64 protein-coding genes, 2 tRNA genes and 1 pseudogene (1 of these 67 only partly in view) are annotated in these 52404 nt (G+C 68.4%); 41 read left to right on the top strand and 26 right to left on the bottom strand.

Translation table 11 applies throughout. From position 1 onward, the window contains the following. Window positions 1-300, top strand: partial view of an aromatic acid/H+ symport family MFS transporter gene (locus Q8Q77_RS08070; RefSeq protein ID WP_305582931.1) — the 3' end only. Its footprint begins 1038 nt before the window's first position; only the last 300 of its 1338 coding nucleotides appear in the window; the start codon falls outside the window, past its left edge; it ends in the stop codon at window positions 298-300. Window positions 301-573: 273 nt separating this feature from the next. Here Q8Q77_RS08070 and Q8Q77_RS08065 read toward each other — a convergent pair whose 3' ends face one another. Together Q8Q77_RS08065 and Q8Q77_RS08060 are read right to left on the bottom strand one after the other, a co-directional pair. Then, the gene (locus Q8Q77_RS08065) at window positions 574-2244 is read right to left on the bottom strand and encodes an alkaline phosphatase family protein (protein WP_305582929.1); all 1671 of its coding nucleotides are present in this window, start codon (window positions 2242-2244) and stop codon (window positions 574-576) included. Between the two features lie 87 nt (window positions 2245-2331). Continuing rightward, window positions 2332-4590, bottom strand: coding sequence for a TonB-dependent receptor (locus Q8Q77_RS08060; RefSeq protein ID WP_305582927.1), 2259 nt, complete (start codon window positions 4588-4590; stop codon window positions 2332-2334). Between the two features lie 110 nt (window positions 4591-4700). Here Q8Q77_RS08060 and Q8Q77_RS08055 point away from each other — a divergent pair, with 110 nt between their 5' ends. Beyond that, entirely contained in the window at window positions 4701-6284 is a 1584-nt protein-coding gene (locus Q8Q77_RS08055; RefSeq protein WP_305582925.1) for a carboxylesterase/lipase family protein, read from the top strand. A 52-nt stretch (window positions 6285-6336) separates the two neighbouring features. Here the strand turns inward: Q8Q77_RS08055 and Q8Q77_RS08050 are convergent, their stop codons facing one another. Both Q8Q77_RS08050 and Q8Q77_RS08045 read right to left on the bottom strand, forming a co-directional pair. Next, entirely contained in the window at window positions 6337-7257 is a 921-nt protein-coding gene (locus tag Q8Q77_RS08050) for an SDR family NAD(P)-dependent oxidoreductase (protein ID WP_305582923.1), read from the bottom strand. Window positions 7258-7448: 191 nt separating this feature from the next. Continuing rightward, window positions 7449-7525, bottom strand: a tRNA-Pro gene (locus Q8Q77_RS08045). Between the two features lie 143 nt (window positions 7526-7668). Between Q8Q77_RS08045 and Q8Q77_RS08040 the strand changes: the two genes are divergently transcribed. Beyond that, window positions 7669-7742 (top strand) — tRNA-Gln (locus Q8Q77_RS08040). Between the two features lie 61 nt (window positions 7743-7803). Here Q8Q77_RS08040 and Q8Q77_RS08035 read toward each other — a convergent pair. From Q8Q77_RS08035 to Q8Q77_RS07990, 10 genes are all read right to left on the bottom strand, one after another. After that, complete coding sequence (locus Q8Q77_RS08035; protein ID WP_305582921.1) at window positions 7804-8232, bottom strand: GIY-YIG nuclease family protein; 429 nt, start codon at window positions 8230-8232, stop codon at window positions 7804-7806. After that, a complete protein-coding gene (locus Q8Q77_RS08030) occupies window positions 8207-9316 on the bottom strand; it encodes a tyrosine-type recombinase/integrase (RefSeq protein WP_305582919.1) in 1110 nt (369 codons plus the stop codon). The genes Q8Q77_RS08035 and Q8Q77_RS08030 overlap by 26 nt, the downstream gene beginning before the upstream one ends. Next, window positions 9297-9590 carry a hypothetical protein gene (locus Q8Q77_RS08025; RefSeq protein ID WP_305582917.1) on the bottom strand — a complete coding sequence of 98 codons (294 nt, stop codon included), beginning with the start codon at window positions 9588-9590 and terminating at the stop codon, window positions 9297-9299. Before Q8Q77_RS08025 ends, Q8Q77_RS08030 begins: the two co-directional genes overlap by 20 nt. After that, window positions 9587-9766 carry a hypothetical protein gene (locus Q8Q77_RS08020; RefSeq protein ID WP_305582915.1) on the bottom strand — a complete coding sequence of 60 codons (180 nt, stop codon included), beginning with the start codon at window positions 9764-9766 and terminating at the stop codon, window positions 9587-9589. The genes Q8Q77_RS08025 and Q8Q77_RS08020 overlap by 4 nt, the downstream gene beginning before the upstream one ends. After that, window positions 9763-10017, bottom strand: a complete 255-nt coding sequence (locus tag Q8Q77_RS08015; protein ID WP_305582914.1) for a hypothetical protein — start codon at window positions 10015-10017, stop codon at window positions 9763-9765. Before Q8Q77_RS08015 ends, Q8Q77_RS08020 begins: the two co-directional genes overlap by 4 nt. Then, window positions 10014-10556, bottom strand: coding sequence for a hypothetical protein (locus tag Q8Q77_RS08010; protein ID WP_305582912.1), 543 nt, complete (start codon window positions 10554-10556; stop codon window positions 10014-10016). The genes Q8Q77_RS08015 and Q8Q77_RS08010 overlap by 4 nt, the downstream gene beginning before the upstream one ends. After that, window positions 10556-12622 carry a ParB/RepB/Spo0J family partition protein gene (locus Q8Q77_RS08005; RefSeq protein WP_305582910.1) on the bottom strand — a complete coding sequence of 689 codons (2067 nt, stop codon included), beginning with the start codon at window positions 12620-12622 and terminating at the stop codon, window positions 10556-10558. The genes Q8Q77_RS08010 and Q8Q77_RS08005 overlap by 1 nt, the downstream gene beginning before the upstream one ends. A gap of 137 nt (window positions 12623-12759) precedes the next feature. Then, a complete protein-coding gene (locus Q8Q77_RS08000; protein ID WP_305582908.1) occupies window positions 12760-13011 on the bottom strand; it encodes a hypothetical protein in 252 nt (83 codons plus the stop codon). Continuing rightward, window positions 13008-13334 carry a hypothetical protein gene (locus Q8Q77_RS07995; RefSeq protein WP_305582907.1) on the bottom strand — a complete coding sequence of 109 codons (327 nt, stop codon included), beginning with the start codon at window positions 13332-13334 and terminating at the stop codon, window positions 13008-13010. The genes Q8Q77_RS08000 and Q8Q77_RS07995 overlap by 4 nt, the downstream gene beginning before the upstream one ends. Further along, on the bottom strand, window positions 13331-13681 hold the full coding sequence (locus Q8Q77_RS07990) for a hypothetical protein (RefSeq protein ID WP_305582905.1): 351 nt from the start codon (window positions 13679-13681) through the stop codon (window positions 13331-13333). Before Q8Q77_RS07990 ends, Q8Q77_RS07995 begins: the two co-directional genes overlap by 4 nt. Before the next feature lie 222 nt (window positions 13682-13903). Here Q8Q77_RS07990 and Q8Q77_RS07985 point away from each other — a divergent pair, with 222 nt between their 5' ends. Beyond that, on the top strand, window positions 13904-14392 hold the full coding sequence (locus tag Q8Q77_RS07985; protein ID WP_305582903.1) for an HIRAN domain-containing protein: 489 nt from the start codon (window positions 13904-13906) through the stop codon (window positions 14390-14392). Here Q8Q77_RS07985 and Q8Q77_RS07980 read toward each other — a convergent pair. Then, a complete protein-coding gene (locus Q8Q77_RS07980; protein WP_305582901.1) occupies window positions 14389-15093 on the bottom strand; it encodes a helix-turn-helix transcriptional regulator in 705 nt (234 codons plus the stop codon). The genes Q8Q77_RS07985 and Q8Q77_RS07980 overlap by 4 nt on opposite strands. 181 nt (window positions 15094-15274) lie before the next feature. Here Q8Q77_RS07980 and Q8Q77_RS07975 point away from each other — a divergent pair, with 181 nt between their 5' ends. After that, a complete protein-coding gene (locus tag Q8Q77_RS07975) occupies window positions 15275-15589 on the top strand; it encodes a hypothetical protein (protein WP_305582900.1) in 315 nt (104 codons plus the stop codon). Between the two features lie 584 nt (window positions 15590-16173). Here Q8Q77_RS07975 and Q8Q77_RS07970 read toward each other — a convergent pair. Further along, the gene (locus Q8Q77_RS07970; protein ID WP_305582898.1) at window positions 16174-16461 is read right to left on the bottom strand and encodes a hypothetical protein; all 288 of its coding nucleotides are present in this window, start codon (window positions 16459-16461) and stop codon (window positions 16174-16176) included. 59 nt (window positions 16462-16520) lie between these two features. Between Q8Q77_RS07970 and Q8Q77_RS07965 the strand changes: the two genes are divergently transcribed. From Q8Q77_RS07965 to Q8Q77_RS07820, 30 genes are all read left to right on the top strand, one after another. Continuing rightward, complete coding sequence (locus tag Q8Q77_RS07965; RefSeq protein ID WP_305582896.1) at window positions 16521-16901, top strand: hypothetical protein; 381 nt, start codon at window positions 16521-16523, stop codon at window positions 16899-16901. Between the two features lie 96 nt (window positions 16902-16997). Continuing rightward, on the top strand, window positions 16998-17582 hold the full coding sequence (locus Q8Q77_RS07960) for a hypothetical protein (protein WP_305582894.1): 585 nt from the start codon (window positions 16998-17000) through the stop codon (window positions 17580-17582). 7 nt (window positions 17583-17589) lie between these two features. Next, window positions 17590-17892: a hypothetical protein gene (locus Q8Q77_RS07955; protein WP_305582892.1), complete on the top strand. Its 303-nt coding sequence runs from the start codon at window positions 17590-17592 to the stop codon at window positions 17890-17892. Beyond that, window positions 17889-18407: a hypothetical protein gene (locus Q8Q77_RS07950; RefSeq protein WP_305582890.1), complete on the top strand. Its 519-nt coding sequence runs from the start codon at window positions 17889-17891 to the stop codon at window positions 18405-18407. The genes Q8Q77_RS07955 and Q8Q77_RS07950 overlap by 4 nt, the downstream gene beginning before the upstream one ends. Before the next feature lie 23 nt (window positions 18408-18430). Next, a complete protein-coding gene (locus Q8Q77_RS07945) occupies window positions 18431-19132 on the top strand; it encodes a hypothetical protein (RefSeq protein WP_305582888.1) in 702 nt (233 codons plus the stop codon). Next, on the top strand, window positions 19132-19713 hold the full coding sequence (locus tag Q8Q77_RS07940) for a hypothetical protein (RefSeq protein ID WP_305582886.1): 582 nt from the start codon (window positions 19132-19134) through the stop codon (window positions 19711-19713). Before Q8Q77_RS07945 ends, Q8Q77_RS07940 begins: the two co-directional genes overlap by 1 nt. 4 nt (window positions 19714-19717) lie before the next feature. Continuing rightward, entirely contained in the window at window positions 19718-19963 is a 246-nt protein-coding gene (locus Q8Q77_RS07935; protein WP_305582884.1) for a hypothetical protein, read from the top strand. Window positions 19964-19974: 11 nt separating this feature from the next. Beyond that, a complete protein-coding gene (locus tag Q8Q77_RS07930; protein ID WP_305582882.1) occupies window positions 19975-20967 on the top strand; it encodes a helix-turn-helix domain-containing protein in 993 nt (330 codons plus the stop codon). Beyond that, a complete protein-coding gene (locus Q8Q77_RS07925) occupies window positions 20964-21494 on the top strand; it encodes a transcription termination/antitermination NusG family protein (RefSeq protein WP_305582880.1) in 531 nt (176 codons plus the stop codon). The genes Q8Q77_RS07930 and Q8Q77_RS07925 overlap by 4 nt, the downstream gene beginning before the upstream one ends. 232 nt (window positions 21495-21726) lie before the next feature. Next, window positions 21727-22110 (top strand): hypothetical protein, encoded by a 384-nt coding sequence (locus Q8Q77_RS07920; RefSeq protein ID WP_305582878.1) that lies wholly within the window; start codon window positions 21727-21729, stop codon window positions 22108-22110. A 4-nt stretch (window positions 22111-22114) separates the two neighbouring features. Then, window positions 22115-22306, top strand: a complete 192-nt coding sequence (locus tag Q8Q77_RS07915; RefSeq protein WP_305582876.1) for a hypothetical protein — start codon at window positions 22115-22117, stop codon at window positions 22304-22306. Between the two features lie 226 nt (window positions 22307-22532). After that, window positions 22533-23243: a P27 family phage terminase small subunit gene (locus Q8Q77_RS07910; RefSeq protein WP_305582874.1), complete on the top strand. Its 711-nt coding sequence runs from the start codon at window positions 22533-22535 to the stop codon at window positions 23241-23243. Continuing rightward, the gene (locus Q8Q77_RS07905; RefSeq protein ID WP_305582872.1) at window positions 23244-25034 is read left to right on the top strand and encodes a terminase large subunit; all 1791 of its coding nucleotides are present in this window, start codon (window positions 23244-23246) and stop codon (window positions 25032-25034) included. Between the two features lie 9 nt (window positions 25035-25043). Beyond that, complete coding sequence (locus Q8Q77_RS07900; RefSeq protein ID WP_305582870.1) at window positions 25044-26330, top strand: phage portal protein; 1287 nt, start codon at window positions 25044-25046, stop codon at window positions 26328-26330. Next, window positions 26317-26910: an HK97 family phage prohead protease gene (locus tag Q8Q77_RS07895; RefSeq protein ID WP_305582868.1), complete on the top strand. Its 594-nt coding sequence runs from the start codon at window positions 26317-26319 to the stop codon at window positions 26908-26910. Before Q8Q77_RS07900 ends, Q8Q77_RS07895 begins: the two co-directional genes overlap by 14 nt. A 74-nt stretch (window positions 26911-26984) precedes the next feature. After that, window positions 26985-28244: a phage major capsid protein gene (locus tag Q8Q77_RS07890; RefSeq protein WP_305582866.1), complete on the top strand. Its 1260-nt coding sequence runs from the start codon at window positions 26985-26987 to the stop codon at window positions 28242-28244. A gap of 96 nt (window positions 28245-28340) precedes the next feature. Next, a complete protein-coding gene (locus Q8Q77_RS07885; protein ID WP_305582864.1) occupies window positions 28341-28538 on the top strand; it encodes a hypothetical protein in 198 nt (65 codons plus the stop codon). Continuing rightward, window positions 28535-29122: a hypothetical protein gene (locus Q8Q77_RS07880; protein ID WP_305582862.1), complete on the top strand. Its 588-nt coding sequence runs from the start codon at window positions 28535-28537 to the stop codon at window positions 29120-29122. Before Q8Q77_RS07885 ends, Q8Q77_RS07880 begins: the two co-directional genes overlap by 4 nt. A 74-nt stretch (window positions 29123-29196) precedes the next feature. After that, entirely contained in the window at window positions 29197-29703 is a 507-nt protein-coding gene (locus tag Q8Q77_RS07875) for a hypothetical protein (RefSeq protein WP_305582860.1), read from the top strand. 13 nt (window positions 29704-29716) lie between these two features. Continuing rightward, entirely contained in the window at window positions 29717-30055 is a 339-nt protein-coding gene (locus Q8Q77_RS07870; protein ID WP_305582858.1) for a phage head closure protein, read from the top strand. Then, window positions 30052-30579 carry an HK97-gp10 family putative phage morphogenesis protein gene (locus Q8Q77_RS07865; protein ID WP_305582856.1) on the top strand — a complete coding sequence of 176 codons (528 nt, stop codon included), beginning with the start codon at window positions 30052-30054 and terminating at the stop codon, window positions 30577-30579. Before Q8Q77_RS07870 ends, Q8Q77_RS07865 begins: the two co-directional genes overlap by 4 nt. Then, a complete protein-coding gene (locus Q8Q77_RS07860; RefSeq protein ID WP_305582854.1) occupies window positions 30579-30980 on the top strand; it encodes a DUF3168 domain-containing protein in 402 nt (133 codons plus the stop codon). The genes Q8Q77_RS07865 and Q8Q77_RS07860 overlap by 1 nt, the downstream gene beginning before the upstream one ends. 11 nt (window positions 30981-30991) lie before the next feature. Next, window positions 30992-31426: a phage tail tube protein gene (locus tag Q8Q77_RS07855; protein ID WP_305582852.1), complete on the top strand. Its 435-nt coding sequence runs from the start codon at window positions 30992-30994 to the stop codon at window positions 31424-31426. A 53-nt stretch (window positions 31427-31479) separates the two neighbouring features. Beyond that, window positions 31480-31827 (top strand): hypothetical protein, encoded by a 348-nt coding sequence (locus tag Q8Q77_RS07850; RefSeq protein WP_305582850.1) that lies wholly within the window; start codon window positions 31480-31482, stop codon window positions 31825-31827. 323 nt (window positions 31828-32150) lie between these two features. Beyond that, a complete protein-coding gene (locus tag Q8Q77_RS07845) occupies window positions 32151-36122 on the top strand; it encodes a phage tail tape measure protein (RefSeq protein ID WP_305582848.1) in 3972 nt (1323 codons plus the stop codon). Further along, complete coding sequence (locus tag Q8Q77_RS07840) at window positions 36119-37024, top strand: hypothetical protein (RefSeq protein ID WP_305582846.1); 906 nt, start codon at window positions 36119-36121, stop codon at window positions 37022-37024. Before Q8Q77_RS07845 ends, Q8Q77_RS07840 begins: the two co-directional genes overlap by 4 nt. Further along, complete coding sequence (locus Q8Q77_RS07835; protein ID WP_305582845.1) at window positions 37021-37947, top strand: hypothetical protein; 927 nt, start codon at window positions 37021-37023, stop codon at window positions 37945-37947. Before Q8Q77_RS07840 ends, Q8Q77_RS07835 begins: the two co-directional genes overlap by 4 nt. 1 nt (window position 37948) lies before the next feature. Next, window positions 37949-38914, top strand: a complete 966-nt coding sequence (locus Q8Q77_RS07830) for a hypothetical protein (protein ID WP_305582844.1) — start codon at window positions 37949-37951, stop codon at window positions 38912-38914. Window positions 38915-38972: 58 nt separating this feature from the next. Then, the gene (locus tag Q8Q77_RS07825) at window positions 38973-39287 is read left to right on the top strand and encodes a hypothetical protein (RefSeq protein WP_305582842.1); all 315 of its coding nucleotides are present in this window, start codon (window positions 38973-38975) and stop codon (window positions 39285-39287) included. A gap of 54 nt (window positions 39288-39341) precedes the next feature. Beyond that, window positions 39342-43163: a hypothetical protein gene (locus tag Q8Q77_RS07820; RefSeq protein ID WP_305582840.1), complete on the top strand. Its 3822-nt coding sequence runs from the start codon at window positions 39342-39344 to the stop codon at window positions 43161-43163. Here the strand turns inward: Q8Q77_RS07820 and Q8Q77_RS07815 are convergent. Continuing rightward, on the bottom strand, window positions 43140-43784 hold the full coding sequence (locus Q8Q77_RS07815) for a PEPxxWA-CTERM sorting domain-containing protein (RefSeq protein WP_305582838.1): 645 nt from the start codon (window positions 43782-43784) through the stop codon (window positions 43140-43142). The two genes, Q8Q77_RS07820 and Q8Q77_RS07815, sit on opposite strands and share 24 nt — an antisense overlap. A 152-nt stretch (window positions 43785-43936) precedes the next feature. Here Q8Q77_RS07815 and Q8Q77_RS07810 point away from each other — a divergent pair, with 152 nt between their 5' ends. The 4 genes from Q8Q77_RS07810 to Q8Q77_RS07795 are packed head-to-tail and all read left to right on the top strand — an operon-like array spanning window position 43937 to window position 45586. Continuing rightward, window positions 43937-44287, top strand: coding sequence for a hypothetical protein (locus Q8Q77_RS07810; RefSeq protein WP_305582836.1), 351 nt, complete (start codon window positions 43937-43939; stop codon window positions 44285-44287). Then, window positions 44284-44622, top strand: a complete 339-nt coding sequence (locus Q8Q77_RS07805; protein ID WP_305582834.1) for a hypothetical protein — start codon at window positions 44284-44286, stop codon at window positions 44620-44622. The genes Q8Q77_RS07810 and Q8Q77_RS07805 overlap by 4 nt, the downstream gene beginning before the upstream one ends. Next, on the top strand, window positions 44607-45290 hold the full coding sequence (locus tag Q8Q77_RS07800) for a hypothetical protein (RefSeq protein ID WP_305582832.1): 684 nt from the start codon (window positions 44607-44609) through the stop codon (window positions 45288-45290). The genes Q8Q77_RS07805 and Q8Q77_RS07800 overlap by 16 nt, the downstream gene beginning before the upstream one ends. 23 nt (window positions 45291-45313) lie before the next feature. Beyond that, window positions 45314-45586 carry a hypothetical protein gene (locus tag Q8Q77_RS07795; RefSeq protein WP_305582830.1) on the top strand — a complete coding sequence of 91 codons (273 nt, stop codon included), beginning with the start codon at window positions 45314-45316 and terminating at the stop codon, window positions 45584-45586. A 131-nt stretch (window positions 45587-45717) separates the two neighbouring features. On the opposite strand, the gene Q8Q77_RS07790 is transcribed toward Q8Q77_RS07795, so the two are convergent. The 7 genes from Q8Q77_RS07790 to Q8Q77_RS07760 all read right to left on the bottom strand — a co-directional run bounded on the left by Q8Q77_RS07790 (window position 45718) and on the right by Q8Q77_RS07760 (window position 49992). Beyond that, the gene (locus tag Q8Q77_RS07790; RefSeq protein ID WP_305582828.1) at window positions 45718-46110 is read right to left on the bottom strand and encodes a type II toxin-antitoxin system HicB family antitoxin; all 393 of its coding nucleotides are present in this window, start codon (window positions 46108-46110) and stop codon (window positions 45718-45720) included. Between the two features lie 5 nt (window positions 46111-46115). Beyond that, window positions 46116-46304 carry a type II toxin-antitoxin system HicA family toxin gene (locus tag Q8Q77_RS07785; protein ID WP_305582826.1) on the bottom strand — a complete coding sequence of 63 codons (189 nt, stop codon included), beginning with the start codon at window positions 46302-46304 and terminating at the stop codon, window positions 46116-46118. 71 nt (window positions 46305-46375) lie between these two features. After that, a complete protein-coding gene (locus Q8Q77_RS07780; protein ID WP_305582824.1) occupies window positions 46376-46552 on the bottom strand; it encodes a hypothetical protein in 177 nt (58 codons plus the stop codon). Further along, entirely contained in the window at window positions 46549-46893 is a 345-nt protein-coding gene (locus tag Q8Q77_RS07775; RefSeq protein ID WP_305582822.1) for a hypothetical protein, read from the bottom strand. Before Q8Q77_RS07775 ends, Q8Q77_RS07780 begins: the two co-directional genes overlap by 4 nt. A gap of 275 nt (window positions 46894-47168) precedes the next feature. After that, the gene (locus Q8Q77_RS07770; RefSeq protein ID WP_305582820.1) at window positions 47169-47300 is read right to left on the bottom strand and encodes a hypothetical protein; all 132 of its coding nucleotides are present in this window, start codon (window positions 47298-47300) and stop codon (window positions 47169-47171) included. Between the two features lie 65 nt (window positions 47301-47365). After that, window positions 47366-47911 carry a GNAT family N-acetyltransferase gene (locus Q8Q77_RS07765; RefSeq protein WP_305582818.1) on the bottom strand — a complete coding sequence of 182 codons (546 nt, stop codon included), beginning with the start codon at window positions 47909-47911 and terminating at the stop codon, window positions 47366-47368. Then, window positions 47908-49992 (bottom strand): S9 family peptidase, encoded by a 2085-nt coding sequence (locus tag Q8Q77_RS07760; RefSeq protein ID WP_305582816.1) that lies wholly within the window; start codon window positions 49990-49992, stop codon window positions 47908-47910. The genes Q8Q77_RS07765 and Q8Q77_RS07760 overlap by 4 nt, the downstream gene beginning before the upstream one ends. A gap of 328 nt (window positions 49993-50320) precedes the next feature. On the opposite strand from Q8Q77_RS07760, the gene Q8Q77_RS07755 reads away from it, so the two are divergent. After that, entirely contained in the window at window positions 50321-51142 is an 822-nt protein-coding gene (locus Q8Q77_RS07755; protein ID WP_371130426.1) for a serine protease, read from the top strand. Here Q8Q77_RS07755 and Q8Q77_RS07750 read toward each other — a convergent pair. Beyond that, a complete protein-coding gene (locus Q8Q77_RS07750; RefSeq protein WP_305582812.1) occupies window positions 51139-51564 on the bottom strand; it encodes a VOC family protein in 426 nt (141 codons plus the stop codon). The genes Q8Q77_RS07755 and Q8Q77_RS07750 overlap by 4 nt on opposite strands. Window positions 51565-51571: 7 nt before the next feature. Next, a complete protein-coding gene (locus tag Q8Q77_RS07745) occupies window positions 51572-52021 on the bottom strand; it encodes a MaoC family dehydratase (RefSeq protein WP_305582810.1) in 450 nt (149 codons plus the stop codon). 101 nt (window positions 52022-52122) lie between these two features. Here Q8Q77_RS07745 and Q8Q77_RS07740 point away from each other — a divergent pair. After that, window positions 52123-52404, top strand: a pseudogene (locus tag Q8Q77_RS07740) (proline--tRNA ligase); the annotation flags it as partial.

Raw genomic sequence — 52404 nt, 5'->3', positions numbered from 1 at the left:
CTGGTCGGTTTCGCCGGCTTCGGTGTCGTGGGCGCCCAGCTCGGCATGACCGCCCTGGCCGCGTCGGTCTACCCGACCAGCGCGCGCTCGACGGGCGTCGGCTGGGCGCTGGGGGTCGGTCGACTGGGCGCGGTGATCAGCCCGACCGCCGGCGGCGTCGCGCTCTCGGCCCACTGGAGCCAGCCGGCCCTGTTCGGCGGCGCGGCCGTGCCCAGCGCAGTGTGCGCCGTAGCGGTCTTCATGCTCTGGCTGGCGGGTCGCCCGTCACGTGCAGCGGCGCGGGCCGCCGCCAACTCTTAAGATCTGAGCGAGGAACCCGATTCCGGCCATCCCCCGATGGCCGGAATCGGGGAAGCGCGGCTCGCGATGGTGCCCGCGGTTCGCGCAACGCGATCGGCGAACTTGACCCCGGCGAGCGCGTCCATGGTCGCCGGGGTCAAGCCGACGCAGCTCGCTGCAGGGAGGCCGGCGAGCTACGTGGTTCGCGGGACGCCGTGCGGTGGCGACCCTCGAAGGTATTTCCAGTTTCAATAGTTTAAATATAAAATTAGTCGAGGCAAAACGCTCTAGATATCAGTGCGCCTTCGCTGTTTGGGCCTGGGTCGTTTCGATGTGGAGCGACCGTCCGTCGATCTCCGTGGGAACGGGAACGCCCAGGGCGTCGGCGAGGGTCGGCGCCAGGTCGACGACATTGACCGGCGCGGTGCGTTCCTGCGCCGCCACGCCCGGCCACCAGAAAATCAGAGGCACTCGGCGGTTGGTGTCGTAGGGGCTTCCGTGACCCAGGAGGAACAGGCCGGGAATGGCCGGGACGGGCGTCACCATGGGGTCCAGGGCCAGGCTGATGTCGCCGGAACGCCCGGGAAAGAAGGACAGCGCCATGCGGTCGCCGAGGTCGAGGAGAGGCGCTTCAGTGCGAGCGTCGACCTTACGTGAGGCCAGCTCCTGCGCCGTCCAGGCCCCGGCGACATCCTTGTGGGCGCGCAGAGCCGAGACAGCCTGTTCCAGGATCTTCGCCCGGGTCTGGTCGTCGGCCAGCGGGCGGCCCGCCCGGTCGACGACATAGAGCTGGGTCACGTCGAGGCCGGAACTCTTGATGGGCGACCAGTCGACGCCGGCCTGCGCCCGGACCTGGGCGTTGAGCGCCGCGAGGAAGGACCGCGGATCCAGCCGCCGGGCGTCGCCATAGCCGCGCTCGGCCAGGCGTTCGGGAAAGTCGGCGCCGCCATGGTCGGCGGTCACCACGACCAGGGTCTCGCGGCGATCCTTGCGGAGCTCCGCCAGGAACTTGCCGAGCGACCTGTCCAGATGGGCGAGCTGATCGCACATCTCCGGTCCTTGGGTCCCATAGGCGTGGCCGACCATGTCTGTGCCCGAGAGCCCGATGCCGATCAGGTCCGCGCCGCCGCCGCCGCCAAGGTCCATCGTCTTGATGAGGCGGGACGCGGCTTCCAGGGTCAGCGCGTCGATGACCGGCGGGGGCGGGGCGGCGTCCGGCCGCAGCGGCGATCCGGGGAAGGGCGGCGGCGGGGCCGGCGGCACGCGCGAGGCGAACCGTTGGCCGCCGGCCAGGGCGACCTCGCGCTCAAGCTTCCGGCAGGCCGGGTCCGCATAGGTCCAGGCCGTGGGCTTGCGCGCCGCCAGGACCGCGTTGAAGCCGGTGAGCAGTTCCAGTCTCCGCCGGGCGGCTTCCGGATCCGCACCCCAGGTGTCGAAGCCCTTGGCCGTGAGCCAGAAGGCCGCGTCGGGCTGATGGCCCGCGAGCATGATCGCCGAGCGGTCCTTGCCGGCTATGGCGACCACGCGGGCCTTCGGGTCGGCGGCCTTCAGCCAGTCGGCGAAGGTGGAGCCCTTGAGCAGGCCCGGGCCGACGCCGGACTCTCTGGGCGTGATCGCGGCCACCCCGGCGCCGTCGTCGGTGCAGTAGACCGACTTGCCCGTCGCGGAGTCGTACCATTGGTTGGCGACGATGCCGGTCTTGCTGGGATGGCGGCCGGCCAGGATCACCGCGTGCCCCGCGCAGGTCTCGGTCTGGCCATGGGCGTGGTAGGCGCTCGGATAGACGATCCCGTCGCCGAGCTGCTTGAGGCCATGGTGGAAGCGCGCCCGATTGGCGCTGAAGAGATCGGCCCCGAACTGGTCGATGGAGATTACGACGACCAGCTTCGGCTTCGGCGCGGGAGCCGCCATGGCCGGCGCCGTCAGGGCCGCCGCGGCGACGGCGGCGAGAAGCATGTTCTTCATGGGACGGTCCGGGCGGGAAAGGGTGCGGCGAAAATGCGATGGGCGGCGACGTCTCCGTCGCCGCCCATGCCGAAGGCGGGGGGGCGCCTAGAACCGGCCTTCGAGGGAGAGGCCGATGGTCCGGAACGAGTTCAATCCGAACATGTGGTAGTAGTCGCGCCGCGACTGCGAGCTGGCGTTGATGAAGGTCACGTACCGCTCGTCGAAGCAGTTGCGGCAGAACAGCGAGGCCTTCCAACGCCCGCCGATGTCGCCGAAGCCGACGCTGCCGTCGAAGACGGTGTAGGCGGCCTGGACGGTCCGGGGATCGCCGTTGGAATTGAAGTTGATTCCGCTGCGGTGATAGAGCGAGCCCTGGGCGAAGCCCTCGATCTCGCCGGTCAGGTCGCGCTTGTAGGCGGCGCTCAGGGTGGTGGTCCACTTGGGCGCGTTCGGCAGGCGGTTGCCCGAGGAGTCGACGGTTCCGTTGACCCGGCAGCCAGGCTGGTCGGCGTAGCAGCGGTCGGCCATGAAGGTCTTGAAGTAGGCGTCGACATAGCTGACGCCCAGATTGAGAGTCAGGTTCTCGATCGGGATCGCCGTGGCCTGAAGTTCCGCGCCGCGGGAGATCAGCTCGCCGGCGTTGAGCAGCACATAGCCGTTCGAGGGCACGTCGAAGGCCTGGGCCTGGAAGTCCTCGAACGATTCCCAATAGGCGGAGAGGTTGAGGATCAGGCGGCGATCGAACAGCGTCGACTTTATGCCCGCTTCATAGAGCATCGGGTATTCAGGGGCGATCTGAGGTGCGTTGACATCGATCGACAGGTTGAAGCCAGGCCCCTTGTAGCCGCGGGCCGCGGTGACGTAGGTCATGATGTCGTCGGTGACGTCATATTGACCGCTGAAGCGCCAGGAGATGTTTTCCTGGTCGAGGGCCTGATTGCGGACGCCAACGGCGCCGAAGGGCGCGAGGGCGCCGCCGAGAAGGCTGTTGACCGTCGACACACTGAGCTCATCGCGCGTATAGCGCGCGCCCAACACCAGCCGCAGGTCATCTGTGAAGTTGACCGTGCCTTGTCCGAAGACCGCATAGCTCGTGGACGCCAGGGCCCCGTCGGACACGATGCCCACTCTCGATGTGGCCGGCGGAGCGGGCGCGGGCAGGCCGTTGTTGCCCGCAGCCATGGCCCTCATGTCGATGTCGCCCTGGTAGTAGTAGAGGCCGACCTGGTACTCGAACCGGCCGCCGGTGGGCGACGTAAGCCGCAGCTCGTTCGTCACCTGGGTGTTCTTGGCGCGCTGCGAGTTCAGATCGAGGATGTTGATCCGGTGCTTGTCGGAATCGAAGGTGTTTTGAGCCTTGAAGAACCGGTAGGCGAGGATGTTGGTTAGAATGAAGCCATTGTCGAACTGATAGTCGACGTTGGCCTGCGCGCCGCCAACCTTGAACAAGACATTGGTCTTGGCGCCGTAGCTCGAGAAGGCGTTCTCCGGGCTAGGGACGATGCCGAGCTGGGTGTTTTCCGGAGCGAAGAAGCTGGTGGGCAGGACGCGGCGGTCGGCCGCCGAGCCCGCGCCGATGCCTTCGGACTTGGCGAAATCGCCGGCCACGAACACGTTCAGCTTCTCGTTGGGCGCCCAGTAGAACTTGGCCTTCAGATTGTACTGGTCCTGGTCCCACTTGCTGCCCGGCGCGTTGACCAGGTTCTTCAGCAGGGCGGGTGTGTGGGTGAACGAAGCGCTGAGGCGGATCGCGGCGTCCTCGCCCAGCGGCAGGTTGAGCACGCCCTGGGTTAGATACTGGATCGGGCTCTCGGGTGAGTTGATCTGCGCGGCCTCGGCGCGGGCCAGGCCTTCATAGACCCCGAGCACCGGCCGCTTGGTGGTGATGTTGACCAGGCCGGCGGAGGCGTTCTTGCCGAACAGCATGCCCTGCGGCCCGTTCAGCACCTCGATCTGCTGCAGGTCGAGGAAGTTCATGACGCCCATCTCGGGACGACCCATGACCACCCCGTCGATCACCGTGGTGACGCTGGCGTCGATGGAGTTGGCGAAGCTGAGCGTGCCTACGCCCCGGACCGAGAAGTTGGTGGCGCCGACGGCGGCGTTGAAGCTCTTCAGCTGCAGGCTGGGCGCGATGAACTGGAGTTGCGCCGGGTCGTAGATGTGCCGCGACTCGACTTCGGCGGCGCTGATCGCCGTCACCGACATCGGCACATTCTGGAGATTCTCGGACCGCTTCTGGGCGGTGACCACGACCTCCTCGATCTGGATGTCGCGCGCGCTGTCCTGGGCGTTCGCCGCGCACGACCAGGCCAAGGCGGTCACGCAGACCGACGCGCAGAGCAGTTGCTTTCCTAGGTTCATCTTCCCCTCCCGTTTTCTTTGTTGTCCGCAAAATATGCCCGCTGATATCGTTGTCAATTAGAAATGACAACGATATCATAAGTGAAAATCACAACTTGGGAGGGTGAGTCTTGGGCGAACCGAGAGAAGGCCGGACGAGGATCCAGCAGGCCCCGCACCAGCGCGGCAGGCGCCGCTGGGCCGTGGGCTTGACGGCGGGAGCCCTGCTCGCCGCCAACGGCGCCATGGCGCAGCCCGTCGTTCAGGTCGCCGAGGGACGGCTCGCCGGCCGGGAGGCCGATGGCGTGTCGGCCTTCCTGGGCGTGCCCTTCGCCGCCCCGCCGGTGGGCGCGAACCGCTGGCGCGCGCCGGTGCCCGTCGCCGACTGGCAGGGCGTGCGCCCCGCGGCGCAGTTCGCGCCCAGTTGCTCGCAGGGCGTGGCGCCCGGCGGCTTCGGTCCCTGGACCGCGGAATATGTCGTCCAGGACCCGGTGGCCGAGGACTGCCTCTATCTCAATGTCTGGGCGCCGGCGAAGCGGGCCGGGAAGCGGCCGGTGATGGTCTGGATCCACGGGGGCGCCTTCATGGCCGGCTCAGGCTCCGTCCCGATCTATGAGGGCGCGGGCCTGGCGGCGAAGGACGTCGTGGCGGTCACCATCAATTACCGCCTGGGCGCGCTGGGTTTCCTCGCCCACCCGGACTTGACGGCCGAAGCCGGCGCGTCGGGCAACTATGGCCTGATGGACCAGGTCGCCGCCCTACGCTGGATCAAGCGCAACATCGCCGCGTTCGGCGGCGACCCCGACCAGGTCACCATCGCGGGCCAGTCGGCTGGGGCGCTCTCGGTCCTGGCCCTCATGGAGGCGCCCGCCGCCAAGGGTCTGTTCGCCCGCGCCGTCGCCCAGAGCGGCGCCGGTCTCAGCATGCCGACGCCGCCCCTCGCGGCCGTCGAACCCCAGGGCCAGGCCTTCGCCGCGGCGGCGGGCGCCAAGACGCTCGCCGAACTTCGGGCCCTGCCGGTCGAGAAGCTCCTGGCGGTGTCGGGCCCGGCCCCGCGGTTCTTCCCGATTCGCGACGGCGCTGTTCTCCCCTCCAAGCCGGGCGCCCTGGCGGACGTGCCGCTGATCACGGGCCTCACCGCCGACGAGGGCAGCGCCTTCAACCCCCGCTATGGTCAAGCGACCGCCGCGGCGTTCCAAGCCCAGGCGCGCGCGCAGTTCGGTCCCGCGGCCGAGCGGCTGCTGGCGCTCTATCCCGCCGCGACCGACGCCCAGGCCGGTCAAGCCGCGCTCTCCCTGGCGCGGGACAAGGGAGTGGCCGCGACGTTGCTCTGGCTGGAGACGCGCGCCGCCGGATCGCGGGCCCCGGCCTACGCCTACATCTACGACCATCCGGAACCGGGCCCGGGCGCGGACCGCTTCGGGGCGTTCCACTCGTCCGAGATCCCCTATGTCTTCCGCACCCTGGACAAGGCGGCGCGGCCTTTCGTCGAACAAGACCGCGCCCTGGCCGAGCTGATGTCGACCTACTGGCTGAACTTCGTCCGCCATGGCGATCCGAACGGCGCGGGCGTTCCGGCCTGGGCGCCCTATGTCGCGCGCGGCTCCGACGTCATGCGGCTGGGCCAGCGCCCCGGCGTGCAGGGTCTCGGCTCCGAAAAACTGGAGATCTTCCGCGCCTACAGCCGCGGCGGCGGGCCTCTGTCGGTGTTCTGATCCGGCGACTGGGGCCTCAGGTTCGCACCTGGGCCCCCAGCCGCGGGGTTCGTCAGGCCAGTTCGCGCCGCTGGTGGCTCATGGCGTGCGAGAGCTCGTGGGCGGCCTGTTCCGGGCCCGCCGCGGGCGTCAGCTCGCCGGAACGGTCGGAGATGGCGGGCAGGCGCCGCAGGACCGCCTCGGCGACCCCGTCGCCGTCTCCGATCATCTCGCCCTTGGTCAGGGTGATGAAGGCGCGCTCGAAGCTTCCCGCGCCGGCGCAGAGCACGATCCCGTTGGGCGCGTCCTGGGACGACAGAGCGACCACCGCCGGGGCGACGTGTTCGGGGGCCAGGGCCGCCAGGGTCTCCGGCGACATGATGTCCTCGGTCATACGCGTCGCGGCGCTGGGCGAGAGGCAGTTGGTGTGGATGTTGTATTTCGCCCCCTCAAGCCGAAGCGTGTTCATGAACCCGACCAGGGCGAGCTTGGCGGCGCTGTAGTTCGACTGCCCGAAGTTGCCGTAGAGGCCCGACGACGAGGTGGTCATGACGATGCGGCCGTAGTTCTGCTCGCGCATGATGTCCCACACCGCCTTGGTGCAGATCACCGCGCCCATCAGGTGGACGTCCACCACGCTGCGGAAGTCCTCCAGGCTCATCTTGGCGAAGGTCTTGTCGCGCAGGATGCCGGCGTTGTTCACCAGGATGTCGATGCGGCCCCATTGGTCGAGCACGTTGGCGACCATGGCGTTGACCGCGACGGCGTCGGTGACGGAGGTGGCCGAGGCGATGGCCTTGCCGCCCAGGGCCCGGATTTCGTCGGCCACGGCCTGGGCCACCGCGATCGAGCCGCTTCGGCCGTCGCGGCCGCCGCCCGGATCGCAGACCACCACCTGGGCGCCGGCCCGCGCCAGGGCCAGGGCGTGGGCCCGCCCCAGCCCTCCGCCCGCGCCGGTCACGATCGCGACGTGGCCGTGAAGATCGATGGTCATCGGGTGGTCTCCTGAACGGGCCAGCGCGGCGGATCAAGCGCTAATAGTTTAAATATAAAATATATAGCTACGCCGTCGTCAAGCCCCGGTGTTTCGAGACAGGCGCGCGCGCCGTCAGCGGCTCGCACGCGGGCCGGCTCTTTGGGGTATTTTCGGGGAAGGATTTCCCGTCGCCTGGGCGCGGGAGGAATTGGTCGGAGTGGCAGGATTCGAACCTGCGACCCCCGCGTCCCGAACGCGGTGCTCTACCAGACTGAGCCACACTCCGACTTGAGAGCGCGCCTTATAGAGGAGGGGCCCCCGGGCCGCAAGCGACCCTGGAACAAGCTTTTGCGGAGGCGTTGCATCGCCCGTTCGGTTGGGCTATCTCCACGCGCTCGCGGCGGGTCCAGACCCGTGCGCCGTTCCTGCTGGGGAATGGTGTAATGGTAACACAGCGGTTTTTGGTACCGTCATTCTAGGTTCGAGTCCTAGTTCCCCAGCCAACGATTTCAATGACTTAGTACTAAGCGGCGCGGCGCGCGGCAGTCATATTTTACACTACTTTTACACAATCCGTTCCGCGCGTGTTCTGGCCGACCATCCTGGGGGCCGGCCACGTGGCTTGTTTGGCTCGTCGCACACAGCCTGCAGGCGTGCCAGAAACACGGTGTTCATGCGGATTGTCTTGGCGTGGATGAAGTCGAGCAACCGCTCTGAGGGATAGAACCATTCGCCATGCCGCCGCTCCGCCGCAAACATGGCGTGAAACTCGGCCTCGCTGCGGCCCCGGCGCCAGCAGATCGTGAAGCCGAGGACGCGAAGTCGATCCGGGCTCGCGAGCGCCACATGCCGCAGGCGCTTGGCGGCGTCGTCCGCGACGCCGATCTTCACCAGGCCGAGGGTGACCGCCTGGACGAAGTAGACGTTACGCCGCTCGGGTGTCCGGCGGCAGATCCACTCGGCTGTGTCAGGTGTCTCGGTCACGTCGCTCATTCCGTTTCAGCCGGCGGATCATCGCCATGCCCATGGCCTCGCCGGAGACGTAGCGGGCGGCGATCTCCTTCACGCGATCGAGCTTCCATCCGAGGATCATGGCGACCTCGTCGAGCGTCAGGCCGGCGAGGATGAAGTTGGTCGCGGCCGTGCCTCTGAGGTCATGCCAACGCAGGCCCTCGATCCCCGAGACGGCCGCGGGATCGCCGGCCTTCTCCCGCGCCAGCTTGAGCGCATCTTGCCTCGCCCGGCGAAGGGCCGCCGCGAGGCCTGAGATCGTCCAGGGCAGGCCTCGGCTGCTCGTCAGCACCGTGACGGCGTCACGGCGCGGAATGGCGCTCAGCAGGGCGCGCAACGGCGGGGTGATCGGGATGACGACGGTCTTGCGCCGGCGGCTCTTGCCGGTCTGCCAGATGATGGCGTTCTCGCCGACCGCCGACCACGGGAGGCCGATGAGGTCGGACTCGCGGAGGGCGGTGAGGCCGGCGAGGCGAACGGCGTGGTCGAACTCCGGCGCGGCGTGCGCCAGCAGCACCGCGAGATCCTGCGTTCGCCAGATGATGTCGGCCCGGTCGACCTTGTAGATCCGCGGGAAGTCCTTCACCGGGTTGCCGGCCAACTCGCCCCGATCGGCCGCCCACTGCAGCACCGCGCCCACGGCGGCGAGCCTGTCGTCGGCGGTCTTGGGTGTGGCCTTGTAGCCGTCGCGCCAGGTGATCAGGAAGCCCCGGGCCTTGCGGCTCTCGAAAGCCTGCAGCTCCATCGTGCCGAGGTCGGCGCGCGCCACGTCTAGGTGCTTGCGCCGGTCGCTCTTGGTGCGGGCGCCGAGCTTCCCGTCCGACTCCAGGTGGACCAGGTAGCGGGTGATCAGGCCGTAAAAGGTGAAGTTGTCGGCGCGGGGCGAGCGCTCGGCCTCGTACGCGGCGGCGGCTCGGGGCGTGAGGCGGGCGACTTCGCGGTCAAGGGCGGCGTCGCCCTGGGCGGTCGCCTCGAGGATCCTCGGGCCGCCACGCCAGGCGTACCAGTATTCCCGACGCCGGCCGCCGGCGAGGCTGACGCGGACCCTATGGACGCCGGGAAGCATCTGAGAAATCGGGAGCTGAGCGGGCAAAGGCGGCCTCGGGATCGTCGTTGGCGGCGGCGGGGCCGCTCCCGGGCGATAGAGCCGCGAGACCCGAGGCGCGGTCAAGGTGGGCGTCGAGGGCGTGGCGATCGTAGAAGACGCGCGGGCCGAGCGAGATCTCGCCGAGCCGCAGCCGCTTGAAGGCTGCGACCGGCAGGCCGCCGAGATAGGCGGCGGCCTGCTCGGCCGTCAGGAGCCGGGGCTTAAGCTTCGCGGGCTTGGCCCGACTGGTCACGGGGCGATTCCGTTCCAGTCGACGCAGGCCAGCGCGTTCGGTGCGCATGCCTCGCACACCGGCATTCCGGTTTCGTCGGATGCGAGCCCGTGCGGCTCGGGTGTTGGCTTCCAGCAGAGGGCGCAAAGCCCCCGCTCGATCGCGGCCTCGACCATGCGTTGCGACTGGCCGCTCATTCCGGCGGCTCCCCAACGTCGAGGGAAACCACGGGATGGCTGACGCCGAAGATCCGCAGCATGACCGGCGCGCCAGCCTGCAGGCGCTCGAGCTGGCCGGGTAGCAGGGTCCAGGCCGAGAGCATGGTCGGATAACCCTCGATCGGCTCGTCGCGGATCGGAAGCGAGCTGCAGTGGCCGTCTCGGGCTTCGTCCCAATCAGCGGGCTTGCCGAGGTCGCGGGTGAAGTGGGCGACGCGGCCGGGGATCATGGCGCCACCGCCGCCGGCGGGGTGTCGTCTTCCCAAATATGGGGCTTGGGGATCGGATCGTCGGGCCCGAGGGGCTCGTCGTTCAGGGTGTAGCTCTCCCGCTCAGGGCCGATGCACGCGGCGTGAACGAAGCCGCCGCTTGCATCGGGATAGTATGGATCGCCGATCTTCATCGGGAGTTCGCAGGCGATGCAGCATGCGACGTCATCGCACACGGTACAGTCGACGCCGGCGAAGCCGGGCGCGGCGCCACAGGCGGGGCAACACCCGCCGTCCGAGGCGCACGAGCTGCAGAGGTCGGCCTCGATCCAGACGCAGCCGCCTTCGCAAGCCTCCTGTTCCCAGCAACCGCAGATCCGGCAGATGTGGCGGCCGAGCGCGGTGTTGCAGAACGCCCGCGCGCCCATGCTCCAGGCGGCGGCGAGCATGTCGTCGGTCTCGCCATCGAACTCGGCCTGCAGGCGCTCGCCGAGGCGGGCCTTGTCGTCCTCGGTGAACCGCGCGAGCAGGCCGAGGAAGATGTCGGGAGGGACAGCCATCAACCTTCCTCCCGCTCGAGCTCGGGCTCGGCCGCCGCGCCGCCGCCGGCGAGGCGGGTCAGGTATTCGGGGGTGTCTTTCTCGGCCTCTGCCTCGGCTGTGGCGTCCTCGTCCTCGTCCTCGGCCGGCTGCTGGCCGTAGTCCTCGAGGCGAATGTCGTTCGCCAGGGACATGGCATTGTCGTGGTCCCATTCGAACATGGGATCGCCGAACTCGATACCTTCGTCGGCCAGAACGGCGGCGAGGCCCTTTTCCGCCATCTCGCCGGCGACCACAGGGCCGACTCCCATGTCGTCTTCCAGGTGGCCGGCGACCATGTCGACAAACCGCTCGCGCGTGATCTCGGGCTCGGGTTCCTCCGGGCGCGACCACGGCGTGTCGAGGTCCGGGCCGCTCGTCGGCGGCCGGCCGGCGGCGTAGTTGAGCGCCACTGCGATCAGCCGCCGGCGCGCCTCGAGGCATGGCCCGTACCCACTGGCGAGCCGGCCCTGGCCGTCGACCAGCACGGCGTCCTTGCCGTCAGCGGAGAGCTGCAGGCTGTAGGGTCCCTCGCACTCGAAGTCGGTCTGCACCTGGTTGAACGCCGACCAGAATTCGTCGGGCGCCATGTCGGCCGCACCGGCTTCGAGGGCGCGGACGGCGGCAAGGAAGTCCTTCCCGAACGGGCCGAGCTCGCGCGCGACCCTGGCCTTGTGGGCGGCTTGCTCTTCCTGTTGCCGCTGCTCTTCCGCGGCGCGGTTGAATTGGCGCTGGGACTCTTCCTGTTCGCGCAGGCGATACGCTTCGGCGGCCTCTTCCAGCGCCGGGTCAGGGGTCGAGCGGAATGGCTCGTTGAACGCCCACGTCGCGTATTCGCCGCGCTGGCCGGCGAAGGACCAGGTCTTGTCGATCTTCTCGGCCTCGGGTTGGCCAATCACCTTCACGCGCAGGGCGTGCAGCGTCGCCGCTCGGGTCTTGCCGTTGAAGCCGGGAAGCTGGCGCGCGACCTCCTGTTTCGAGTAGCCATAGCCCTCCCGAACAAAATGCCGGGCGTCAGCCTTCCAGCCGCGGCTGACGTAAAGAGCGTTGCGCTTCACGAGATAGGCCAGCGGCTCGTTGTCCTCGAGCGCGCGATAACCCACGGCGAGCGGGAGCTGTTGGCCGTACCACCAGCCGGGCAGCGTCTCGGCGAACTGCTCGACGGCGTCATAGAACTCGGCCAGGGCGAGAAGCTCGTCGGCGGGCAGGATTTTGGCTTTCGCCTCCCGCTCCCTCGACCGCATGCTCTGGACCTCGCGGCGGGCCTCCTTGAGGTTGAGATAGGCGCCGTCGTCGGGGTCCAGCTCGAGGCGCTTCTGCAGGATCGGCGGGAGCTCAAGCAGGTCCATGCGCTGTTCGACATAGCGAACCGTCTTGCGCACCGCGTCGGCGATTGCGGCCTTCGCGTCCTTCAGCTCGAGGGCCGGGTCGGCGGCCATGCGGTTGGCGATGATCTTCTTGAAGGCCTTGGCCTCCTCGAGCGGGGAGAGGTTCACCCGCTGAATGTTCTCGATCGTCGCGATCTCAAGCGCCTGGGCGTCGTCCAGGTCGCGGATCATGGCGGGGATCGTCGGGCGATCGGCCTTCTGGCTGGCGCGGAAGCGACGCTCGCCGGCGACGATGCGGAAGCGCCCAGCCTCGAGGCCGAGGCGCAACAGGATCGGTTGGGCGACGCCCTTGTCGCGGATCGAACTGGCCAGGGCCTCGAGCTCGGCGTCGTCGAAGATCTCGCGCGGGTTCAGGGTCGGGTCTCGGTCGATCAGATCGAGGGGGACATGGGCGAAGCCTTCACCGTCCGGAGCGGGCGCGACGGGGCCCTTGCTGTCCAGGGTGTCGAGGATCCCCTGGCCGGCGTCGGTCAAGGCCGGCGGCGAGCCAGGTTCGCGGGTGACCCAGCCCTGTTCGGCGACGCGGGCGAGATCTCGGGCGATGTTGTTCGACTTGCGGCCGCTAGCCTCGGCCAGGGCCTTGGGCGAAAGGTCGCCGCCCGCCGCGATGGCGCGGAGCAGGGGGGCGGCCGAGATCGCCATGGGGGTCAGCTCAGTCATGGGTCAGGCTCCAGTGAAGATCGCGCCGACAGCGCGGAGAACCGCGATCCCGAGGGCGACGAGACAGATGTCGCGCAGCGCGACGAGGATGGGGGAAAGGCTGGCGCGGGGACGCCGGCGGCGGCGTAGCCAGGTGATCACGAGGCGACGCCATCGGTGGCTGGATTAGGGATCATCCCCCAATCGCGGGCGCGGCGGTCATCGCCCAAGAGCAGGAGCGGCGACAGGTCGCCCTCGTCGTCGAGCATCGGCCTTCCGTCCACGAGGCGTACGACGGGCGCGCACCAATGGTCGCGGCGGACTGCGCAGTCCGTGAGACGCATTTGCTGCAAGGCCTCGGTGTAGCTGAGGCCGTGAAGCATGAAGGGATCGAAGGACGGGCCGCTCATTCCGCCGCCGCCCTGGCGATGGCGGCGCGCAACTCGCCGAGATCGGCGGGGCCGGCGACGACGGCGCCGACATAGGCGCGGGTATCGCTGAGCGGGACGAGCCCCTCGATCTTGAAGGCCTCGAAGGTATCGTAGCCGGGATAGGTGCAGGTCCAGCGGGTGAGCTGCAGCACCATGCCCGGTGCGAGGCGGACGATCCGGCGGGCGGCCTCGTCAACATGGGGGTAGGGCACGAGGCCGGCGTGGCCGGGGAGGATCAGGGTCCAGCGGTGCGGCTTGTCCTGGCGGCGCGGCGCGTGGTGCGGGGCGAGGGCGGGGCTCATTGGAAGAGCCCGATCCGCGCGGCGGTGAAGAGCAGGCCGACGAGCGCCCCGCTCAGGCCCGCGCCCCAATACTCGAGGCGGGCGCCGGCGATGTCGAACTGCAGGCGGGCGTACCAGGGCAGGGCGTCCCACGCCTTCAGCGCCGCGGCCCGGCGATCCTCGGCCTCGACGCGCAGGATGGTCTCGCGAAGATCCTGCGGATCGTCGAAGGTCATGGTCTCGCCCTGGTGGGTGAGGGCGACCCGGTCGCTGCGGCCCTGGATTCGGACGATCCGCTGGGCGATCAGCGGGTGAATGGCGACCCGCTCAGGGCGGGCGGCGGCGAACGCGGTTCGCGGGGTATCCATCTGAGACCTCGCCCCGGCGGTCCGAAATCCGTCCTTCCAAGACTGATCTACGGACGCCCATCGTCACGTTGGCCGCCGGGGTGTGGTTACTGGCACACCTGTTTGGTTTCAGTGTCAACCGGAATGAAACCATACGCGATCAACTGCGGTTTCAAACGCGCTTCATCCCGTCGCTCGCGTGAGGGCTTCGGCGCTGCGACCTTGCGGTGAGGGGGAGCGAGAATGACCGTCATCATTGTGCTGCTGATCTTGCTCGCCCTCGCGGGCCTGTTCGCCCTTGGCGTCGGGGCGGCGCTCTCGCATGTCGAGCCAAGCAAGCTCGATGGCGCGGTCGATGGCGTGCTGCGCGTGAGCGACGGCGGGATGTTCGCCGTCGATGTGGTCGGCGAGGGCTACTATCAAGGCGTGCTGGGCTCGATCGTCGGCGGCAAGACGGAAGACAGCGTTGAACACGCCTGTACGGCCCGCATCATCGCGGAGCCGGACAATGCCTATGACGCCAATGCCCAGGGCGTCTGGATCAAGGGTCAAAAGGTCGGCCACCTGTCGCGAGCCGATGCCCTGGCGCTGGCGAGGCAGCGTGCGCGGTCTTCAGGCGGGTCCGCGGCAATCGAGTGTCGCGCACTAGTCGTTGGCGGCTGGAAGACCGGCAGATCCGAGGGCCATTTCGGTGTCCGGTTGGACCTGCCGTACGATCTGCTTGGCGGCTAGAACCGGCGGACCTGGGCCACGACGAGGGCGCGGATGAATGGCCCCTCGTCCGCCGTCCGGAGAAGCTCGGAGCCCTTGTGGCGCTTGTTCTCCGTCCTCATCCATAGCCGAACGCCGCCGTCGAAGATCTCGACCTGGCGCAGCGTGCGTTCGCGCTCCTGGCCGTCGACGCGCCGGCGCTCGACCAGCACGATGTCGCCGGTCTTTGGGTAATAGCCGATCTGGTCGGCCGCCACGCAATGCACCAGGTCGCCGTCGAAGATCGAGAGACCCTCGGCTGCATCATCCACAACCTCGGCCAGCCATTGGTCGGCGTGGGCGAACCTCGGATCTCGACCCAGGGGGAAGGCGCGGCCGACGACGTCGGGGCCGTCACCATTGAACAGCCACGCGCCGGCCTGGACGCGCTCAGTGATCGGCAGGGACGGGGCGTCGGTGCTACGGGACGCCACCCATAGTCCGCGCTCGGCGACCCCGAACCCGGGTCGTTGAGGTGGGGCGTCGCCGGTGAGGCGCGCCTTGGCGAGCATGAGACCTTCGAGATCGCTACCGACCGCCTTCGCGAGGCGTTGCTGCACGGATTTCTGTTCGATCGACGGTGCGCGACCGTTCTCGTACTTCGCCCAGTTCTGTCCACTGACGCCGAAGAGCTCCCCGGCCTTGGCCTGGCTGATCCCGGCCTCGGTCCTTAGGCGCGCCAAGGCTCTCCCGAGGAGCCGGCGTTCAATCTCATCATCGTTCGGTTGCGACATGAACCGAGGCTGGACTCGGTCAGCCGCGAGAGCGAGCGCCTGCATAGGCGCATGGTCATAAACCAAACAGTTGCAAGCTGCACCAAATCAGTTTCGATATCCCCGCTGACCCGAAATATCGGACGCAGCAATGCCCGACCCCGTCGCCCTCGCCGCGCACTCGCCCCTCCAGCGGATCAAGTTCGATCGCTGGATGTTCGACCATGGGCTGGACAACATCGCCTGCGCCGAATTGCTCGGCGCGCATCCGATGAGTGTCGGTCGCTGGCGTAAGCCCTACGACGACCCGGCGCGCCGGATCCCGCACGCCGACATGATCCACAAGATCACGCTAATCAGCGCCGGGCAGGTGCAGCCGGAGGACTGGTATCGGGCCTGCGGTGTCCGATATGTGCCGGTCTCGCCTAGTGAGGCGCCGGCGGCCCTCGGAGTTGGTCGGCCATGAACGCGGCGTGGTCCGCGGCCAGGTCGCAGCCGGTGGCGATCAAGCGGCATGCGACGGCTAGGCCGTCCCAGGCTGCGGCCGCACCAAGGTTCGTGTTCGTCACGGTCTGGCGCTTCTTGCGCCCAAGCACCGAAAGCACCGCACGCACGGTTCGGCGCCTACTCGCCGAAGCCTCATTCAACATCATCACTCCCCTCAGCGGCCAGAATTGTCGCCCTGGACCCCAAGTAGAATCCTCGAATTGCAAAGAGTCGCGTCGCAACTGTCCGTTGCGCCGCGACCTTTTGACAGGCCGCGCCGCGCGAGCCGGGTTCGCCGGGCAAGCGAACCCGTCATCAACCCCCCACGCCGCCGGCCGACCACATGCGGTCGGCGGCGTGCTCGCGCCCGGGCTGGGCCGGTCCCCCCGCCCGGGCGCGACGAACCCGGTTCGCCAGCCATGAGGCAGCCGTTCACCCGTCGACAGGAGCGGAGGATCCGCGAGCTGATCGCCGAGGCGATTGCGCGCGAGCATCGCGAGTTCGGTGAAGGGCTCGCCCGGATGGCAGGCGGCTGGGACGTCGGCGCCGAACCTGATCGCACCGCTATGTGGCGGCCCGGCCACGTCGTCTTGCTTCCGCGATCCATTCCGCGGCCGCCGCGTAGTTCTCCAGGTGAGGGAGGGCGCGATGACTGAGCGCCCAACCTTCGATGTTCGCCGGCGGCTCGGGATAGGCCGCGTCACGCTCGGCGATCATGGCGGCGACGTCCCTGACGTAGGTGACCAGGCCGGTCTCGACCATCGGGTGATCGGCCAGCAACTCGACCAACATGATCTCGATGGCCTCGAGGCGAGCCTCGAGCTCGACGGCGAACTCAGCGGTCAACGGCATGGCGGCTCTCCTCCCGGACTTCGGCGCGAAGAGACCGCGAGTCGGCGGGCGGTGTCGCCATGAGACAGCCGCATCCTCAACCCGTGCTGCGCGGCATGGAGGCCCGGAACGCCTGGCGCGAGTTCGCCTATCAGGCGCGGATCCATGGGGAGTGGGTCGGGCGCGGCGCGGTGATCGAGAAGTTCGCGGCGGCCGGCTTCGTGCGCCTGGTCAGCCAGACGGCGAAGATCCCGTTCCCGCTGGAGCATGTGAGCGCCCAGGCGGCGAGCCGCGCCTTCCTGACCGTGGCGCAGGCCTTCATCACCGCCGTCCGCGACGAGGACCGCGACGCCCTGGCCGCCTTCATGGCGGCGGGCGCGATCTGCGTCGACAAGATCCTGACCGACCACGCCCACGCCGCGGCGAAGGTCTGGCGCGACCGACTGCCCGGCGACGACTGACGCCATGGCCGGGGGGCGTTTCCGACAATCCAACCTCAAGGAGCTCACATGAGCTGGAACAAGCTCGCGCCTATCGCGAAGAGTACGGGCCGACCGATGGTCAGCGCGTCGATCGTGGTCGCCAAGTCCGGCGACGCGAAGATCCACGTCGTGCTGTCCTCGTCGATCCATGACGAGTTCGGCAAGCGGCTGAAGGTCGATGTCTCGGCCGGGGAGGGCGAAGACACCGGGTCGCTGCTGATCGAGTTCGATCCGGCCGGCGCGTTCGACATCAAGCCGTTCAACAAGGGTGGCGGGCGGATATTCGTCCCGGTTCCCGAGGGCCTGCCGCACGGGGCGGGGAGCAATCAGGCCTGCATCCTCGGCGCGCGGTCGAACGACAGCCTGGTCATCGAGCTCCCGGTCGAGACCTGGTCGCGGGAGATCGCCTCGAGGCGACCGGCCGCCGCCGCGTCTGGGGGGGGGCAAGACCTAACACCGGCGCCCAAGCCGGCGCTCAACGGCCAGGTGCTCGACATGGTCGAGTACCTGAGCGGCAAGGGCGTGAAAATCTCGCGCCTGGCCGAGGGGCGGTTCGCGGTCGACGGCGAGACCGTCACCGCCGCGGCGGTGCTGAAGATGGTCAACGATCGGCGCACCAAGGCCGGCCTCGACCCCCTGCCGCACGCCAAGGTCCGGTGAGGGCGGCATGAGCGCTCTTGACGACATCGCGGCCGAGCGTCGCCGGCAGATCGAAGTCGAAGGTTGGTCGCCGGCCCATGACGACGCGCACCACTCTGGCGATCTCTCAAAAGCCGCATCCCTGTACGCCTGGGCGGCGATCCGCCCGGACAATGACCGACGTTACCGAGGTCCGGGGTTTGCGCCGCCAAGCTGGCCTTGGTCCGCGCAATGGTGGAAGCCCGGCTCGCCTCGAAGAATGCTGGTCAAGGCCGCTGCTCTGATCGTGGCGGAGATCGAGCGCCTTGACCGGATCGGCGGCGTAGCATGATCCCGAAGTGGTTTGACACCCTGCGCGAGGCCAATGTTGCGCGCCAGGCCGAGTGGGACGGCGAAGCCAAGATCGGCCTGACCTGGCGCGCCAACGAACAGGCGGGCGAAGTCGGGGAAGCCCTTGAGCGCGCCGTCGACCTGATCCTGCTGGCCATGGCGGCGGGCCGGGCGAGCAACCTGGCGAAGAAGATCGAACGCCAGCGCCTCGGCATTCGAGGCTCGCGCGCGACGGTGCAGGATCTCGCCGACGAGCTGGCTGACGTGGCGATCTGCGCCGACCTGATCGCCATGGGCGAGGGGATCGACCTGCAGGCGGCGATCTCGCGGAAGTTCAACGCGACGTCGATCAAGGTCGGCCTCAACACCCGCCTCACGACCCTAGAGCGGCCTTCGAACACCGCGGGTGAGCCGGCGCAGTTCTGCGCGGACTTCAACCGCCACAATGCCATTGCAAGTGCGCTCTGCTCGAAGTGCGGCGCGCGTTGGGACGAAAGTTGCAGGCGGCCGCTATGAGGGCCTCCGGAGCTGGGGCCGTCATGGCCGCGCACGCCCCAGCCGAGGTCGAGGCCGATAGCGCGCTGCTGCGCCATTTCCGGCGGCTCGAGTTCTTCCCGACACCGCCCTGGGCCGCCCGGTCCGGCGGCGAGCTGGTCAAGTGGCTCGATCCCACGGCGAAGACCGCCAAGGATGGCGCCTGCGGCAAAGGGCACATGGCGTTCGGTCTGAAGGACTCCTTCGACACCGTCGCCGCCTCCGACATCTATGACCACGGCTGGGACGGTCAGGACCGGGTCATTGACTACACCGCCCGCGACCAGGGCGATTGGCCGGCGGCCGACTGGGACATCACCAATCCGCCCTTCAAGCTGGCCGCCGAGTTCGTGCGGCTGGGCCTGCAGCGCGCCAAGCGCGGGGTGGCGATCCTGGCGCGCCAGGCGCTGCTCGAGAGCGCCGGGCGCTATGAGCTGTTCTTCGGCTCCGAGACGCGCCTGAGCGTCTACGCGCCGTTCTTCGAGCGCGTGCCGATGGTGCTCGGCCGCTGGGACCCCAGGGCGTCCACGGCGACCGCCTATGCCTGGTTCGTGTTCACGCGGCCGGAGGTGGCCGCCGAGCTGGGCCTCGGCCCCGATCCCATCGTCAGACCGATCCCGCCTGGGACCAAGGCGCGGCTGAGCCGCCCCGACGACGCCCGGCGCTTTGGCTTTGCGGAACCCTCAACCCTGTTCGGAGACCTGTGATGGAAGACGCCGATCGGCCGCCGAATGTGGCGGTGATCCTGGGAACTGGCGCCGGGGGCTTGCGGGCCCTAACCGGCGAATTGGAGCCAACCAAGGTCGAGGACGTCGTCACGCGCGATCCCGACCTGCGCGGCCATGTCGGGCGGGCCTGGCGTCTCGACGTCGGCGCGCTGCAGCGGCACGGCGGTCGAACGCCCGAGACCGATAGCGGGATCGCCTCCTGGATCATGGAAGCGCCCTGGGCGCACCCGATCTGGCATAGCTTCATCCTCACCCTCGTGCATCTGCGGCCTCTGCAAGGCCAGCCGGCCGAGCTGTGTCGGGACGGGGCGAGTCATCAGTTCTGGGTCTTCGCGCTCGATCCGAGCGAGCCGCGCGACGGGCCCGTTTGTGGGCGGTCCCTGCCGTCCCTGCTGTGGCCGGCCAACTTCGCGGCGCAGATCGTCGCGCCCGATGACGCCGCGGCGATCACCAGCATGCAGGCGGCCGTCCAGGACGTGTGCGACGGCAAGCTCTCGCCTGACACCGACTACCTGCGGACCTGGGTCGCGCGGTTCGGCGACAGCATGATCCGGAAGTAGGGCGGTGACCCGTCCGCCCCGCCAGACCGATCTATTCGGCGCGCCGCTCCAGGGCGACCGCGACCGCACGCCGGTGGAGATCCGCATGGTCGTGGTCGACCAGACCGACGCGGGGATCTTCCTGGCGATCGACGGGCGCAAGGGCTCGGCCAGGTGGGCGCCGAAATCGGAAGTGAAGGCCGGGGAGGGGACCAACGCCAACCTCTTCCGCATGGCCAAGTGGGTGGCGCGTGAGCGGGGCTGGTTGTGAGTAACAAGGCCATGGATTGGGCCTGGGATGCGCCGGCGTACGTGCCTAGCGGCGCGCTCTTCGTGCTCGTCGTCCTCGGCGATCATGGGAACGATCATTCGGGGGAGGATTGGGCCTGCTATCCGGCCGTCGAGCGGATCATGAAGCGGACCCACCTGAGCCGCGCTACGGTCGAGCGCCACCTGCAATGGCTGTTCGACGAGGGCTTCATCAGCCGCCGCAGGAAGGTCCGCAAGGACGGAAAGCTCGGCGTCTACGAGTACGTTTTGCATCGCGAGGATGGGACGCGCGAGCGTCTGAAGGCCGATCGGACGGGTGTCCAGCCGGCCCCGGAAGGGTCCGATCCGGCCGCCGATCCATGCTGCAATTTGCAGCATGGTCCATGCGGCGATTTGAGCGAAACCATGCTGCAAAATGAGGGAAAACCATGCCGCAAATTGCAGCATGAAGAACCCTTAGTAGAACCCTTAGTTAAACCCAAGACGGGCGCGCGCGAGCCGGGCGACGAAGGTTTCGATGAAGCGATCTCGGCGTTTCCCGAGCTCGGCCAGAAGCGAACAGACGTCCCGTTGGCCCGGTCGGCCTGGGCCTGGGCCTGCACCCTGGTCGAGCCCGAACGGCTGCTAGCGGCCATCCGGCGGTTCACCGCCGAGGACGGCGACGTCCGCAAGGGCGTGTGCCCGTCCCTGCAGCGATGGCTGAGCGGCGAGCGCTGGCGCTATTGGCTTGGCGAGGATCCCAGCACCGGCACGGCCGAGACCGTGCGAACCGGGTTCGCGGGACCGGCCGGGCTCAGGGCGAAGATCGTTGCGGCGAAGGGCGAGGGGTTCGCCGTCTCGTACCTCGACCGCTCGCCCTGGAACGACGCGACCCAGGTGATCGCGCCGTGGTCGGGGCATGCCGCTGAGCAGCTCCGCACTGTCGAGGACATCATTCGAAGTTTCGGCGCGACCCTGGGTCAGCCGACGCCGCCCGTCGCACGGGTGCTTGGGGGAACGTCATGAAGGCCGTCGTCGTGGATCACTCGAGCGCTCGGATCATCGAGGGCGAGGCGTCGACCGCCTGGATCATCGTGATCACCAAGGGCAAGCAGGAAGCCATGGTGAAGGCCCGGCTCGAGGCGAAGGGCTTCGACGTCTACCTGCCGATGCGCCTGGTGATCGGAGCGCGGAAAGGGATCTATCCCGTGCCGTTCTTCCCCCGCCACCTGTTCGCCCGTGCGCGAATGGACGCAGGGCGATGGCAGTCGATCTTCACCACGGTCGGGGTGTCGCGGCTGCTCTGCTCGCCCGATCGGCCGCTCGGCGTGCGCGACGACTTCATCAACAAGATCAAGGCTCGCGAGGTGAAGGGCTATCTCAACCTGGTGCCCAAGCCTCAGGAGGCCAAGCGCCTGGGTCGGGCCAAGGCGCTGAAGACCTATGACGACGTGCTCGAGCTGATCGAAAGCGAGGCCATTGACGAGCGTCGCGCGTGGCTCCTAGGTTCGTTTGTCAGTGATTCGTCGGTACGGATCACGACACGGCTCTGACCGGGGGACGGCGCGAGGGGGCGCCACGGGGAACGGACCGAACTGAAGCACATGGCTCGCGAGGCTGTGTGCGGATGCAATTCACAGCAGCCCGCCCGGGAAACCGAGGCGGGCTTTTTCGTCTCCATAGGGTGTCAGCCCGCGTGCCGCGCACGCCCTGGCGTTTCCTCCCAAACCCCAACTCGGCGACGCGGCTACAGCCATGCGGCTGCGTCGCCTGTTTTGGAGGCCCATGGCCAAGCGCCCTGCACGCTTCCACCCGCGCGGCCCGGTCAACCCGGTCGAGCGCCAGCGTGAGGCAGACCAGCGTCGAGGCTCGGCCAGGTCGCGGGGCTATACCGCCGAATGGGACAAGGCCTCGGCCGCGTTCCTGGATGAGAACCCCTTCTGTGAGTACTGCGCCAAGGGTGTGTTCGGCCCGGTCGACACCGTCTCGGCCGATCTGACCGATCACCTCTACCCGCACCGTGGCGACCAAGAGCTGTTCTGGCGCGCGATCTGGTGGGTCGGCTCCTGCACCACCTGCCACTCAGGCCCCAAGCAACGCCTCGAAGGCCAAGGCCTGCCCTTCATCAACGCCCTGGCCAAGCGCCTCGGCAGACCGATCCGGAGCTAACGGCATGGCCAACCCCGCAACCCTTGAGGTCTCGGCCGCCGTCGCCGCCAGCGGCATGATCATCAAGATCACCGGCCAACGCGCCTTCGCCGCCCGCTGCTGGCTGGCGGTGAAGTTCTTCGAGATCGGCGCGGCCGTCCTCGGCATGGGTGTCGAGATCGAGCTGATGTCCGCCGCCGACAAGCCGGCCGCCTGATGCTCGTCGCCGCTCTGGCGGGCGCCTTCGCCGCCGGCGTCATCGCGACGCTCGCCCTCGTCGTCGGTCTGGGCTGGTGGGCCTGCCGGGCCATCGCCCGCGGAGCCGGCCGACCGTGAAGGGGAGGGGGTGGGTCCATCTCTCCCCCCTCCGCGGCCGGGACCGGTGACCAATAGCAAAAACTTCGGCGCGATATTTCGCCCAGGATTTATTTAGGGAGGGGACCATGGGCCGCCGTCCTCTTCCGGAGTCGATGAAGGCCACCAAGGGCCAGCCGGCGAAGCGCCTGGCGAAGATCAAGGCGGACGCCAAGCCCGTTGTCACGGCTGCGCCGGCCGAGCTGGTCGCGCCGATCGCGGCGAAGGCGCCGCCCAAGACGCGGATCTCGCGGGCCCAGCGCGAGGACGTCGAGCGCCAGGCCGCCGCGGCCGAGCTGGCGGCCATGCCGGTCGGGACCAAAGTCGAACCGCCCGCCCGACTCCGGGGCGAGCACTACGCCGGGGCGCTCGCGGTCTGGCGCGAGCTGGGTCCGGAGCTCGAGCGGACCAACCGCCTGCAGCCGATCCACCGTCAGGCGTTCGCGATGTTCTGCATCTACATCGCCGAATGGTGGGCGGCCTGCGACGACCTGGCCGCCGGCGGCCGATCGCAGCACGTGCCGACCGTGTCGGGCGGGTCGATGGAGCGGGACCGGCCGGCGGTGCGCTGGCGGGCCGAGGCCTTCGCCGCCGCCCAGGACGCGGCCAAGCACTTCGGCCTGACGCCGCGCGAAGAGTACGCCCTGTTCAAGGATCAGAGCACCGTCGCCCGCGAGAACCCCGGCCTGTTCGGCCACACGCCGAACGCCCCGGCCAACGATGAGAAGCCGAGCTCGATCGGCGCAATGTCCCGGTTCAAGTCGGCCGGGCCGCCCGGAGGGACGCGCAGCGCGCACTAGATGGACGGCTCCCTTCCCTTGAGCGGCGAGGCCTCGGCCGCGGCGCTCGCGGCGGGGGCTCCGGAGTCGATCTGGCCGCTGCCGGCCTGGCTGGAGTCGACGGCCGACGACCCGTCCTACGAGTGGGCTAGGAATCGCTGGCGCCGGGCGGCGCAGGTCCCGGGCGCTTGGTTCGACTACGCCCTCGCCGACGAGATGGTGCGCCAGTGGCCGCACCTGATGCACCTGACCCAGGACCGCTTCGCCGGCCTGCCGTTCAAGCTCAACCTCTGGCAGGAGATCATCGTCCGGCTGATGGTCGGATGGCAACGCCCCGACGAGCAGCTCGACGCGGCGACCCACGAACCCGTCATCTACCAGGTCCGCGTGTTCCGCCGACTCATGCTGTGGGTCCCGCGGAAAAACGGGAAGAGCGAGTTCCTCGCCGCCCTGGGCCTGCTGTTCTTCCTGGTCGACGGGGTGATCGACGGCGAGGGCTACTGCTTCGCCCGCGACGAGAAGCAGGCGCGGATCGTCCTTCGCAAGATGAAGGCAATGATCGCGCTCAACCCCGACTGGTCGGCCGGGGTGCTGCCGTACAAGCGGTCGTTCTACGTGAAGGATCTGCTCTCGACTTTCGAGATGCTGACCGGGGCCGAGGACGGGAAACACGGCGCCTCGCCGACCGTCGTCATCGGCGACGAGATGCACGAATGGCGCTCGCGGGTGATCGCCGAGACGCTCGAGGAAGGGACTGGCGCGCGCCTGCAGCCGGTGTTCCTCTACGGATCGACGGCCGGGCCCAAGGGCAACATCGCGGGCGACGACTGCTGGAGCGAAAGCCAGGGCATTCTCGAGGGGCGGATCGACGACCCCCACACCCTGGTCTGCATCTTCGCGGCGGATCCTGAGGACGACCCGCTCGACGAGGCGACCTGGCGCAAGGCCAACCCGTCGATAGGCCTGTCGCCCACGCTCTCGTACCTGCGGACCCAGGCCGCCAAGGCGAAGGACAACCCCCGGGCCCTGGCGCGGTTCTGCTGCTACCACCTCAACCTCTGGATCGACGCCGCGGTGCGTTGGTTCAACGTCAAGAAGTGGGACGCCTGCGCCGGCTCCAAGGACGGCTGGCTGAAGTATCCGGAGACCCTCAAGGGTCGGCCCTGTTTCGGGGGCTTCGACGTCTCGTCCACGACCGACGTGACAGCCCTGATCTGGGTCTTTCCGCCGACCGACGATGACGCCAAGTGGCGGGTGCTCTGCCGCTTCTGGGTCCCAGAGGACACCCTTCGCGACCGGGTCGCCAGCGACCGCGTGCCCTATGACCAGTTCAAGGCGGTCGGGGCTCTCGAGACCACGCCTGGCGACTATGTCGATCAGAACTACATCAAGCGCGCGATCGAGGACGGCCTGCGCGACTTCGACGTGGTCGACATCGGCTTCGACTCCTGGAACGCGCGGAAGCTCTACACCGACCTTCTCCGCGACAACCCGCAGCTCGACGGCCGGGTGATCGAGATGCGCCAAGGGATCCAGACCCTTGGCGAGCCGAGCAAGCACTTCGAGCGCCTGGTCTACGCCGGTCTCCTGGACCATGGCGGCAATCCGGTCATGCGGTGGATGGCGCAGAACGTCGTGGTCCGGTTCGATGAGAACCTGAACTACATGCCGGCGAAGAAGCGCAGCCGCGAGAAGATCGACGGGATCGTCGCCGCGGTGATGGCGGTCGGTCTGGCCTGCAGGGGCGAAGAGGCCGAGCCGGCCAACCCCTGGGAAGACGAGAATTTCAGCCTTTCCGGACCAGCGAACTAAGGGGGCTGCATGCGCTTCTCAATCGGCCTCGACCTGTCTCGTGGCGAACCGCGTTCGTCACTGGAAAACCCGGCGATGTCACTGTCGGATCCGGCGGCCTGGCAATCGCTGTTGGACGGCTGGAACTCGTCGGCCGGGCCCGCGATCACGGTTGAGTCGGCGCTTGGGGTCCCGGCGTTCTGGTGCGGTGTCAACTTCCTATCGGGGATGCTCGCCTCGCTGCCCGTCCATGAGTTCAAGCGTACCGGCGCGGGGCGTGAGCGGGTCACCGAGGGCGGTGTGTCCGAGCTGCTGTCGGGCGCGGTGAACGACGATCTGCTGACGTCGTTCAAGTGGCGAAAGGGGCTGATGATTTCGGCCCTGACCACGGGCGCCGGCCGGGCCTATGTGGAGAAGAACAAGGCCGGCAAGGCCCTGAACATCTTCCCGCTCGAGACGAAGAAGACGAAGAAGGTCCGGGCCAGCGGGCGGATCGTCTACCAGTACCGGGACGGGTCGGCGAAGCCGGAGATCTACGCCGCCGGCGAGGTGATCGACATCACCTGGTTGCCGAAGCCTGACGGGCTCAGCCACTACGATCCGATCAAGCGCATGCGCGACACGATCGGCCTGGCCATCGCGCTCGAGCAGTACGGCGCCAAGTTTTTCCGCAATGGCGGCGTGCCGCCCCTGGCCCTGCATGCGCCCGCCGGGTCGCCCGGCGCCATGGCGCGGGCAAGGACCGACACCGACGCAGCCGTGCGCAAGGCCAACGAAGGCGGCTCGAACGTCGTCTTCATGCCGAACGGAACCGAGCTCAAGCCGATCGGGATCGATCCGGAGAAGAGCCAGCTCATCGAGGGCCAGAGGTTTGTGATCGAGCAGTTCGCCCGGTTCCTCGGCCTGCCGCCGATCTTCCTGCAGGACCTGACCCACGGGACGTTCACCAATTCCGAGCAGCAGGATCTCCACGTGGTGAAGCACGTGGCCGGGACCTGGGTCCAGGATCTCGACCAGGAGTTCAACGCAAAGTTCTACGGGCGCGCCCGCAAGGAACTCTACGTCGAGCACAACCTCGACGGTCTGCTGCGCGGCGACTTCAAGACCCGAATGGAAGGTTGGGCCCGGGGCGTGCAGGGCGGCGTGGTCACGCCGAACGAGGCCCGTCGCGCCGAGAACCGGCCGGACAAGGCAGGCGGCGACCGCCTCTACATCCAGGGCGCGACCGTCCCCCTCGAGGATGCGGGCAAGGCCCTACTCAAGCTCCCGGCGCCGACCGCCGATCCCGAAAAGGAATCCGACGATGCTCAAGTCTGAGAAGCGCGCCGCCAAGGTGGGCGAGCTGCGCGCCGCCGGTGCTGACGGCCAGCCCCGCACGATCACCGGCTACGCCGCGGTGTTCGGCTCCGACGCCGATATCGCGGGCTACTTCATCGAGCGCATCGCGCCTGGCGCATTCGCCCAAGCCATCGCCCGGCCGGACGACGTGCGCGCGCTCTGGAACCACTCGGACAACTACGTGCTCGGCCGCACTTCGGCCGGGACCCTGAAGCTCGAGGAAGACAATCGCGGCCTGAAGGTCGAGATCACCCCGCCGGACACCCAATGGGCCCGCGACCTGGTGACGTCGATCGAGCGCGGCGACGTGACCCAGATGTCGTTCTGCTTCCGGGCCCGCCGCGAGGAATGGGACGAGACCGGCGAGATCCCGATCCGCACGCTGCTCGAGGTCGAACTGCTCGACGTCTCGCCGGTGACCTATCCGGCCTATGAAGACACCGAGGTCGGCGTCCGCTCGCTGCAGGACTTCCGCGCCGCCAAGACGCCGGCGGCCGATGCGCTCCGCAACCGCGTGACGCGCGAACTCGCCAACCGACACCTTTCGCGCCTGGGCTGAACCGCAGGGCGATCTCACGGCCGACCCCGGGCGCAACCTGGGCTCGGCGAACTGTGCTCAGAAAAGGGAACCTCATGAGCCAAGCACTGAAGGAACTGCGGGAGAAGCAAGCCAAGATCGTGGCCGACGCCCGCGCCCGTCTCGACGAGATCAAGGACGACACGCCCGAGGCGCGACGCACCGAGCTCGAGACCCAGCACGACGCCGCCATGGTCGAGTACGACACCCTCGAGGCTCGTGCCGATCGGCTGGAGAAGCTGATCGAGCGCGAGAACAAGCTCGCCCCCGACACCCGCCGGCGGCCTGATCGGGACGATCGTTCGGAGCACGACGACGACGACGGCGAGACGATCGATCCGAAGGCCGTGTTCCGCCGCGCCATGCAGTTCGGTGTCGAGAACCTCGACCCGCGCGAGCGGCGCGCCATGGCCGGCTTTAAGGCGAACGTGACGCCGGAAATGCGGGCCCAAGGGATCGGCACTTCGGCCGCCGGCGGTTACTCGGTTCCGACCGAGTTCATGGCGGAAATCACGAAGAGCATGGCCGATTGGGGCCCGATGAATGACGACAAGGTCATCCGCGTCGTCTCGACCGAAAGCGGCGCGCCGCTTCCCTGGCCGACCGTGAACGATACGGCGAACACCGGCCAGGACCACACCGAAAACACCGCCGACTCCGATCAGGATGCGACGTTCGGTGGCAAGCAACTCGACGCCTACATCGCCAGCTCAGGCGTCGTGAAGGTATCCTTCGAGCTGCTGCAGGATTCCGCGTTCGATTTCGACGAACTGCTCAACGAGCTGTTCGGCGAACGCCTCGGCCGCCGGGTCAACACCAAGCTCACCACGGGCACCGGTAGCGGCCAGGCCAACGGTATCGTCACGGCCTCGACGCTCGGCAAGACGGCCGCCTCGGCGACCGCTCTGGCTGCCGATGAAATGCTCGATCTCGTGCATTCCGTGAATCCGGCCTATCGCAAATCGCCCAAGTGCGCCTGGCAGTTCAACGATCAGACCTTCAAGCTGCTTCGCAAGCTCAAGGACGGCCAGGGCAACTATCTCTGGCAGATGGGCGACGTGAAGGCCGGCGCCCCGGCGACCCTGCTGGATCACCGCTATCACGTGAACCAAGCCCTGGCCGACGTCGCCACGGGCACGAAGCCGATCATCTTCGGCGACGGTCAGAAGTACATCGTCCGCCGCGTGAAGGCTGTCCAGATGCTCACTCTCCGCGAGCGGTACGCCGAGGCGCTGCAGGTCGGCTTCCTGGCCTTCACTCGCTATGACGGTGAGCTCGCGGACACCGCGGCCATCAAGCACATGATCATGGCCTAACGGCCGAGGATCAGTCTCAGGAGGGCGGCGGCCACGGCCAGGCCGCCGCCCTTTTCCGCCGCATGGCCGGAGCTCCGATCCCCGATGAAAGTCAAAATGCTCGTGCCCATGGAGGGCCACGGCTGCTCGCGTGCTTTGCACGAAGAGGTCGACGTCACTGTCAAGGAGGGCCGCCGCCTGATTGCCGCCGGCTTCGCCGAACCGGTGAAGATCACCTCGACGATCGAAACCGCCATGGACAAGCTGCGGGGCGCTGAGCGCCGCGCCGCGAAGCCGGCCGGCGACGCCTCGTGAGCTGGTCGAGCCTGACCCGCGTCGCCGCGCCGGCGACGACGCCGATGACGATCGACGCGGCTCGGGCTCACCTTCGCCTGGCCGCCGTCGCGGATCTCGCACCCGGCGACGCCGCCGAGGCGGCCGACGTGGCGCAGCTCCTCGAGGCGGCGGTCGGCGCGATCGACGGGCCGACCGGCATCGGGATCGCCATGGTCACCCAGACCTGGCGGCTGAGTCTGGACCGGCTGTGCAGCCGGATCGAGATCCCGCTCGGGCCGGTGCAGTCGATCAGCGCGATCACCTATGTCGACGCCGCCGGCGACACCCAGACCCTGGCCGCCGATCAGTACCGGTTGGACAAGGATCAGAGCCCGGCCGTGCTGACCCCGGCCCATGGCGTCACCTATCCGAGCGTCCGCTGTCAGCCTGGCGCGGTGAAGATCACCTTCGTCGCCGGGTACGGCGCCGCCGCGGCTGTGCCGGCCGATCTGGTCGGGGCGCTCAAGATCATCCTGCGCGGCCTCTTCGAGGATCCGGCGGGCGACATTCCGAAGGGCGCTGCGCGCACCCTCGACCGCTATCGGGTCGGCCTGGTCGCTTAGCGCCCGCGCACCCGTGTTTCCGGCGAACCGGGTTCGCCACCTTCGCTTTGTCTTCAACCCCAAAGGAGGCCGTCATGAGCCTGAATCTCACTGTCACCGCGTCGATCGTCGGCCTCATCACCGGCGCTCCCGATCTCGTTTCCGTCGAAGCTTCGATCGCCAAGAAGAGGATCGTCCAGTTCCTCGACGGCGTCGGCGCTGGCCAAGCCAACCTGATGTTCGCGGACACCCGGTCGATCGCCGCCTCGTCGAATGACGACATCGACCTCGCGGGCGCCCTGACCGACCCGCTCGGAGAGGACGCTTCGTTCGCTCGCATCAAAGCGATCCTGGTCGTCGCGTCGGCCAACAATACGAACGACGTCGTGATCGGCGGCGCCGCGACCAACACCTTCGTCGGGCCTTTCGGGGCCAGCACCCACAAGGTCGCCCTGCCGCCCGGCGGGGTGATGCTGATCGCCGCCCCAACAGCGGCGGGGTGGCCGGTTACGGCCGCGACCGGCGACTTGCTCCGGATCGCCAACAGCGGCGCCGGCTCCAGTGTCAGCTATGACCTGGTGATCGTCGGCGGCGACGCCTAAGGCGACCCGGGCCATGCGTTCCCGCACCCGCGATCGGCGCGTCACGATCCGACGCGCCGTCAAGCTGAGAGACGGCTTCAATGCCAAGGTCCCGAACTTCACCGATCTTGTGACGGTTTGGGCCAGCAAAGAGGACGTGAAGGACGGCGAGCGGGTGCGGGCGCAGCAGGTCGGCGCCAGCATCACCACGCGTTTCGAGGCGGCCTGGTCGTCGGTTCTCTCGACCGTCGATCCTCGTGACCAAGTGTCGTGCGAGGGCCGGCTCTACCAAGTCGTCGCGGCGAAGGAGATCGGCCGCAAGCGCGGGATCGAGATCTCGGCGATCGCCCTGGCCGAAACGGCCGCGCCATGAAGTTCAAGATCGAGGGCCTGCAGGAGCTGGACGGCGCCCTGCGCACGCTGATCGAGTCGACCAGCTCGGCGACCGCGAAGAACGCGCTCAAGCGCGGGATGATGAAAGCCGGCGAGCCAGTCGCGGAGCATGCCCGCCAACTCGTGCATGTCGACCGGGGGGTGCTTAAGCGCGCCATCAAGGTCAGCGGCAAGCTGGCCAACCCGACCGGCAAGTCGGAGTTCCGCGCCGCCCTGCGCCGCGGCGAGGGCCAGGAGGCCGCCGTTGCAGCGCTGCGGAGCGCCCGACGCGAGAGCGAGGCGGGGTCAACGATCGAAGTCTACATCGGGCCCGGTCAGCAGCCGCACGCCCACCTGGAGGAGTTCGGGTCGATCCACAACACGCCTCACCCGTACATGCGTCCGGCCTGGGAGGCAGGCCGCGAACGGGTGGCCGAGGACATGAAGGCCGCGATTACCGAGGAATTCAACAAGGCCGCCGCGCGCGCTGCGCGCAAGGCGGCTCGACGCGGGGCGGGTGGTTAATGGAAGAAGATCTGATCGCCTTCTTGTTGGCCGCAAGCGGGGTCGCCGCCATGGTCACCGATCGGATCGACTGGAACGCCCTGCCGCAGGGTGGGGCCATCCCGGCGATCACCCTCCACCGGATCACTGGGGGGCACGGCTACACCATGCGCGGTCGCAGCTCGACCACTGGCGCGCTTGTCCAGGCCGATTGCTGGGGCGGAACCTACGCCGAGGCCAAGCTGACCGCTCGCGCGGTAATCGCCGCCTGCGACGACCCCTCCAATCCGCGAATTCAAGGCGCCTTCATCGAGGACGACGGCGACGCCTTCGAGGTGGGCGACGGCCCGCAACCTGACGGCTCTACCGAATTTCACAACGTCAGACTCCAAATCCGGATCTGGCACAACGCAGCGCCCTAGGAGATGCAATCATGAGCGGGCTTATTGGCTACGGGACCTATGTCGAGGTCCATGATGGGGTGACCGCCGAGCCCGGCGGTTGGTTCGAGGTCGGGCTGGTCACGAACGTGACCCCGCCGAACGAGTCCACCGACCAGGTCGAGTCGACTCACATGAAGAGCCCGAACAGGACCAAGGAGTTCGAGCAAGGCATGATCGATCCCGGCGAGATGTCGCTGGCGGTCAATCACATCCCCGGCAGCACCACGGACGACTATGTGGTGGCCTGGCGGGTGTCGGGCGAGACCCGGTCGGTTCGCCTGGTCTATCCCAACGACAAGTTCCAGCGCTATCCGGCCTTCGTGCTGGGCTGGGCTCCGGACGGGATCGACGTCAGCGGCCTGATGAAGGCGACGCTGAACCTCAAGGTCGCCGGCGCGATCGCCCGCGGGACCATGGGGGCGTAATGTCGGCGAACCCGGTTCGCGGCGAGGTCTCCTTCCCCAATGGGGAGGAGACCATGACGCTGCTCTTCGACATCAACACGCTGTGTATGCTCGAAGACAAACTCAACATCAGCGCCGGCGAGATCGCAGAGCTGGCCGGGCCCGGCATGCGCCTGGGCTTCCTTCGGACCCTGCTCTGGGCCGGCCTGCATGAGCACCACGGCGACCTCGATTTGAAGGCGGTCGGCCTCCTGATCCATGGGGCTGGCGTCGAGGTGACTGCGGCCAAGGTGATCGAGGCGCTGGTGAAGGCCTTCCCGGCTTCGGAGGCCGGCAAGGCCACGCCGGGCCCTCGGAAGGCGGCGAGGACCGCCGCCGTGGCTGGGACTGGGCAGAGCTCTTTGTCCTCTGGTGTCGGCTAGGGCTCGGTCCGCCCTCCGAGTTCTGGCGCCAGACCCCGCGGCTCTTTGCCCTGGCTGTCCGCGGCAAGGCAGAGGCCCGTGAGGTCGAACAGAACGACCGGGCATGGCTGGCCTGGCACATCGCATATCTACCGCACGCGAAGTATCCGCCGACTCTGTCTGAGTTGCAGGGCGGCCCGCGTGGGCCGCCCGCTCAAACCGCCGACGAAATCGAAGCGGTCATGCGGAAGTGGACTGTCGTGATGGCTGTCGCTGAAGGCCGCCGCACCGCGACCTGACCTGAGCGGCGTCCGCGTCTCAGGCCCCCGATGAAAGGAAGCGACATGGGAAGCAACGCCACGATCGGTTCCCTGCGCGTCGTCCTCGGCCTGGACTCTGCGCAGTTCACGCAAGGGCTCGACGCCGCCCAACGGGAGCTGCGGAAAGCCGGGAAGTCCCTGGAGAAGATCGGGGCCTCGATGCAGTCGGTTGGCCGGTCCCTGTCGATGGGGCTGACCGTGCCGCTGCTGGCGTTCGGCGCCGGGGCGCTCAAGGCCTCGGCCGACTTCGAGTCGGCGATGATCCGGGTGCAGATCTCCACCAAGGCCGCGTCCCAGGACATGGCCGCGATGGAGGCCGCCGCGCGCCAGATCGGCCGGAGCACGGTGTTCAGCGCGTCCGAGGCGGCCGACGCCATGGATATGCTGGCCAAGACCGGCCTGGGAACCGAGGCGATCCTTGGCGGGGCCGCGAAGGCGGCGGTCGACCTAGCCGCCGCGGCGGGAAGCGAGCTCGCCCCGGCCGCCTCGGCGATCAGCGACAGCATGCAGCAATTCAAGCTGAGCGCCGGCGAGCTCCCGGCCGTGGTCAATCAGATCACGGGCGCGGTCAACGAATCGAAGCTCGACTTCGCCGACTTCACAGACGCGATCGGCCAGGCGGGCGGCGTGGCGGCAGGCCTCGGCGTCACCTTCGAGGATTTCAACGCGGTTCTCGCCGGGACCTCGTCGCTCTTCGCCTCGGGATCCGACGCCGGCACAAGTTTCAAGACGTTCCTCACCTTCCTTGTTCCCAAGAGCAAGGAAGCCGCCGGCCTCATGCGCGCCTATGGGCTCAGCTTCTTCGAGGCCAACGGCCAGATGAAAAGCATGTCGGCGATCGCCGAGCTGCTTCGCAACCGGCTCGGCGGTCTGTCGGATGAGGCGAAGACCGAAGTCCTTAAGGAGATCTTCGGCTCGGACGCCATGCGAACCGCGATCGGCCTCATGGATCAGGGCGCCGCCGGCCTCGACAAGATCAAGGTCGCGATCAAGGAAACCGACGCCGCGGCCCAGGCCGCGCAGCGCATGACAGGCCTGGCCGGCCAGTTGGAGCAGCTCAAGGGCTCGCTCGAGGAACTCGGGATCGCCATCGGCAAGTCGGGCCTGCTCGGCTTCGTGACCGGCCTGGTCACCGGCTTCACCGACCTGATCGATGCGATCGCCAGCGTGAGCCCGGTTCTGCTCAATGTCGGCGTCGTGGTCGCCGCCGTCGCCGCGGCGGTCGGCCCGCTTGTGCTGGTCCTGGGCGCCTTCATCTCGTCGCTCGGCGTGGTCGCCTCGGCCACGGTCAGCGCCGGCGCCGCGCTGGCCGGCATGGGCCTGACGATCGCCGCGCTCGCCGGCCCGCTCGGCCTGGTGGCGCTCGGCGTCGGCGCCGTGACGGCGGCCCTGGTCTACATGGCCGCCGAACAGGCCAAGGTCGATGCGGAGAACCGCCGCCTGGTCGACACCATGGGCGGGGCCAAGACCGCGCTCGACGCCTATGCCGAGGCGACGCGGAAGGCTGGGACCGCGACCGGCGCGGCGAAGGTCACGGCGGTCGAGCACGCCAACGCGCTGCGCCTCGAGGCCGCCGCCGCGATCACCGCCGCCAAGGCGCTGCGGGAAAAGGCCATCGCAGCGGCCGAGGCGGCCGAGCTGGCCCAGCGCACCGCGCGCGACAACGCCGATCCTCGCCGCCTCGCCGGCTTCGCTCAGGCGATGATGGCCGCCGAGGGCGGCATGGGCGGCATGATCAGTCCGGCCACGGAACTCGACGCCAATCTCGGCAAGGGCGTCGAGCAGGCCCGCGCCCGGGCCAAGGCCGCGACGGAGGCCGCTGCCAGCGCGGAGAAGCGTTACGCCGAGATCCTGCGCGGGGTCACGGCGCCGGCGATCGCCGCCGTCGCGGTCGCCGCTGGCCAATCGGAAGAGGCGACCAAGAAGAGCACCGCGGCGCTGAAGAAGTCCGTCGACGCGCTGAAGGAGCTCAAGGCCGAGACCGCGTCGATCCTGGAAGGTCTGATGACCGACCAGGAGCGGCGCACGCATGAGATCGTGACCAACCTGAACACGCTGCGCGAAGCCGCGGCGGCCGGGATCATCACCTGGACCCAGTATCACGAGGCGGTCGGGCGGATGGACGCCGTGCCCCTGGTGAAGAAACAGGTCGAGCAGGTCACCGGCGAGCTCAAGACCATGGGCAACGTCGTCCTCGACCTGCGCAACGATATCGAGCGTGCGGCCGAGGAGATGTCGCGGGCCTTCGAGGACGTGACCTATTCCGTCGACGACATCTTCTACGCGCTAAAGAACAAGGATTGGATGGGGGCGATCAAGGGCGTGCTCGCGGCCGTGAAGGCCGTGAAGGAGGCCTTCGGGAAGAACGGCACGTTCTCCGGCAAGGTCGGCGCCGTCGCCGGCATTGCCGACATGGCGGGGCAGGCGATCGGCGGCCCGGCCGGGTCGGCGCTCTCGGGGGCGGCCTCCGGCGCGATGATGGGCACGATGCTGCTTCCGGGGATCGGGACGGCGATCGGCGCCATCATCGGCGGGATCGGCGGATTCCTATCGGGGAGCTCGTCGAAGAAGAAGGCCAAGGCTGAGGCTGAAGAGCGGGCGCGCCAGGCCGAGGCCGAGCGGGTCGCCAGGGTCGCGGCGCAGCATCGCGAACTTGAGATCGCGCTGCTCGAGGCGCAGGGCAAGGCGACGGAGGCGCTCGCCGCGCGCCGGGCCGACGAGCTGGCTGGGATCGACGCCACCAATCGCGGTCTCCAGGAGCAGCTCTGGGCGCTGCAGGACGCGGCCGACGCGGCGGCCAAGGCTGCGGCCCTGGCCAATGCGCAGCGCGGCCTCGAGATCCAGCTCATGGAGGCCCAGGGCGACGCGACCGGCGCCCTGGCCGCCAAGCGCCAGATCGAGCTCGCGGCGCTGGACGCCAGCCTGCGCGGCCTTCAGGCGGCGATCTACGCGGCGCAGGACTTCGCCCAGGCCTCGGCCCTGGCCGCCGACCAGGTGGCCAGCGCTCGAAACGATCTTCGCGAGGCATGGGAGCGCGAGCGCGCGGACCTGCAGGCGACGATCGACAAGTTCCGGGCCTTCGCCACCTCGCTCAAGGCGTTTCGCGCCAGCCTGGACGCCGCCGATCCGTCCGAGGCCGCGCTGGCCACCGTCGGTGCGGAGTTTCAGCGGGTGGCGTCGCTGGCGCGGCTCGGCAACGAAGACGCGCTGGGCGACCTGCAGGGCGTGAGCGAGAAGTTCCTGGCGGTCTCGGAGGGCCAGTCCAAGACCCTGCTGGATCATCTGCGCAACGTCTGGGCGGTCAAGGCCGCGGTCGAGGCGGCCGAGAACACCGCCAGCCGGACGGCGACGATCGCCGAACAGCAGCTCGCCAGCCTCGACGCCCAGGTCGCGGGCCTGCTGCAGATCAATGCGAGCGTCCTGAGCGTCGCCCAGGCCATCGCCAACCTGCAGGTGGCCTTGTCCCATCAACAGGCCGTCGCCAGCCAACAGGCCCTGGTCGCGGCCACGCCGCCGCCCGTCGCCCCGGCGCCGGCCAACGACACCGCAGCGCCGGCGGGCCCGACCGGCTGGGCCGGCTACCTGGCCCGCTATCCGAGCGTCATGGCCGAGTACCAGGAGGAAAGCACCCGTGACGCCAAGTCCAAGGCCTACCTGCAGTCGCTCGGGATCAGGGACGCCGAGGGCTACGCCAAGTGGCACTTCCAGCAGTTCGGCCAGGCGGCCGGCCTGATCCCCGGCTTCGCCAACGGCGGCGGCTTCACGGTCGGCGGCTTCGGCGGGACCGATAGCCAGCTCGTCAAGTTCCGGGCCACGCCAGGCGAGATGGTCGACGTCCACCACGGTAGCCGGGGCGACGACGCCGCGGCCGCGATCCGCCGCCTCGAGGCGCGCTTCGGGCCGGTGATCGAGGCCATGGCGCTGAGCGGCCATCGCGTCGCCACCAAGGTCGTCGGCTGGGACGGCGCGGGTCTGCCTGGGGAGCGCGCGGCATGAAGGTGATCGACCCGATCACGGTGACCGAAGACGACCTGGTCAGCAGCGTCGCCGAGGATGAGCCGGTCTGGGACTCCGGGACCACCTACGCCGCCAACGTCACGGTGCGCGGGACCGGACTCTTCGAGCACAAGCTGTTCGTCTCCCTGCAGGCGGCCAACCTGAACAAGGTCCCGGGCGCCTCGACCTCGAGCACCTGGTGGCTCGAGACCGGGGCGGCCAACCGCTGGCGGATGTTCGACGCCTCGCTCAGCTCGCAGACCGCCGACGCCGACGAGATCTCGGTGACGATCACGCTTCCGGACCTGGTCACCGGGATCGCACTGCTCAACATCGAGGCGGCCACGGCGCGGATCGTGGTGACCGACGCGGTCGAGGGTGTCGTCTGGGACGTGACCTATGACCTGACCGACCCCGGCGGGATCGTCGACCCCTACGCCTACGCCTTCGATCCGATCCTGCGGCGGGCCGACCTGGTCGAGCTGGAGCTGCCGGCCTTCGCTGGCGCCGAGATCGAGATCACCCTGGCCGATCCTGGCGCCACGGTTCGCTGGGGCGTCTGCGCGCTCGGCCGGGTCCAGGATCTCGGCGGCACGCAATGGGGGCCGGTGCTGGGGATCCAGGACTTCAGCGTCATCGAGCAAGACGCCTTCGCGAACTACCGGATCGTCGAGCGCGCCTTCATCCGCAAGGCCAGCTTCGCGCTGATGATCGAGAACCGTTTCGTCGACGCGCTCATGCGCCTGCTCTCCGGCTTCCGGGCCCGCGCCGTCGTCTACATCGGCGACGAGGACTTCGGATCGACGATCGTCTTCGGGTTCTACGAGGACTTCAGCACGGCCATTCCCTGGCCGACCCGATCCCTGCTCTCGATCAATCTCAAGGGGCTTCCCGCGACATGACGATCCCCACCCTGACCGCCCCTCCGGTCGCCCCGTCGCGGAGCAATCCGCCGGCGACCTTCATCACGCGCATGAACGCCTTTCTGGCATGGATCGTGGTGTTCGCGGGCGAGATCATCGCCATGGTCGCGGCGACCAATGACGCGATCGGCACGATCATCGCCGACCGGGTCCAGACCGGCCAAGACCGCATCGCCGCCGCCGCCTCGGCCGCCGCCGCCAGCGCCTCGGCCCTGACCGCGCTCAACGCGCCGGGCACTGTCGCGAGCAGCGTGACACCTATCGACCTGTCGGCGCTTGACGCCGACGATGAGCTCACGATCACCATCCAGACCGGCAAGGCCCTGATCCCTGGGCACATGGTCGTGGTCGCGGTGACCGCGAATGCGATCTTCAACTTCATGGCCAGGGTCATGGCCTACAACTCGGGCTCCGGCGCTCTCGACCTGATGGTCATGGCTGAGCCGGTCGGCACGGGGTCGCACTCGGCGTGGTCTGTCGCGCTCACCTGCGAAATGGCCCTGCCGACCGCCACGCCCGCCGAGATCTGGGCGGGGACCGCGGCCGATAAGGCGATCTCGCCGGCGGCCCGCTCGGCCGCCAACGCGATCCAGACCCTGACCGATGGCGCCACGATCAATTGGAACGCCGCGACCCAGGGCTTCCACGCCAAGGTCGTGCTGGGCGGGAACCGCACCCTGGCCACGCCCACCAACATGCTCGAGGGCGAGTACTACGTGTTCTATCCCGTGCAGCCGGCCACCGGCGGTCCTCGTCTCTGCGCCCTGCCGGGCGTCTGGGATTTCGGCCAACAGGGCACGCCCACGCTCAGCACCGGGGCGAACAAGATGGATGCGGTGCGCCTGCAGTGCATCGATGCGACGACCCAGGCCTGCAAGGCGACCTTCGTGAAGGCCGGCTAGGATGAGTTCCGGCGCCTGCATGATGATGGGCAACGCCTATCCGCCGATGTCCGTGGCGTCAGCGCCCTCGAGCGTCAGCGGCTCGGACTCCGGATCGACCGTCACCTCGAATTCCGCGACGACGACGGTCACCGGCGGTTCTGGATCGTTCTCGCATAGCTGGGCCCAGGTGAGCGGCGACGCCTCGATCGACCCGGTCTCGGCCAGCGCCGCGACCACCACCTTCCAAGCCTCAGGCATGAGCCCCGGCGGGATCTCGGGCGGCTTCGTGGACACGGTGACCGACCTGATTACTGGCCAGGTGCTCCCGTCCAACACGGTCAACGTCTACCTCGAGCGCAGCAACCCGCCGCTCTCGGTGTCCACCTCCGGATCCGGGGTGAAGACCCAGACCTCGAGCGGGACGATCACGGTGACCAGCGACGGCGTCACGCTCGTGCCGGCGGGCGGGGTTCCGCCCTACAGCTACAGCCACGCCCACCTGACGGCCAACGACTTCAGCATCAACAGCGCGGGAAGCGCCGCCTCGACCCATTCCCGGTCTCTTGGCCCCGGCGGCGGGGTGTCCGGCACGGTGCGCGGGACGGTGACCGATTCGCTCAGCCCCACGCCTCAGACCGCCTTCGTCGACTATGGCGTCGTGCTGATCAACGACGGCACGGCCCCGCCGCCGCTCGAGGCTACGGCCGATCCAACGTACGTTTCGGCCCTGGCCACCGAGGCGACGGTGACCACGGACTCGACCAGCGTCTCAGTGACGGGCGGTACTGCGGCCTCCCATGCCTGGGTCCGGCTGAGCGGGGTGGGTTCGATCAACAGCCCGAGCTCGGCGACCACCACATTCACCCACGTCATGGCGCCGGGGACCGAGTACGGCACCTTCCAATGCACCGTGACCGACACTCTCGGCCGGACTGACACGGTGATCGTCTCCGCCGAGTTCGCGCGCTTCGAATTCATTCCCTGACCTGGCCTGGCGAACCGGGTTCGCCAGCGCCGCCCTCCCTCAACCCTGGAGATCTCCCATGGCCACGGTCCATGTCGTCCTCGCACGCGTCAACGGCCGCGCCGACACCGGCGCCACCATGCCTATCCCGATGTCTCAGTCGACCGCCGACGAGACGGTCACCTCGACCGTCAACTCGGTGGCGGTCCCCGGCCTGGCTGGGGAGTTGGGCCAGTGCTGGAGCCTCACCGTCACCGGCGGGAACATCTGGGCGCGTTTCAGCAGCAGCGGCGATGACGCCGGCGTCGACGTCGGCTGGCTGATCCTCGACGGCCAGACCCGCGAGTTCGCGGTCACGGTCGCGGGAGAAAGCCTCGAAATCAAGGACGCCTAGCGCGTCCCGCCGCCGCCGCCCGCCGCTCCCCCGACCCAAGAGGATCCCCGCCCCATGGCTACGCCTGTTCTCAAGCCGTACCGCGCCTATCGCGACCGCTACGTCGCGGCCGGCGATGCGCCGATCGATCTCTTCGCGCATATGGTCCCGAGCGGCATGGGCGCGCCGACCGCGTGCTCGATCTCCTGGACCACGGGGACGGCGGGCCATTGGGATCGGACGGGCGGCTCCGTGGCGGCCTCGTCGGCCGGGGACACGGCCAACCTGTCGGACGGCGAGTACGTGGCGACGGTCACCATGACCTGGTCGACCTTCGCCGCGCCGAACGATGTGGCCTCGGCCGAGCTGCGGGTCATCTGCCCGCCGACGAGCGTCTATGTCGACCTGGCGACTGGCGATGACAGTGATCCCGGTACGTCGGCAGGCGCTTGTTGGGCTCACAGCCCCGATGACGTCAACGTCACGCCGGGCTCGACCGCCGCCAACTACACGGCCTCGGGCCTGACGCTCTGCGTCCACAAGAACGGCGGCCTGATCCGCTCGTCCTATGTCGCCGGCGACGCCAATCTGATCAACGCCACCGGCGTCGGCTGGGGAACCGGCGACGTGGCCGAGATCACCGGGGCGGACCTGCTGCCGGCGCACACCGCGCCGAGCTCGGGCGAGGTGTTCGCCAATCCCCGGATCGCCAATATCCGGAAGTTCACGCTCTCGAGCCCCTTCACCAAGGGCCGGTTCCTGATCGACCGCGACCTGGCCGACGGGCTGATCCAGTGGGCGCAATGGCCCGCGGTCGGGAGCGATCCCTACAAGTACGCGGCCGACCCTTTCGTCAATGAAACGCGCGGCATGTATGTCGTGCCGGTCAGCGCCTACGTCGTCGCCGGCACGGCCAGCACCTTCACGGTCCCGGTCGCCCTGCGCGCCGCCTTCGACGCCGAGTTCGGCGCGAACTCCGTCGTGGGCGCGGTGCTGATCCTGCCGGGGTCGGGCAACTTCCTGTCCCGCAAGTTGATCACCGCCCACACCGGCGGGACCTATGTCATGACCTTCGACATCGGCTCGTCCTATGACACCGACACCGGCGAGGTCTACGAGAACGGGACCACGGGCGCCTCGGCCGTCCAGATCGTCGGCCACCCGGCCTCGATCAAGGCGCCCGACCAGTTCGCGTGGAAGGCCGACGCCTTCACGAGCGCGACCCCGGTGATCTACGCCGAGTTCAGCAGCGGCGCGGCGCCCGAAATCATGACCCGGCACACGGGCATGGACGCCAGCGGCGTCTCGAGCGGGGCGATCTACGGCTTCAAGTTGTCCGGCTTCGTCGGCGCCGGGGTCAACGACAAGCAGGGTAGCGGTGTGGCCGTCGACCGAGTCGGCGGGACCTGGCGCTATGACGTGCTCGACATCACCGGGGAGTTCTTCACCTGCGTGGACGGCGGCAAGTCCGCCCTGGTCAGGTTCTCGAACACCGGCCTGGCGACCGGCTGCATCGTGCAGGGCAACGATCTGCAGCACAGCGTCGGGGTCGGGCTGGTCCGGGCCACCAGCTCGGGCAACAACGGCTGCCACTTCTACGGCAATTCCTCCGACCGCTGCACGGTGACGACCTTCTACGTCGCCAACGGCAACTTGACGACCATCGTCGAGCTGAACGAGGCGACGGGGGGATCGGGGCCGCACGCCAACATCTATTCGTTCTACGAGAACCCCTACCTGACCTTCCGCTACAACTACGGCGAAGGTTGCCGCCCGCTCACGGTGTCGAACGCCGCGATCGTCAGCCACGACAACATGCTGATCATGGACGACCTGGCGCAGGGCGCGGCGATCTACGGCGGCTCGGGTCACAGCTTCGCGCGCGACACCTGGCTGCGCGCGCCTGGCGTGGCCAGCACCGCTAAGGCCCTATCGGCCGGCGGCCCGGCGGTGATCTCCACCTTCGAGGATTGCATCATCGACGGCCTGACGGGCGGGGCGGGCGCGACCTTCACCGGCTGCCTGCTCACCAACCGGGCGACGGCCGGCGAGGCGATCGACGCCAATGTCGCCCCCGACACCGGCAACACCTATGTGCCCAACCTCTGGACCGGCACGCTGTTGCCGAGCTGGAAGGCGATCCTCGGCACGGGGCCGCATGGCCGCGACTACCTCTACGGGATCTCGTACCTGACCATCACCAACCAGGTCGACATCGCGCTCTCGACCGTGGTCGAGCATGGCTGGGTCCAGGTCACGACGGACGGAACCAAGACCCTGACGCCGCAGGCCGGACTCGAGTACCGCACCAACACGGTGACCGGCGACGCCGGCGCGACCGCCTGGACCTCGACGCCGGGGTCGGTGACCAGCGGCATGTGGCTCAACTTCCGCCTCACGTCCTCGGCGAGCAATCTCGGGGCGGTCGCCAAGACCATCGACTTCGGCGAGAGCAACGTCTTCACCTGGACGGTGACCACGGCGCGGGCCAATGCCTGGCCGGGCGTGAACATCGACAGCACGACGCCGGATGAATGGCGTCTCGCGACCTCAAGCGCGCTCGGGACCGACAGCCGGTACGCGACCGTGTGCTTCGTGATCAAGCCGACCGCCTGGGTCAACTCGACGACCTTCGTTGGCCACTACACCGGAAACACGACCTTTCGGGTCGAGCTGCTCAATACGCGGAAGCTCCGCTTCAGCAGCTTCCGGAACAACACCTCGACCTCGATCATATCGTCGTTCGACAGCTCCACGGCCTTCGCCGCGCCGGGCGGTGCGCCGTTCGAGATCGCCGTCGCCATGACTGTGGACATGAACGCCGCGGACTTCGCCGCCGGGGTGAAGGTCTATGTCGACGTGGGCGCGGGCTGGGTCTCGCACGCCACCACCTCGCCCTCCACATTCCTGGGGAGCGGCGCCCATGACATTGGCTGGAGCATCGCGAACAACCTCTTTCGGGTGGGCGGCGCGGCGATCGACGGCGTGCTGGCCATGGCCTATGTCCACCGCGAGTGGATCGATCTCACCGACGCTGCGGTGCGCGACAAGATCAGCGCCCTGCGGATGGGCGGGGCCAGCGACGGCTCGAGCCTGACGGGAACGCAGCCCCTGATCTTCCTGGTGGGCGACGAGGCCTATTGGGATGCCTCCGGCGCCGGGGCGGTCAACAATCGGGGGACCGCGGCCGACTTCACCAAGCAGGGTTCGACGGACGTAACGCCGGCGACCGGGTACGGCACGACCTGGCCGCCCTACACCTATGCCACGGCCGTCTCCGACCTCTCGGGTCCGGCCGGCGTCGTCGGGGTGGCGCGCGAGTACAGCGTCGACTTCAACGGCGCCCTCGCCAACCCGGCCACGGTCACCCTGTCGGACGGCGGGGCCGGCGGCACGTTCACGCCGGCGTCGCTGGACTTCGACCCGGCCGCCGAGCCGGTCGCCCAGACCTTCGACTATGAGCCGGCCGGGACGGGAACCGTGACCATCACGGCGGCGGCCACGGGCTTCACCTCCGACACCCTGGCCGTCGTCGTCTCGGCGCCGCAGGCGACCGGCTACACGTTCGCGGCCGACGACACGAGCGTGAACGTCGGGGACCCGGTCGAGCTGACCCTGGTCCTGAACGGCGGCAACGAGGACGGGACCGCCTTCGGCTTCTCCCTGGCCGGCGGCTCGGGGGTGTTCGACGAGAACCCGGCCGTCCTGGTGGCGGGCCTGACCACCCTGTCCCTGACCTTCGTGCCCAGCACCGCCGGCACGATCACCATTACCCCGGACAATACCGAGGGGCTGACGGATCCGGCGGCGATCGACATCGTGGTCAGCGCGCCGGCCGTTGGCGTCGTGGCCACGGCCCGGCCACGCCTGGCCCTACGCCTGGGCCTGGGCCTCTAGCGGTCGGCGGCCTCGGCGAAGCGCGCTGCCGGCGAGACCGAACCCGACGATCATCATCGCCCAGGTCGAAGGCTCCGGAATGCCGCCGGTGATGAAGAGGTTGTCGAGCGTGACGGAGTCGCCAAGCGCCGCCCCGTCTCCAACTTGATAGATCTTCAGGGATCGGATTCCGCCGCCGGCGAAGTGGGCCCCGAAGGTGTTGTTGACCCCCTGAGCCGGCCCGGCGGTGTGGGTGTATTCCTCGGCGCGTAGCAGCACATTGAAGGCGTCATAGGCCTCGATCCGGATCCCGGCGGCTCCGTTGCCAAAGGCCTGAATTCCCGCCTGGCCGACGTCGGCGCCGAAGGTGATGTAGATCGCGTTGGCCTCGGCGAAGGTCCCTTCGAGGCCCTCGTTGCTGATCGAGGTAATCGCGAAGGGATCCAGGGCGGCCGGATGGGAAATGGCCACCGCCTTGGCGTTGGAGAAGGTCACGCCCTGGGCCGCGTAGTAGGACCCGAGCTCGAAGCCATCGCTCAGCTCTGAGAAGTCGAAGAGGGTCCCAGCCCCGGCCGGGGCCGCGACGGCGATCGTGGCGGCGGCGGTCAGCGCGCCCAGCGCCCCGCGCGTAGAGCTCAGCATCATCAGACTCCCAGTAGGTTGTGTTGCGCGCACCCTCACGCCCTGGCGTTGACTCTGTCAATCGCCCTCGCGCCAGCGGCGAACCCGGTTCGCTGCTTCGCGCGGCCCCTGGGTCGCCGGCGAATTCCTGAACATCAGTAGAGGGAGGCCCCATGCCTTATCGAGATCCAGACTGGCTGGTCTGGTGGCGCGACGCCGCGCCCGCGCTGGCCGGGGGGCTCATGGCCGCCCTGCTGATCGCGGTGCAGTTCCTCGCCGCGCCGCGCCCCTGGCCCCCCGGCCACATCACACGCGGCCTGGTGGAGACCTTGGCGGCCTGGATCGTCGGGACCCTGGCCGGGATCTACTTCGGCCCCTGGGTCGCCTCCCTGGCGCACCTGACGGGCCCTGAGGCCATCGGCGGGGTGAAGGTGATCGTCGCTGTCATCGGCTGGCGCGCGCTCCCCCTGGCGGCCGACCTGGCGATGAAGGTCGCCGGCAAGCGAGCGGAGAAGCTGGGATGACCGATACCGATTGGATCACCGTCATCGCCCTGGCGATCGCCTCGATGGCCACGGCGGCGCGCGCCTACCTGCAGTCGCCCCGCCTGACCTTCATGCCCAACGCCCCGGTGCTGGAGTGCCTGGTCTACGACCTGCTCGCCGGCGCGGCCGGGCTGCGGGCCTGGATCCTCTACGAGGGCCAGCGTCACGCCAGCATGAGCGAGAGCTTCCTCGCCGTGGCCCTGGCCGCCGTCGCCGCGATCGGGCTCTTCAAGGTGCTGTTCTACTCGCGCCAATCGCCGGCCGCCCTCGAGGCCGCCGCGCGGGAGAGGACCGCCCTATGGCCACGCCTCTGATCACCGTCACCCAACTGCGGCTGTTCGCGCCCCGGTGCGACTATCTGGCGATCGCCCCGCACCTCTCGGCCGCCTGCGCCGAGGCGTCGATCGACACGCCGCGCGAGCTGCGCCACTTCATGTCGCAGACCCATCATGAGAGCCAGGGCTTCACCCGCTGGGTCGAGAACCTCTCCTGGTCGACTCCGGAGCGGCTCGACGCCTTCTTCGCCTCGGTGCGCGGGACGGCCGACGCCAAGGCGCTGATCGCCAAGGGGCCTCAGGCCATCGCCAACCGGATCTACGCCGGCAAGGGCGGCAACCGCGACGAGGCCTCGGGCGACGGCTGGCGGTTCCGCGGGCGGTCGCCGATCCAGCTTTCGCTGCGCGCGAACTACGTGCTGGCCAAGGCCTGGACCGGCGTCGACCTGGTCAAGCATCCCGAGCTGGCCAGCGGATTCCAACTCGGCTGCAGGATCGCCGCCCTCTGGTGGCGGGCGAACGGTCTCAATGAGATCGTCGCGGCCGACCCCGGCGAGCGGGCCTCGATCGAGCTGATCGATGCGCGGATCACGGCCAACGAAATCGACGACGCCCTGCAGGCCACGCGCCGCATCAATGGCGGGAAGAACGGGCTCGACGATCGGATCCGCAAGCTGCGCCTGGCCGCGACCATCTGGCGGGACTGACCCGCCTTCAACCGGAGACTGACATGAAACTCCCCCTGATCGCGGCCCTCGCCGCGTGCCTCCTGTCGGCTTGCTCGCCGCTCAGCCGGGCCATGGTTCCCGACCTCGGCCAGCTCGAGGTGCGGGTGAAGCCGAAGATCACCTGCAGCTCCGTCGCGCAGCGCGTGGCGGCGGCCGGCCCGCTCGAGGCGGCGCAGATCTTCGCCCTGTTCGGCGCGTGCGAAGAGTCCCAGGCCGGGACCATGGTCGACCTGCAGGCCGGCCGCGACGTCGGCCTGCCGCTCGTTCCCAACTGATCTGACCAGACCCGCGCCGGCGCCTGCTTACCTGGCGACGGCGCGTGGATCCGCCGCGCGTTCGGGGGATCGCCCGCGCGGATCTCGGAGACGCCCTCGGCCCATGGCCGGGGGCGTTTTTGCGTTTGGGCTCAGGCCGCCTCGAGAGCTTTCCTGGCCGCAGCGACCAGAAAGCCCGACCGCGTGTAGCCATGCGCCTCCGCGTAGGCGTCGATCTGGCGCAGCGCGTCGTCGGGGATCGTCACATTGACCCGAACGGCCTTGGCCTTGGCGTCGACCGGAATCAGGATGGCGACACCGTCGCGGTTCTCAGGGTCGCGCATGACCGCCTCGAGCGAGCTCGGCTCGGGGAGTGCGTCGCCATCCTCGACCATGCCCTCGATGTGCAAGGCCAGGGCCTCGGCGCCCATGGCGCGCGCTTCGTCCAGGGTGGCGCCGGCCGAAACGCAGCCGGGAAAATCCGGAAAGGAGACGCCATATTCGCTGGCCGGATCCTTGTGGATCAAGGCGATGTAGTGGGCCATCTGTTCTACCTCAGTTTCACGCCGGACTGTCGCTCGATGGAACGGAGCGTCCCGACCGGCAAGTCCTTCTTGGGGTGCGGCACCGTCACGCGACCGGTCTTCTCCGGGTGCTTGAACTGAACGTGCGATCCCTTTTGGGTCACCTTGACCCATCCGGCGGCTTCGATCGCTGAAATGATGTCGCGGCTGTTCATGTGTTTATATACACACTATCCCGAGCCGCATGTCAACTAAGCGATGGGGATAAATACACACGTTTCAGGATTTAGCTTGGGGGTTCCGCCTCGACCCTTGGTCCCACTTCGGCGACTCGAGGCTGGCCGTCCGCCACGCCGATCAGGAAGAACTCGCCGCCGACGAGCTGCGCGATTTGCCACTCGGTGTCGTCTGGAAAGAACCGGATCCAGTAGAGGCCATCGGGGCGGGGGAAGGTCATGTTCATTCCTTGGGATCGAGGATAATGCCGCGGGCCCGCAGCCAGGCCGGCGGTTCATCGAACGGCTTGGCGGTGATCATCGCCTCGTACTTGTGCATGCCGGGGGCGATTGCAGCGATGCGGGCCTGTCCGCTGCAGGCGGCGTTGGGGCATTTCATCGTGCGGTCCCAAAGGCTGTAGAGCGGCCCGCGCATGCAGATGATCGGGTCGAGCGAGATATTCACTGCAACCCGGCAGTGAGGGCAATCGCTGCGGATCTTCCACTTGTTGGCGCGCATCAGGCCGACCGTTTCGCCATGGTGGCGGCGAGCTGAGAGCGGAACGCGGTCGGGGTTCTTGGAGCCCATGGAACCGAAGCGGTACGCCAAGAGAACGAAGAAAGTCTAGTCACAGGTTCGCGAAATGTTCTCGTCGCGCGCCGGCCCGATTAGGCGGCCCGCGAACCCGGTTCGCCATTTACACGGTCGCTGTAAGTCATTGATCTTTCGTGGCCGATCTCGGCCACATTTACAGGCAAGGCATTGAATTCGCGGGCGGTCCCAACGCTTTTGGTACCGTCATTCTAGGTTCGAGTCCTAGTTCCCCAGCCAACGCCTCCCAAAACCTGGAGCGATGCTCGCGGCTAGCCCGCCAGGGTCTGGGTCAGGGCGCGGACGAACAGGCCGATCTGGATCAGGGCCAGGGCGACCATGCCGGCGAGGATGAAGGTCAGGCCGCTGCGGGCCAGGTGGAGGGCGTTGCGACGCGGGCGCACGGTGGACTCCTTTGGGACGACGCTAGGTTCGTAGCGCCATCCCGCGCAAGTCGCGGGCCACTGGCCTAGGCGGCGCCGAGCCCGATCCCCGGACCCTGCGGCGGGCGGGCGTCGCCGCCGTTCAGCGCCTTCTGCATCCAGACGATGTCGACCCAGCGGCCGTGCTTGAAGCCGAAGCTCTTGCCCACACCGGAAGGCTCGAAGCCCAGGGCGCGGTGCAGGCCGATGGAGCCGGCGTTGCCGCTGTCGCCGATCACCGCCACCACCTGGCGGATCCCCAAGGCCTCGCAGTCCGCCAACACCTGGGACAGCACCGCCTTGCCGACGCCGCGGCCCATGGCGTCGGGGGCGATATAGACGCTGTCCTCCACCGTATAGCGATAGGCCGCGCGGGGGCGGAACGGACCGGCATAGGCGAAGCCCAGCACCTGGCCGGCGTCTTCCGCGACCAGATAAGGCAGGCCGCGCTCGACGATGGCGGCGCGGCGGCCGACCATGTCGTCCACGCTCGGCGGGACCTCCTCGAAGGTGCCGAAGCCGTGCAGCACGTGGTGGCCGTAGATCGCGGCGAGCGCTGGGGCGTCGGTTTCTAGGGATGGCCTGACGATCATTTCTCCCAGCCCCGCTCCGCCGCCCAGATGGCGAAGGCGTAGTCGAGGGCGATCTCCTTGAGGAAGTCGAATCGGCCCGAGGCGCCGCCGTGGCCCGCCTCCATGTTGATCTTGAGCAGCATGGGCGCACGGCCTGTGGTGTTTTCACGCAGCTTGGCCACCCATTTCTGCGGCTCCCAATAGGTGACGCGCGGGTCGGACAGGCCGCCGGTGGCCAGGATCGCCGGGTAGGGCCGGGGCGCGACCCGGTCATAGGGGCTGTAGGACGCGATGCGATCGTAGGCGGCCGCGTCCTCGATGGGATTGCCCCATTCGGGCCATTCCGGCGGGGTGAGGGGCAGGGTGGTGTCGCTCATGGTGTTCAGCACGTCGACGAAGGGGACGGCGGCGATGACCCCGCTCCACAGCTCCGGCCGCAGGTTGGCGACCGCGCCCATCAGCATGCCGCCCGCCGAGCCGCCATAGGCCGCCATCTCGCCCAACGCCCCGTAGCCGTTGGCGGCCAGGTGTTCGGCGCAGGCGATGAAGTCGGTGAAGGTGTTGGCCTTCTTCTCCTTGCGCCCGTCGAGGAACCAGCCCCAGCCCTTGTCGGACCCGCCGCGCACATGGGCCACGGCCCAGATCCAGCCCCGGTCGACCAGGCTCAGGTTGCGGATCGAGAAGCTGGGCTCCATGGCGTGGCCGTAGGAGCCGTAGCCGTAGAGCAGAAGGGGCGCCGAGCCGTCCAGCGGGGTGTCCTTCAGCATCAGGACCGTGATCGGCACCTCGGCGCCGTCGCTGGCGGTGGCGTAGAGCCGCCGCGCCACGTACCTGGCCGGATCGTGGCCGGAGGGGATCTCCTGGGTCTTGCGCAGGGTCCGTTCGCGCGTGGTCATGTCGTAGTCGAACCACTGACGGGGCGTGGTCGGCGACTGGTAGACGAAGCGCGTCAGGGTGGTCTCGTACTCGTAGCCGCCCTCCAGCGAGAGGGCGTAGGCCTCCTCGTCGAAGGCCACCACGTGCTCGGCGCCGTCGCGGGCCATGACCACGATCTCGTCCAGGGCGTTGACCCGCTGGGCGCGGACCAGGTGGCTCTCGAAGGCCGCGAAGCCGGTGATGTAGCGGCCGGGTTCGTGGGCGATGAAGTCGGTCCAGGTGGACCTGGCCGGGATTTCGGCGCTCGAGGTGGCCAGCTTGAAGTCCACGGCCCCGTCGTCATTGGTGCGGATCACCCAGCGGTCGGTCCAATGGTCGAGGTCGTACTTCACACCCACCCGTCGGGGTTCGGCCACGAAGGGCGGCCGGGTCGGGTCGCCGGCCGGGATCAGCCAGATCTCGGTGGTCTCCTGGTTGCCCACGTGGACGACCATGTGGCTGTCGTCGGAGGTCTTGCCGACCCCCAGGAACATGCCCTCGTCCTTCTCCTCGTAGACGAGCACGTCCTCGCCGCCGCGGGCCGGGCGGCGGAAGACCTTGGAGGGGCGGGCGTTCTCGTCGCGCCAGATCCAGAACAGCCACTGGCTGTCGGGCGAGAAGGTGAAGTCGCCATAGGCGCTGTCGATCTGGAAGGGCAGGGTCCCGCCGGTCGCCAGGTCCTTGATCCGGATCGTGTAGTACTCCGAGCCCTGCTCGTCGGCGGCCCAGGCGTAGAGCCGGTGGTCGGGGCTGTGATGGGCGGCGCCGACCTGGAAGAAGGCCTTGCCCTTGGCCATGGCGTCCTCATCCAGCAGCACCACCTCGCCGTCGGACCGTCCGCGCGGGCGGCGGCCGTGGACCGGATGCTCGGCGCCGAATTCGTAGCGCACATAGTAGTCCCAGGCGCCGTCGGAGGCGGGGACCGAGCTGTCGTCCTCCTTGATGCGCCCCTTCATCTCGGCGAAGAGCTGCGCCTGCAGCGCCTCCGTGCCGGCCAGCATGGCCTTGGTGTAGGCGTTCTCCGCGTCCAGGTGCTCGCGGATGTCGGCGCGCAGGACCTTGGGGTCGCGCAGCACCTCCTTCCAGTTGTCGTCCTTCATCCAGGCGTAGTCGTCGGTGCGCGTGCGCCCGAGCTGTTCGATGACCTTGGGATCACGGCGGGCGACGGGAGGTTTAGGAGCGCTCATGGCCCGCTACATGCGACGCCGCGCGCGGGCTCTCAAGGCCCTCTTGGCCGGGCGACGCCGCACCTGCGCCACATATTAAGGCGCCGCGCTCCGGTCAGCAGATCGTGAACGGCGGGAACCCGGTGCCGATGCAGGTCATCCTGTAGGGGATAGGCTTTGATTTCACAGGGATTTTCACGGCCACGCCGGTCTCCGACTCGCCGATGGCGCGGCGATCTGGCGCAGGCCGGGGCCGGGCGGCGGGCTAGTCGTTAACCATGTTCTTAAACAACTAGTGGAGTGTCTGGGGCGTAGATTCCGTAGCGTAGAAGGGGGCGTCGAAATGGTCATGGACCTTTCAGTGGAGCTGATCCACGCGACGGTTCAACTCGAGCAGCCGTTGGGCGATGGCACGCGCACGGTCGGCACGGGATTCCTCATCACGTCCGCGGGCCCCGACGGGGCGCCGCGCACGGTCCTCGTCACCGCCAACCACGTCCTGTCGCGCATGCCGGGCGCCGAGGCGCGGATCGGCTACCGCATCGCCAATCCCGACGGCAGCTGGAGCTATTCGCCCCAGACCGTCCGCATCCGCGACGCCGGCGGCGGCAAGCTCTGGACCGCCCATCCGTCCCGCGACGTCGCCGCCATTTCGATCACCGCGCCCGAGCCCTTCGCCAAGGCCGCGATCCCGCTGTCATGGCTGGCCGAGGACGACACCTTCGCCGCCAACAAGGTCGGCGCCGGCGACGAGATGATGGCGCTGGGCTTCCCCCGCGGCCTGGCCGCCAACCAGGCGGGCTTCCCGATCCTGCGGGCCGGCCGCGTGGCGTCGTTCCCGGTGGCCCCGGCCAAGGTCTTCCCGACCTTCCTCCTCGACTTCTCCGTCTTCCCGGGCAATTCCGGCGGGCCGGTGTTCATGTCCCAGGCCGCCCGTCGCCGCCTGGGTGCATCCGAGGCCACGGAGGTCCAGTTCATCGCAGGCCTGCTGACCCAGCAGGTGGAGCTGAACAGCGAACGCCTGGAGATTGGCATCGTCACCCACGCCAAGTTCATCCGCGAGACCATCTCCCTGATCGACAACCCCGCCGCCCCGGTCACCCAGGCGCGCACCGAGGTGTTCGCGGGGGCCAAGGCGGCGTCGGCGGAAGAGGCCCTGGCGCGGGACTAAGACGCCGAGCCGTCGATAGCCCTCGGCGAATAGACGAACTCCAGCTTGAGCCCGTCGGGGTCGGCGAAGAACACCGCGTAGTAGGGATCGCCGTAGCGCGGATAGTCGGCCGGAGCGTCCAGGATTTCGGCGCCGATCTCCAGCAGCAGGGCATGGAGGGCGTCGACATCGTCACGGCTCTCGGCGGTCCAGGCCACATGGTGCAGGCCTGGCGAATAGCGGTCGTGGGGGCGGTCCAGGTCGTGGGCCTTGACTATCCCGACAGAGCAGAATCCCTCGGGCGTCTTCAGGTCGAGATCGAAGCCGCGGGGATGATCGTCGACCAGGCGGTAGCCCAGGAACCCCAGGACGCTCGCGTAGAAGTTCCGCGAGGCCCAGGGATCCTGAACGGTCAGATCCAGATGGTGGATCGAACCGCGCAAGGGGCGCCTACGCCCCGTAGATGACCGAGATCGTCTCGGCGATGCAGGCGGGCTTGGCCTCGCCCTCGATCTCGATGGTGCATTCGTTCTTGAGCTGCATGCCGCCGGCCTTGGGCTCGGCGCCGATCAGCTTCTGGCGCATGCGCACGCGCTTGCCGACGCGGACCATGTTGATGAAGCGGACCTTGTCGGAGCCATAGTTGATGCCGCGGGTCACGCCCTTCACCGGCAGCATGCCGGCGCCCAGCATCGGGATCAGGGAGAGGGTCAGGTAGCCGTGGGCGATCGGGCCGCCGATTTCCTTGGTGGCGCGCTCGACGTCAATATGGATCCACTGATGGTCGCCGGTGGCTTCAGCGAACTGGTTGACCCGCTCCTGGCTGATCTCGACCCAATCCGACACGCCGACTTCCTGGCCAACCAGGCCGGGCAGGTCCTTGAACTCCACCGGGTTCATCGTCTTCTCCCTCATTTTGAAACAGGTGTTCGAGGGATAAGCGTCCGCTCGGAGCCGAGCAAGGCTTTGACGTGGCCGTTTCCGACTTTAAACAGCGCCTCATGCAACGCGCTCTCTCCGTCAGCCGGCTGACCGGCAACAAATCCACCTTCCCCGACTGGTACCAGGCCATCGTGCGCGAGGCCGACATGGCCGAGCTGTCGCCGGTGCGCGGCTCGATGATCATCAAGCCCTGGGGTTACGGCGTCTGGGAGCGGATCCAGCAGACCATGGACCGGCGCATCAAGGCGATGGGCGTCGACAACTGCTACTTCCCGCTGTTCATCCCCCTGGGCTTCTTCGCCAAGGAGGCCGAGCACGTGGAGGGCTTCGCCAAGGAGATG

Origin of the sequence: Phenylobacterium sp., from assembly GCF_030698145.1 — a bacterium.
Classification (GTDB): domain Bacteria; phylum Pseudomonadota; class Alphaproteobacteria; order Caulobacterales; family Caulobacteraceae; genus Phenylobacterium.
The sequence above is the reverse complement of the archived record's forward strand: the minus strand, read 5'-3'. Positions and strand labels throughout refer to the sequence as shown.

What these genes read in the sequence shown, in the direction of transcription:
- Q8Q77_RS08065 (WP_305582929.1), bottom strand. Translation starts at nt 2,244, where the DNA reads ATGAAGAACATGCTTCTCGCCGCCGTCGCCGCGGCGGCCCTGACGGCG.
- Q8Q77_RS08060 (WP_305582927.1), bottom strand. Translation starts at nt 4,590, where the DNA reads ATGAACCTAGGAAAGCAACTGCTCTGCGCGTCGGTCTGCGTGACCGCC.
- Q8Q77_RS08050 (WP_305582923.1), bottom strand. Translation starts at nt 7,257, where the DNA reads ATGACCATCGATCTTCACGGCCACGTCGCGATCGTGACCGGCGCGGGC.
- Q8Q77_RS08035 (WP_305582921.1), bottom strand. Translation starts at nt 8,232, where the DNA reads ATGAGCGACGTGACCGAGACACCTGACACAGCCGAGTGGATCTGCCGC.
- Q8Q77_RS08030 (WP_305582919.1), bottom strand. Translation starts at nt 9,316, where the DNA reads ATGCTTCCCGGCGTCCATAGGGTCCGCGTCAGCCTCGCCGGCGGCCGG.
- Q8Q77_RS08020 (WP_305582915.1), bottom strand. Translation starts at nt 9,766, where the DNA reads ATGAGCGGCCAGTCGCAACGCATGGTCGAGGCCGCGATCGAGCGGGGG.
- Q8Q77_RS08015 (WP_305582914.1), bottom strand. Translation starts at nt 10,017, where the DNA reads ATGATCCCCGGCCGCGTCGCCCACTTCACCCGCGACCTCGGCAAGCCC.
- Q8Q77_RS08010 (WP_305582912.1), bottom strand. Translation starts at nt 10,556, where the DNA reads ATGGCTGTCCCTCCCGACATCTTCCTCGGCCTGCTCGCGCGGTTCACC.
- Q8Q77_RS08005 (WP_305582910.1), bottom strand. Translation starts at nt 12,622, where the DNA reads ATGACTGAGCTGACCCCCATGGCGATCTCGGCCGCCCCCCTGCTCCGC.
- Q8Q77_RS08000 (WP_305582908.1), bottom strand. Translation starts at nt 13,011, where the DNA reads ATGAGCGGCCCGTCCTTCGATCCCTTCATGCTTCACGGCCTCAGCTAC.
- Q8Q77_RS07995 (WP_305582907.1), bottom strand. Translation starts at nt 13,334, where the DNA reads ATGAGCCCCGCCCTCGCCCCGCACCACGCGCCGCGCCGCCAGGACAAG.
- Q8Q77_RS07990 (WP_305582905.1), bottom strand. Translation starts at nt 13,681, where the DNA reads ATGGATACCCCGCGAACCGCGTTCGCCGCCGCCCGCCCTGAGCGGGTC.
- Q8Q77_RS07985 (WP_305582903.1), top strand. Translation starts at nt 13,904, where the DNA reads ATGACCGTCATCATTGTGCTGCTGATCTTGCTCGCCCTCGCGGGCCTG.
- Q8Q77_RS07975 (WP_305582900.1), top strand. Translation starts at nt 15,275, where the DNA reads ATGCCCGACCCCGTCGCCCTCGCCGCGCACTCGCCCCTCCAGCGGATC.
- Q8Q77_RS07970 (WP_305582898.1), bottom strand. Translation starts at nt 16,461, where the DNA reads ATGCCGTTGACCGCTGAGTTCGCCGTCGAGCTCGAGGCTCGCCTCGAG.
- Q8Q77_RS07965 (WP_305582896.1), top strand. Translation starts at nt 16,521, where the DNA reads ATGAGACAGCCGCATCCTCAACCCGTGCTGCGCGGCATGGAGGCCCGG.
- Q8Q77_RS07960 (WP_305582894.1), top strand. Translation starts at nt 16,998, where the DNA reads ATGGTCAGCGCGTCGATCGTGGTCGCCAAGTCCGGCGACGCGAAGATC.
- Q8Q77_RS07955 (WP_305582892.1), top strand. Translation starts at nt 17,590, where the DNA reads ATGAGCGCTCTTGACGACATCGCGGCCGAGCGTCGCCGGCAGATCGAA.
- Q8Q77_RS07950 (WP_305582890.1), top strand. Translation starts at nt 17,889, where the DNA reads ATGATCCCGAAGTGGTTTGACACCCTGCGCGAGGCCAATGTTGCGCGC.
- Q8Q77_RS07945 (WP_305582888.1), top strand. Translation starts at nt 18,431, where the DNA reads ATGGCCGCGCACGCCCCAGCCGAGGTCGAGGCCGATAGCGCGCTGCTG.
- Q8Q77_RS07940 (WP_305582886.1), top strand. Translation starts at nt 19,132, where the DNA reads ATGGAAGACGCCGATCGGCCGCCGAATGTGGCGGTGATCCTGGGAACT.
- Q8Q77_RS07930 (WP_305582882.1), top strand. Translation starts at nt 19,975, where the DNA reads ATGGATTGGGCCTGGGATGCGCCGGCGTACGTGCCTAGCGGCGCGCTC.
- Q8Q77_RS07925 (WP_305582880.1), top strand. Translation starts at nt 20,964, where the DNA reads ATGAAGGCCGTCGTCGTGGATCACTCGAGCGCTCGGATCATCGAGGGC.
- Q8Q77_RS07920 (WP_305582878.1), top strand. Translation starts at nt 21,727, where the DNA reads ATGGCCAAGCGCCCTGCACGCTTCCACCCGCGCGGCCCGGTCAACCCG.
- Q8Q77_RS07915 (WP_305582876.1), top strand. Translation starts at nt 22,115, where the DNA reads ATGGCCAACCCCGCAACCCTTGAGGTCTCGGCCGCCGTCGCCGCCAGC.
- Q8Q77_RS07910 (WP_305582874.1), top strand. Translation starts at nt 22,533, where the DNA reads ATGGGCCGCCGTCCTCTTCCGGAGTCGATGAAGGCCACCAAGGGCCAG.
- Q8Q77_RS07905 (WP_305582872.1), top strand. Translation starts at nt 23,244, where the DNA reads ATGGACGGCTCCCTTCCCTTGAGCGGCGAGGCCTCGGCCGCGGCGCTC.
- Q8Q77_RS07900 (WP_305582870.1), top strand. Translation starts at nt 25,044, where the DNA reads ATGCGCTTCTCAATCGGCCTCGACCTGTCTCGTGGCGAACCGCGTTCG.
- Q8Q77_RS07895 (WP_305582868.1), top strand. Translation starts at nt 26,317, where the DNA reads ATGCTCAAGTCTGAGAAGCGCGCCGCCAAGGTGGGCGAGCTGCGCGCC.
- Q8Q77_RS07890 (WP_305582866.1), top strand. Translation starts at nt 26,985, where the DNA reads ATGAGCCAAGCACTGAAGGAACTGCGGGAGAAGCAAGCCAAGATCGTG.
- Q8Q77_RS07885 (WP_305582864.1), top strand. Translation starts at nt 28,341, where the DNA reads ATGCTCGTGCCCATGGAGGGCCACGGCTGCTCGCGTGCTTTGCACGAA.
- Q8Q77_RS07875 (WP_305582860.1), top strand. Translation starts at nt 29,197, where the DNA reads ATGAGCCTGAATCTCACTGTCACCGCGTCGATCGTCGGCCTCATCACC.
- Q8Q77_RS07870 (WP_305582858.1), top strand. Translation starts at nt 29,717, where the DNA reads ATGCGTTCCCGCACCCGCGATCGGCGCGTCACGATCCGACGCGCCGTC.
- Q8Q77_RS07865 (WP_305582856.1), top strand. Translation starts at nt 30,052, where the DNA reads ATGAAGTTCAAGATCGAGGGCCTGCAGGAGCTGGACGGCGCCCTGCGC.
- Q8Q77_RS07860 (WP_305582854.1), top strand. Translation starts at nt 30,579, where the DNA reads ATGGAAGAAGATCTGATCGCCTTCTTGTTGGCCGCAAGCGGGGTCGCC.
- Q8Q77_RS07855 (WP_305582852.1), top strand. Translation starts at nt 30,992, where the DNA reads ATGAGCGGGCTTATTGGCTACGGGACCTATGTCGAGGTCCATGATGGG.
- Q8Q77_RS07850 (WP_305582850.1), top strand. Translation starts at nt 31,480, where the DNA reads ATGACGCTGCTCTTCGACATCAACACGCTGTGTATGCTCGAAGACAAA.
- Q8Q77_RS07845 (WP_305582848.1), top strand. Translation starts at nt 32,151, where the DNA reads ATGGGAAGCAACGCCACGATCGGTTCCCTGCGCGTCGTCCTCGGCCTG.
- Q8Q77_RS07840 (WP_305582846.1), top strand. Translation starts at nt 36,119, where the DNA reads ATGAAGGTGATCGACCCGATCACGGTGACCGAAGACGACCTGGTCAGC.
- Q8Q77_RS07835 (WP_305582845.1), top strand. Translation starts at nt 37,021, where the DNA reads ATGACGATCCCCACCCTGACCGCCCCTCCGGTCGCCCCGTCGCGGAGC.
- Q8Q77_RS07830 (WP_305582844.1), top strand. Translation starts at nt 37,949, where the DNA reads ATGAGTTCCGGCGCCTGCATGATGATGGGCAACGCCTATCCGCCGATG.
- Q8Q77_RS07825 (WP_305582842.1), top strand. Translation starts at nt 38,973, where the DNA reads ATGGCCACGGTCCATGTCGTCCTCGCACGCGTCAACGGCCGCGCCGAC.
- Q8Q77_RS07820 (WP_305582840.1), top strand. Translation starts at nt 39,342, where the DNA reads ATGGCTACGCCTGTTCTCAAGCCGTACCGCGCCTATCGCGACCGCTAC.
- Q8Q77_RS07815 (WP_305582838.1), bottom strand. Translation starts at nt 43,784, where the DNA reads ATGCTGAGCTCTACGCGCGGGGCGCTGGGCGCGCTGACCGCCGCCGCC.
- Q8Q77_RS07810 (WP_305582836.1), top strand. Translation starts at nt 43,937, where the DNA reads ATGCCTTATCGAGATCCAGACTGGCTGGTCTGGTGGCGCGACGCCGCG.
- Q8Q77_RS07805 (WP_305582834.1), top strand. Translation starts at nt 44,284, where the DNA reads ATGACCGATACCGATTGGATCACCGTCATCGCCCTGGCGATCGCCTCG.
- Q8Q77_RS07800 (WP_305582832.1), top strand. Translation starts at nt 44,607, where the DNA reads ATGGCCACGCCTCTGATCACCGTCACCCAACTGCGGCTGTTCGCGCCC.
- Q8Q77_RS07795 (WP_305582830.1), top strand. Translation starts at nt 45,314, where the DNA reads ATGAAACTCCCCCTGATCGCGGCCCTCGCCGCGTGCCTCCTGTCGGCT.
- Q8Q77_RS07790 (WP_305582828.1), bottom strand. Translation starts at nt 46,110, where the DNA reads ATGGCCCACTACATCGCCTTGATCCACAAGGATCCGGCCAGCGAATAT.
- Q8Q77_RS07785 (WP_305582826.1), bottom strand. Translation starts at nt 46,304, where the DNA reads ATGAACAGCCGCGACATCATTTCAGCGATCGAAGCCGCCGGATGGGTC.
- Q8Q77_RS07780 (WP_305582824.1), bottom strand. Translation starts at nt 46,552, where the DNA reads ATGAACATGACCTTCCCCCGCCCCGATGGCCTCTACTGGATCCGGTTC.
- Q8Q77_RS07775 (WP_305582822.1), bottom strand. Translation starts at nt 46,893, where the DNA reads ATGGGCTCCAAGAACCCCGACCGCGTTCCGCTCTCAGCTCGCCGCCAC.
- Q8Q77_RS07765 (WP_305582818.1), bottom strand. Translation starts at nt 47,911, where the DNA reads ATGATCGTCAGGCCATCCCTAGAAACCGACGCCCCAGCGCTCGCCGCG.
- Q8Q77_RS07760 (WP_305582816.1), bottom strand. Translation starts at nt 49,992, where the DNA reads ATGAGCGCTCCTAAACCTCCCGTCGCCCGCCGTGATCCCAAGGTCATC.
- Q8Q77_RS07755 (WP_371130426.1), top strand. Translation starts at nt 50,321, where the DNA reads ATGGACCTTTCAGTGGAGCTGATCCACGCGACGGTTCAACTCGAGCAG.
- Q8Q77_RS07745 (WP_305582810.1), bottom strand. Translation starts at nt 52,021, where the DNA reads ATGAACCCGGTGGAGTTCAAGGACCTGCCCGGCCTGGTTGGCCAGGAA.